The organism is Pseudomonas sp. NPDC090208 (genome assembly GCF_044746785.1).
Taxonomy (GTDB): domain Bacteria; phylum Pseudomonadota; class Gammaproteobacteria; order Pseudomonadales; family Pseudomonadaceae; genus Aquipseudomonas.
The window spans coordinates 1-57,671 of sequence record NZ_JBIVCU010000021.1 but is presented as its reverse complement, the minus strand read 5'-3'; the positions used below and the strand labels follow the sequence as shown (position 1 = coordinate 57,671).

The window sequence follows — 57,671 nt, the reverse complement described above, 5'->3', positions numbered from 1 at the left end:
CATCTTCGAGGCCAGTTGACCGGCCTGCTTGCAGCGATAGTCGAAGTCTTCGGCCAGTTTGTGGTTGAAGAACAGGATCGCCTCACCCACCGCCATGCCGTTTTTGGTGCCGCCGAAGCAGAGCACGTCGATGCCGGCCTTCCAGGTCAGCTCTGCCGGCGTGCAGCCCAGGTAGGCACAGGCGTTGGCGAAACGGGCACCGTCCATGTGCAGGTTCAGGCCCAGTTCCTTGCAGGTGTCGCTGATGGCTTTTAGCTCTTCGGGCAGGTAGACACTGCCGACTTCCGTGGCCTGAGTCAGCGTGACCACGCGCGGTTTGGGGTAGTGAATGTCGGCGCGCTTGAGCGCCACTTCGCGAATCGACGCGGGCGTCAGCTTGCCGTTCTCGCTGCGGGCGGTCAGCAGCTTGGAGCCGTTGGAAAAAAACTCCGGGGCGCCGCATTCGTCGGTCTCTACGTGGGCGGTTTCCGAGCAGATGACGCTGTGGTAGCTCTGGCACAACGACGACAGCGCCAGCGAGTTGGCGGCGGTGCCGTTGAAGGCGAAGAACACTTCGCAGTCGGTTTCAAACAGCTGACGGAATTGATCGGCGGCGCGCGCTGTCCATTGGTCGTCGCCGTAGGCGCGTTCATGGCCGTGATTGGCTTGTTCCATGGCCGCCCACGCTTCCGGGCAGATTCCCGAATAGTTGTCGCTGGCAAACTGCTGGCTTTGGTCTGACATGGCCGGTTCCCTGTGATCGAAGGCAGTGACTGTAACGAAGATTTCAGGATTTGGTCATGCACAGTTGCGTCAGAAAATTCAGCCATGCGGCGAAGTGAGATGAATGACCTGAAAACCGCCCCCCGCGCCGAGCGCGATCGTGCCCTGGACCTGCTCAAATGGCTGGCGATGCTGAGCATGCTGCTCGACCATCTGCGCTACGTCGGTTGGTCGGTGGACTGGTTGTATGTGCCGGGTCGGTTGGCGTTTCCGTGGTTTTGTCTGGCGATCGCGATGAACGTCAAGCGCTCTGCGGCAAACATCGTCGATGCTCGGCAATACGGACGCTATTTGCTTTGGCTCGCGCTGTTTTCGCTGGTAGCGGAATGGCCCTATCGGTTGTACATGGCGGGGGAGGTCGGCACGCTCAATGTGCTGCCGACTCTGGCGCTGGGCATGCTGGTGGCTCAGGGTGTGATGGCCCGTGAATGGTTGCCGCGAGGGCTGGCAGTTGTGGCTGTGGGCATCGGGGTGGCGTTTCAGCAGCACCTAATGTTCGGCGCCTATGGCGTGCTGCTGCCGACGGCGTTCGTGCTGGTATTGCGACAATCGCTGTGGCTGGCGCTGGTGCCGGGCGTGATCTGCCTGTTGAGCAATGAATGGCCGAAGATCATCGACGGCATGCTCTGGGGCGACCCGGTTTCCGTGGGGGCGCTGGTGGTGTGTCTGCTCGGGCCGTGGCTGGGGCTGACGATATTGCGCTGGCGCCCGGCGTTCGGGGTATGGCCGATGCGGCGTTGGGCGTATCTGATTTATCCGGGGCATTTTTTGCTGTTGTACGCGCTGCGGACGCTGATTTTGTAGGAGCGTGGCTTGCCCGCGAACCGTTACCGCGCACCACTCCTATTGGTCTGATTCGAAAGCCGATCCTGTAGGAGTGAGCTTGCTCGCGATGCGTCATTCCAGACGCTGCGGTTGTGACTGACAAATCGCATCGCGAGCAAGCTCACTCCTACAACGGGCGTGCATCGCGGGCAAGCCAGCTCCTACAAGGGGTGTAGAAATCTCTGTAGACAAACCGCCATCACCGCCCGTATCTTGCGCACCAGGCCACCGCAGTGGCCAGCGTCGCTCGGACGGTTCCGGGCGCTTACGTCTTCTAGAGGCTCTCATGGCTGACCAAGGTTCGCCGCGCCGCTTTGCGCGCATCGATCGACTCCCCCCTTACGTGTTCAACATCACTGCCGAGCTGAAAATGGCCGCTCGTCGTCGTGGTGAGGACATCATCGACCTGAGCATGGGCAACCCCGATGGGGCAACGCCGCCGCACATCGTCGAAAAACTGGTCACTGTCGCCCAACGTGAAGACACTCACGGCTACTCGACTTCGCGTGGCATCCCGCGTCTGCGTCGGGCGATCTCCAGTTGGTACAAAAGTCGCTACGAGGTCGATATCGACCCGGAAAGCGAAGCCATCGTCACCATCGGCTCGAAAGAGGGCCTGGCGCACCTGATGCTCGCCACTCTCGATCAGGGCGACACGGTGCTGGTGCCCAACCCCAGCTATCCGATTCACATCTACGGCGCGGTGATCGCCGGTGCCCAGGTGCGCTCCGTGCCGTTGGTGCCGGGTGTGGATTTCTTCGCTGAACTGGAAAAGGCCATCCGTGGCTCGATCCCGAAACCGAAGATGATGATCCTCGGCTTCCCGTCCAACCCGACCGCCCAGTGCGTCGAGCTGGATTTCTTCGAGCGTGTGGTGGCGCTGGCCAAACAGTACGACGTGCTGGTGATCCACGACCTGGCCTACGCCGACATCGTCTACGACGGCTGGAAAGCCCCGTCGATCATGCAGGTGCCGGGCGCCAAGGACATCGCGGTGGAGTTCTTCACCCTGTCCAAGAGCTACAACATGGCCGGCTGGCGCATTGGCTTCATGGTCGGCAACCCGGAGTTGGTCAGCGCGCTGGCGCGGATCAAGAGCTACCACGACTACGGCACTTTCACCCCGCTGCAAGTCGCCGCCATTGCTGCGCTGGAAGGCGATCAACAGTGCGTGCTCGACATTGCCGAGCAGTACCGCCAGCGCCGCAACGTGCTGGTCAAGGGGCTGCACGAGCTGGGCTGGATGGTGGAAAACCCGAAAGCGTCGATGTACGTCTGGGCCAAGATCCCCGACGCCTACGCGCACATGGGCTCGCTGGAGTTCGCCAAGAAGCTGCTGGCCGAGGCCAAGGTCTGCGTCTCGCCGGGTGTCGGTTTCGGTGAATACGGCGACGATCACGTGCGTTTCGCCCTGATCGAAAACCAGGACCGGATTCGTCAGGCGGTGCGCGGTATTCGCGGCATGTTCAGGGCCGACGGACTGTTGCCAGCCAAACAGGTCTGAATGCGACATTGATTCATCCAAAATCCCCGGCGCCGACCGGGGATTTTTGTTTTTGTGTCGCAATACGCCCTCCCTGTAGGAGCGTGGCTTGTCCCGCGACCTGCCGGGAGCCGGCAGTAAAACCTGCCGGCGCAACCTGTCTGGCACGCTGCATTCTGCGGGTTTGCGACCGCTTCGCGCTCGGTCGCGGGACAAGCCGCGCTCCTACAGGACGGGCGTCGCATCCAGACATTTTCTTCTCCCCGCCAATCCATGTCGTAAACGCACCTTTGTGTGGCGTGCGTAGGCATCTAGCCAGTCGGCGTCAGCCATACCATCGCTGTCAAAGGGCCCTCCATAAGCCCTATCGATAATTCAGGCGCCGCGCCGCCGCTGGGAGAACCGCGATGTTCAGCAAGCAAGACCAAATCCAGGGTTATGACGATGCACTGTTGGCGGCCATGAATGCCGAAGAACAGCGTCAGGAAGATCACATCGAGCTGATCGCCTCGGAAAACTACACCAGCAAGCGCGTCATGCAGGCTCAAGGCAGCGGCCTGACCAACAAATACGCCGAAGGCTACCCGGGCAAGCGTTACTACGGTGGCTGCGAGCACGTCGACAAGGTCGAGCAACTGGCCATCGACCGCGCCAAGCAACTGTTCGGTGCCGACTACGCCAACGTCCAGCCGCACTCCGGCTCGTCCGCCAACAGCGCCGTTTACCTGGCCCTGCTGCAAGCCGGCGACACCATTCTGGGCATGAGCCTGGCCCACGGCGGTCACCTGACCCACGGCGCCAAAGTGTCGTCTTCGGGCAAGCTGTACAACGCCGTGCAGTACGGCATCGACACCAACACCGGTCTGATCGATTACGACGAAGTCGAGCGTCTGGCCGTCGAGCACAAGCCGAAAATGATCGTTGCCGGCTTCTCGGCATACTCCAAGACCCTGGACTTCCCGCGCTTCCGTCAGATCGCTGACAAGGTCGGCGCGCTGCTGTTCGTCGACATGGCCCACGTCGCCGGTCTGGTGGCTGCCGGTCTGTATCCGAACCCGATTCCGTTCGCTGACGTGGTCACCACCACCACCCACAAGACCCTGCGCGGTCCGCGTGGCGGCCTGATCCTGGCCAAGGCCAACGAAGAGATCGAGAAGAAACTCAATGCCGCCGTATTCCCTGGCGCCCAGGGTGGCCCGCTGATGCACGTCATCGCCGGCAAAGCCGTGTGCTTCAAGGAAGCGCTGGAACCAGGCTTCAAGGCTTATCAGCAACAAGTGATCGACAACGCCCAGGCCATGGCGAAGGTGTTCATCGATCGCGGTTACGACGTGGTTTCCGGCGGTACCGACAACCACCTGTTCCTGGTCAGCCTGATCCGTCAGGGCCTGACCGGCAAGGAAGCGGACGCCGCCCTCGGTCGCTCGCACATCACCGTCAACAAGAACGCCGTACCGAACGACCCGCAATCGCCGTTCGTGACTTCGGGCCTGCGCATCGGCACTCCGGCCGTAACCACCCGCGGTTTCAAGGTTGCCCAATGCACCACGCTGGCCGGCTGGATCTGCGACATTCTCGACAACCTCGGCGATGCCGATGTCGAGGCCAATGTTGCCAGTCAGGTCGCCGCGCTGTGCGCCGATTTCCCGGTTTACCGCTGAGTCAGGAGTCGCACCATGCAGCACTATTCGGGCTTCGGCCTCTTCAAACACTCCCTCAGCCACCACGAAAACTGGCAGCGCATGTGGCGCACGCCGACCCCGAAAAAGGTCTACGACGTGGTCATCGTTGGCGGTGGCGGTCACGGTCTGGCGACCGCGTACTACCTCGCCAAGGAGCACGGCATCACTAACGTGGCCGTGGTCGAGAAAGGCTGGCTGGGCGGCGGCAACACCGCCCGTAACACCACCATCGTGCGCTCCAACTACCTGTGGGACGAATCGGCCCACCTGTACGAACACGCGATGAAACTGTGGGAAGGCCTGTCCCAGGACCTGAACTACAACGTCATGTTCTCCCAGCGCGGCGTCTACAACCTGTGCCACACCCTGCAGGACATGCGTGACTCCGAACGTCGTGTCAGCGCCAACCGCCTCAACGGCGTCGATGGCGAGCTGCTCAACGGCAAACAGGTGGCCGAAGAAATTCCGTACCTGGACTGCTCGAAGAACACCCGTTACCCGATCATCGGCGCGACCGTGCAACGTCGCGGCGGTGTCGCCCGTCACGACGCCGTGGCCTGGGGCTTCGCCCGTGCCGCCGACGCCTTGGGCGTGGACCTGATCCAGCAGACCGAAGTCATCGGCTTCCGCAAGGAAAACGGCGTGTGCGTCGGCGTGGAAACCAACAAGGGCTTCATCGGCGCCAAGCGCGTCGGTGTGGTCACTGCCGGTAACTCCGGGCACATGGCCAAGCTGGCCGGTTTCCGTCTGCCGATCGAATCCCATCCGCTGCAGGCACTGGTGTCCGAGCCGATCAAACCGATCATCGACAGCGTGATCATGTCCAACGCCGTACACGGTTACATCAGCCAGTCCGACAAGGGCGACCTGGTGATCGGTGCCGGTATCGACGGCTGGGTCGGCTACGGCCAGCGCGGTTCGTACCCGGTGATCGAGCACACCATCCAGGCCATCGTCGAGATGTTCCCGGTCCTGTCGCGCGTGCGCATGAACCGTCAGTGGGGCGGCATCGTCGACACCACGCCGGACGCCTGCCCGATCATCTCCAAGACCCCGGTTCCGAACATGTTCTTCAACTGCGGTTGGGGTACCGGTGGCTTCAAGGCCACACCGGGCTCGGGCAACGTGTTCGCGGCCAGTCTGGCCAAGGGCGAGATGCACCCGCTGGCAAAACCTTTCTCCATCGACCGTTTCCACAACGGTGCGTTGATCGACGAACACGGCGCTGCGGCTGTTGCGCACTAACCACTAACAGGAGAAATCCAAATGCTGCATATCTTCTGTCCTCACTGTGGCGAACTGCGCTCCGAAGAGGAATTCCACAGCTCCGGCCAGGCTCACATTCCGCGTCCACTGGACCCGGCCGCCTGCACCGACGAGCAGTGGGGCGACTACATGTTCTTCCGCGACAACCCGCGCGGCCTGCACCACGAACTGTGGATTCACGCAGCCGGTTGCCGTCAGTACTTCAACGCCACGCGTGACACCGTGACCTACGAAATTCTCGAAACCTATCTGATTGGTACCAAGCCACAGTTCGTCAATCCTGTGCCTGCGGTCGGAAAGGGAGATAAAGCATGAGCCAGTCCAATCGTCTGCCCAATGGCGGCCGCATCGACCGCAGCAAAGTCCTGAACTTCAACTTCAACGGTCAGACTTACCAGGGTTTTGAAGGCGACAGCCTGGCCTCGGCACTGCTGGCCAACGGCGTCGACATCATCGGTCGCAGCTTCAAGTATTCGCGTCCTCGCGGCATCTTCGCCGCCGGTGCCGAAGAGCCGAACGCCGTGCTGCAGATCGGCGCGACCGAAGCCACTCAGATTCCGAACGTGCGCGCCACGCAACAGGCGCTGTACGCCGGTCTGGTCGCCACCAGCACCAACGGCTGGCCGAGCGTCAACACCGACATGATGGGGATTCTCGGCAAGGTCGGCGGCAAGCTGATGCCGCCGGGCTTCTACTACAAAACCTTCATGTACCCGCAATCGTTCTGGATGACCTACGAGAAGTACATTCGTAAGGCCGCTGGTCTTGGCCGTTCGCCGACCGAGAACGATCCGGACACCTACGACAACATGAACCACCACGCCGACGTGCTGGTGGTCGGCGCCGGCCCTGCGGGTCTGGCCGCTGCCCTGGCCGCCGCTCGCAGCGGTGCCCGTGTCATCGTTGCCGACGAGCAGGAAGAATTCGGCGGCAGCCTGCTGGACAGCCGCGAAAGCCTGGACGGCAAGCCAGCGGTCGAGTGGGTCGCCAGCGTCGTCGCCGAGCTGAAAGGCCTGGCCAACGTGACCCTGCTGCCACGCGCTACCGTGAACGGCTACCACGACCACAACTTCCTGACCATCCATGAGCGTCTGACCGACCACCTCGGCGACCGCGCGCCAATCGGTCAGGTGCGTCAGCGCATGCACCGCGTCCGCGCCAAGCGTGTGGTGCTGGCGACCGGTACCCACGAACGTCCGCTGGTCTACGGCAACAACGACGTGCCGGGCAACATGCTGGCCGGTGCCGTCTCCGTTTATGTACGCCGTTACGGCGTGGCACCGGGCAAGAAGCTGGTGCTGTCGACCAACAACGATTACGCCTACCGCGTGGCGCTGGACTGGCTCGACGCCGGCCTGCAAGTGGTCGCCGTCGCTGACGCGCGTCACAACCCGCGTGGTGCGCTGGTCGAAGAAGCCCGCGCCAAAGGCATCCGCATCCTCACCGGCAGCGCCGTGATCGAGGCTCGTGGCAGCAAGCGCGTGACCGGTGCCCGTGTTGCGGCCATCGATGTCCGCGCACAGAAAGTCACCAGCCCCGGCGAATGGCTCGACTGCGATCTGGTTGCCAGCTCCGGCGGCTACAGCCCGGTGGTTCACCTGGCATCGCACTTGGGCGGCAAGCCGGTCTGGCGTGAAGACATCCTCGGTTTCGTACCGGGTGAAGCGCCACAGAAACGCGTCTGCGTCGGTGGCATCAACGGCGTCTACGCGCTGGCCGACACCCTCGCCGATGGCTTTGAAGGTGGCGTGCGCGCAGCCAGCGAAGCAGGCTTCCAGGTCGTCGAAGGCGTCATGCCGAAGGCGCTGAGCCGTGTTGAAGAAGCCACTCTGGCGCTGTTCCAGGTGCCGCACGAGAAGGGTACTTCCCGCGCGCCGAAACAGTTCGTCGACCTGCAGAACGACGTCACCGCCGCCGCCATCGAACTGGCGACCCGCGAAGGTTTCGAGTCGGTCGAGCACGTCAAACGCTACACCGCGCTGGGCTTCGGTACCGACCAGGGCAAGCTGGGCAACGTCAACGGTCTGGCCATCGCCGCCCGTTCGCTGAACGTGACGATCCCGGAAATGGGCACCACCATGTTCCGTCCGAACTACACGCCGGTGACCTTCGGTGCGGTAGCCGGTCGCCACTGTGGTCACATCTTCGAGCCTGTGCGCTTCACCGCGCTGCACGCCTGGCACGTCAAGAACGGCGCCGAATTCGAAGACGTCGGTCAGTGGAAACGTCCGTGGTACTTCCCGAAAGCCGGTGAAGACATTCATGCCGCCGTGCGCCGCGAGTGCAAGGCTGTGCGTGACAGCGTCGGCCTGCTGGACGCTTCGACCCTCGGCAAGATCGACATTCAAGGCCCGGATGCCCGCGAGTTCCTCAACCGCATCTACACCAACGCCTGGACCAAGCTTGATGTGGGCAAGGCGCGTTACGGCCTGATGTGTAAAGAAGACGGTATGGTCTTCGACGACGGCGTGACCGCCTGCGTCGCCGACAACCACTTCATCATGACCACCACCACTGGCGGCGCGGCTCGCGTTCTGCAGTGGCTGGAGATCTATCAGCAGACCGAATGGCCGGACCTGAAGGTGTACTTCACCTCCGTGACCGACCACTACGCGACCCTGACCCTGTCGGGCCCGAACAGCCGCAAGCTGCTCAGCGAAGTGACCGACATCGACCTGGACCGCGAAGCGTTCCCGTTCATGACGTGGAAAGAAGGTCTGGTGGCTGGCGTGCCGGCACGTGTGTTCCGGATTTCCTTCACTGGTGAGCTTTCCTACGAAGTGAACATCCAGGCCGACTACGCCATGGGCGTTCTGGAAAAAATCGCCGAGGCTGGCAAGAAGTACAACCTGACCCCGTACGGCACCGAAACCATGCACGTACTGCGGGCCGAGAAGGGCTTCATCATCGTCGGTCAAGACACTGACGGCTCGATGACCCCGGACGACCTGAACATGGGCTGGTGTGTCGGTCGCACCAAGCCGTTCTCGTGGATCGGTCAGCGTGGCATGAGCCGTGAAGACTGCGTGCGCGAAGACCGCAAGCAACTGGTCGGCCTCAAGCCGGTCGACCCGAACAAGTGGCTGCCGGAAGGCGCGCAACTGGTGTTCGACCCGAAACAGTCGATCCCGATGACCATGGTCGGTCACGTGACCTCCAGCTACGCGGCCAACTCGCTGGGCTATTCGTTCGCGATGGGCGTGGTCAAGGGCGGCCTGAAGCGCATGGGCGAGCGCGTGTTCTCGCCGCAGGCAGACGGCAGCGTGATCGAGGCGGAAATCGTGTCCTCGGTGTTCTTCGATCCGAAGGGTGACCGGCAGAACGTGGAGTGATCGGTGGGCAATGCGGTGGGCAAGATGCACCGCGTTGCCTGATCGATTCGCCAGCAAGCCGGCTCCTACAGAATGCGCAGGACCTGTAGGAGCCGGCTTGCTGGCGAAGAGGCCATCCGAAACACCACATATGTTGCGTCAACTGGAACAACAGAATTCAAGACAGGTGCTTTATGACCACAGCCAACGTTTACCAACAGCGGCCAACGACCGACGTCAAAGCCGAGTCGCCATTGTTTCACGCCGATCTGAAAAGCCTGGTCGGCAAGGGCCGCACCAATCCGGGTGTCGTGCTGCGCGAGAAAAAACTGCTGGGCCATCTGACCATTCGTGGCGATGCCCATGACCCGGCCTTTGCGGCCGGCGTACACAAGGCCCTGGGCATGGAACTGCCGACGGCGCTGACCCTGGTGTCCAGCGGCGACAGCTCGATCCAGTGGATGGGGCCGGACGAGTGGCTGCTGATCGTGCCGACCGGCGAAGAATTTGCCGTCGAGCAGAAACTGCGCGAAGCCCTGGCCGGCCTGCACATCCAGGTGGTCAACGTCAGCGGCGGTCAGTCGCTGCTGGAACTGACCGGCCCGAAAGTGCGTGAAGTGTTGATGAAATCCACCAGCTATGACGTGCACCCAAGCAACTTCCCGGTGGGCAAGGCTGTCGGCACCGTGTTCGCCAAGTCGCAACTGGTGATCCGCCGTACCGGCGAAGAGACCTGGGAACTGCTGATCCGCCGCAGCTTCGCCGACTACTGGTGGCTGTGGCTGCAAGACGCCAGCGCCGAGTACGGCCTGGGTATCGCCGCTTAAGCGGACGCAATGACGCCTCCGACTGCTTCTGGCCGGAGGCCGTAGGAGCTGGCTTGTCCTGCGATCGGCGACGGAGTCGTCGTAAAACCTCTGTATGCGGTCAGCCTGATACACCGCATTCGCCGGATTTACGACTGCTGCGCAGTCGTTCGCAGGACAAGCCAGCTCCTACAGAGGTTTGCGGAACATTCGCAATACCGTTTCAACCGATGGATTCAAACAGGAGCAACACCCCATGAGCCGCGCCCCCGATACCTGGATTCTGACTGCCGACTGTCCCAGCGTGCTGGGCACGGTGGACGCGGTGACGCGCTTTTTGTTCGAGCAGGGCTGCTACGTCACCGAGCACCATTCGTTCGATGACCGGCTTTCCAGCCGCTTTTTCATCCGCGTCGAATTTCGCCAGCCTGACGGTTTCGACGAAGCCTCGTTCCGTGCCGGCCTGGCCGAACGGGCGCAAGCCTTCGGCATGAACTTCGAGCTGACAGCGCCGAACTACCGGCCAAAAGTGGTGATCATGGTGTCCAAGGCCGATCACTGCCTGAACGATCTGCTTTACCGCCAGCGCATCAATCAACTGTCCATGGACGTGGTCGCCGTGGTGTCCAATCACCCCGATCTCGAACCTTTGGCTCGCTGGCACGATATTCCCTACTACCATTTCCCACTCGATCCGAACGACAAGCCGGCGCAGGAAGCAAAGGTCTGGCAGGTGATCGAGGAGTCCGGCGCCGAACTGGTGGTGCTTGCGCGCTACATGCAGGTGCTGTCGCCGGAGCTGTGCCGCAAGCTCGATGGCAAGGCGATCAACATTCATCACTCGCTGCTGCCGGGTTTCAAGGGTGCCAAGCCGTACCACCAGGCCTACAACAAGGGCGTGAAACTGGTTGGCGCGACGGCGCATTACATCAACAACGATCTGGACGAAGGTCCGATCATCGCCCAGGGCGTCGAGGTCGTGGACCACAGTCACTACCCCGAAGACCTGATCGCCAAGGGCCGCGACATCGAGGGTCTGACCCTGGCGCGAGCGGTGGGGTATCACATCGAACGGCGGGTGTTCCTCAACGCCAACCGTACGGTGGTGTTGTAGAGATCGCCGCTTCGCGGCATCGCGAGCAAGCTCACTCCTACAGAGAACGCAACCATTTGTAGGAGTGAGCTTGCTCGCGATGACGGATTCGTTAACGACACAAGATCCAAGACGGCAAACGAAACACCCAGAGCAATCATTGCGTTGCAGCAACATCCAAGCAACGCATTTCTCCGCTACACAGTTGTATCCATAAAAACAATTCAGCGAGGTGAAAGCATGTCTGGTAATCGTGGTGTGGTGTATCTCGGCGCAGGCAAGGTCGAAGTACAGAAAATCGACTATCCCAAAATGCAGGACCCGCGCGGGAAGAAGATCGAGCACGGTGTCATCCTGCGCGTGGTATCCACCAACATCTGTGGTTCCGACCAACACATGGTGCGCGGTCGCACCACCGCTCAGGTCGGTCTGGTCCTGGGTCACGAGATCACCGGTGAGGTGATCGAGAAGGGCCATGACGTCGAAAACCTGCAGATCGGCGATCTGGTTTCCGTTCCTTTCAACGTTGCTTGCGGCCGCTGCCGGTCCTGCAAGGAACAACACACTGGCGTCTGCCTGACCGTCAACCCGGCCCGTGCCGGTGGCGCTTACGGTTACGTCGACATGGGCGACTGGACCGGCGGCCAGGCCGAGTACGTGCTGGTGCCGTACGCCGACTTCAACCTGCTCAAACTGCCGAACCGCGACAAGGCCATGGAAAAGATCCGTGACCTGACCTGCCTCTCCGACATCCTGCCGACCGGTTATCACGGTGCAGTGACCGCCGGTGTCGGCCCGGGCAGCTCGGTGTACATCGCCGGTGCCGGCCCTGTCGGTCTGGCCGCTGCCGCTTCGGCCCGCCTGCTGGGCGCCGCCGTGGTGATCGTCGGTGACGTCAACCCGGTGCGTCTGGCGCATGCCAAGGCTCAGGGCTTCGAAATCGCCGACCTGTCCAAGGACACCCCGCTGCACGAGCAGATCGCTGCGCTGCTGGGCGAGCCTGAAGTGGATTGCGCCGTCGACGCCGTAGGCTTCGAGGCTCGTGGCCATGGCCATACCGGTGCCAAGACCGAAGCGCCGGCCACCGTGCTCAACTCGCTGATGGGCGTGGTCCGTGTTGCCGGCAAGATCGGTATTCCCGGCCTGTACGTCACCGAAGATCCGGGTGCTGTCGACGCCGCCGCGAAAATGGGCAGCCTGAGCATCCGTTTCGGCCTGGGCTGGGCGAAATCCCACAGCTTCCACACCGGCCAGACCCCGGTGATGAAGTACAATCGCGCACTGATGCAAGCCATCATGTGGGACCGCATCAACATCGCCGAAGTGGTGGGCGTTCAGGTGATCAGCCTGGATCAGGCGCCGGAAGGCTACGGTGAGTTCGACGCTGGCGTGCCGAAGAAATTCGTCATCGACCCGCACAAGATGTTCAGCGCTGCGTAAGGCGCTTCTTGTTGAAAAGGGCGGCCTTCGGGTCGCCTTTTTTGTGTTCGCGTTTTACTCGCGAGCGGCTCGCCCCTGCTGTTGCGGTCAAGGAATTCATGCTATTTAAACCCACCGATTCAACAAGGATGTGAGTGGTTAAATGGTGATCGACGCGCTGAAGATGTCCCTGCAGGGATACGCTGTTCTTGGCTTCGTGTTGTACCTGATTGGCGCGGTGGCGATCTTTTCGCTGTTCGCCTTTGTCTATACCCGCCTGACCCCACATGCTGAATTTGCCCTGATCCGCGAGGGCAACACCGCCGCTTCTGTCGCGTTGGCCGGGGCACTGATCGGATTCGCGATTCCGGTGGCCAGCGTGATTTCCCATTCGATTTCCCTCCTCGATTTTCTGGTCTGGGCGCTGATCGCCTCGCTGGTCCAATTGCTGGTGTTCGGTGGCGTGAGCCTGGTGGTCAAGGGCCTGTCGAAACGGATCGACAACGGTGAAATGGCCTCGGCAGTCCTGGTGGCGGCCATTTCGGTCAGCATCGGCCTGCTCAATGCCGCCTGCATGACACCACCTGTCTGACACCGCATAGCTGAGGGATCGCCATGAAACGCAGCACCAGCATTCGCCTGGCCGCGCTGGGCAGTATTCCGTTGGCCTTGGCGTTCTGCCACGGCGAAAGACGGCCCACCCGTACTGTCAGTGAAACCGCGCAATACACCAGTGTCGAAGGTTGCACGGGCGCCGGGGTGTCGGCGGAGGTTTGCAGCAAGGCCTACAAGGTGGCTTACGACCTGCATCGGAAACGTGCGCCGTCCTACGACAACCTCGCCGACTGCGAGGCGGACTATGCCATCGGCACCTGCGTCGACCGTTCGGATAACGGCCGAATCATGCCGGCCCTGACGGGGTTTGCCGTGACCACTCAGCGTGAGGTACCTGCCGATCAGCAGGCGACGTCCAGCAGTGGCGGCTCCTATCACAGCTCCAGCAGTTTCTGGCGCGCGATCAGCCTGGGAGAGGACGCGGTGAATTACTACAGCGAACCGACCTATCGCGAACGCGTCGGGCAGGATGGCTCGCGCATGGTGACGCTCAGCCAGCAGGTGGGCGAGGGCAAGACCTTCGCCAAGGCCAGAAGCGGGCGATTCGCTGTCTCCAGTCCTGAGTCGTTCAATTCAAGCTTGCGTGTAGCCTCTGCCGAACCCGTGCATGTCAGCCGGGGCGGCTTCGGTTCGCGGGGCGGTTTCGGGTTCGGTGGCTGAGGGCATGACCGCGTGAAAAGAATCAGGATTGCACCGCGCCCGGACTGGCGGGAAACGGCGGAACACTATGGCTTTCGCTTCCACACCTTCGACGGCGAACGGTATTGGGATGAAAGCGCCTATTACCAGTTCTCGCTGGCGCAGATCGAGCAGGATCTGGAAGAGCCGACCCGCGAACTCCATGAAATGTGCATGGATCTGGTCGGGCGAGTGGTGGACAGCGAACGGCTGCTGGACCGCCTGGCGATCCCGGCCGCTTACCACGACCTCGTCCGCGACTCCTGGAAACAGCGGCAGCCGCACCTCTATGGCCGCATGGACCTGTGCTACGACGGCCATGGCCCGGCCAAGCTGCTGGAAACCAACTACGACACGCCGACGTCGCTGTACGAGGCCAGTTTCTTTCAGTACCTGTGGCTGGAGCAGCAGATGCAGCGCGGTCAGCTGCCACCGGACTGCGACCAGTTCAACAGCCTGGAGGAAAAGCTCACCGAGGTGTTTCGTGCTGGCCGGTTCCAGACGCCCTTTTATTTTTCCTCGGTCAAAGGCTCCGTCGAGGACCGTGGCACCGTCGAATACCTGTGCGACATTGCCCGGGATGTAGGGCTGGATGCCCGGCTGATCGACATCGAAGCCATTGGCCTTGCCAGCAACGGACGGTTCGTCGATGAGCAGAACGCCGCCATTGCCACGCTGTTCAAGTTGTACCCATGGGAGCACATGTTTCAGGAGGACTTCGGTCCGGCGATTGCCGGCAGCAGCACGCTGTTTCTGGAGCCCGCCTGGAAAGCCATTCTCTCCAACAAGGGCGCGCTGGCGCTGCTGTGGGAACTGCACGAAGGTCACCCGAACCTGCTGCCGACCTTCTTCGACAACGACCCCGGCCAGCCGCTGGACAATGGCTGGGTGCGCAAGCCGTTCTTTTCCCGCGAGGGCGCCAACATCGAAATCCGTACCGACAAAGGACGGCGGATCTACCAGAACGGGCCGTATCGCGACGGTTCCCATATCCGCCAGAAGTTTCACGCTTTGCCGTGTTTCGATGGCAACTACACGGTGATCGGCAGTTGGGTGATCGGTGATTTGCCAGCAGGGATTGGCATTCGTGAGGACGACTCGCTGATCACCCAGGATTCGAGCCGGTTTTTGCCCCATGTGATTGCCTGACTGTTTGCCGGAACTTCTCTTGGGGCAGCGGTCCAACGCGTGTTTACCGGCATTGGCCGGTTCTCTGGCAAAACGAGGCGGCATCCATGAAAGTTTCAATGATCAACGCACGCGGCGCCGTTCTGGCGACGCTGATGGCCCTGGCGGCAACACCGGTTTTTGCCTTCAACCTCAACGATGCAGCCAATGCGGTTTCCGGTGCTACCGGCGGCCAGCAGAAGGCCACGGCCGCACCGGAAGCGGCGGGGTTGCTCAATGCCCTGGGCACGCAGTTGAACGTCACGCCGCAGCAGGCGGTGGGCGGTACTGGTGCGCTGCTGGGGCTGGCGAAGAACAAGCTGGCGGGTAATGACTACTCGCAACTGAGCAAGAGCGTGCCGGGGCTGGATCAACTGGCGGGCAGTTCGGCGCTGGGCAGCCTGGGTGGTCTGGGCGGGCTGTTGGGTAACTCGGGTGGCAACTCGGTGATCGACAGTGCGCTGGGCAACGTGCAGAGCATGGGTGACGTGAACACCGCGTTCAGCGCGCTGGGCATGGACAGCAGCATGGTGAGCCAGTTTGTGCCGGTGATCCTGCAATACCTCGGTCAGCAAGGCGCCAGCGGTTCGGCGTTGCAGGCGTTGAGCGGCGTTTGGGGTGCGGGTGGTTGATCAATACCCGACGTCGCAATACCTGTAGGAGCGTGGCTTGTCCCGCGACCTGGCGCGAAGCGGCAGTAAATCCGGTAAGCGCGGTGAGTCAGACACACCGCATTTGCAGATTTTACGACGGGTTCCCCGCCGGTCGCAGGGCAAGCCAGCTCCTACAGGTTACGTTTCGATCCCGAAGTCGGGGGCGTCGCCAGCAGTAAGTTCAGCCGCGCAACTCGGCAATCCGCGCGTTCTTCTCGACCCACAACCGGTTGACCCAGTCCTGCACGTATTCGCGGAACGCCGGGTCGTTTTCGTAATCGCCCTGCCACAGCGCCGGGTCGAGCTCGCGGGTCTGGATGTCGATGATGACGCGCGGCACCTGTCCTGAAATCAGCGTCCAGAAACCGGGGATCTTTTCGCCGGGGTAGACCACGGTGACATCCAGCACCGCATCCAGTTGTTCGCCCATCGCCGCGAGCACGAAGGCGACGCCGCCCGCTTTCGGCTTGAGCAGATACTGATAGGGCGACGCCTGCTCCACCTGCTTGGCGGGGGTAAAACGGGTGCCTTCCAGATAATTCACCACGGTCACCGGCTGGCGCTTGAACAGCTCGCAGGCTTCTTTGGTGATCTCCAGATCCTTGCCCTTGAGTTCCGGGTGCTTCGCCAGAAACGCCTTGGTGTAGCGCTTCATGAACGGGTAATCCAGCGCCCACCACGCCAGACCCAGAAACGGCACCCAGATCAGCTCTTTTTTCAGGAAGAATTTGAAGAACGGCGTGCGCCGGTTGAGCGTCTGCACCAGTGCCGGGATATCGACCCACGACTGATGGTTGGCGACCACCAGATACGAGGTGTCGCTGCGCAGCCCCTCGGCGCCCTGGATCTCCCAGCGGGTCGGCAGGCACAGGCGGAAGATCAGCTTGTTGATCTCGCTCCAGGTCTCGGCGATCCACATCACCGACCACGAGCAGCTATCACGCAACCCGCCCTGGAACACCAGTTTGAGCAGGGCGAAGACCATCAGCGGGCCGAACAGCACCAGGGTGTTGAGCAAAACCAGCAGGGCGACGGCAATTCCGGTGAACAGGTGACGCATAAATCACTCGTGAGCGTTGAAGGGCCGGCAATGATAAGCACCCTTGTGGATAGAGCCAAATCCGCCTGTCGTTGACAGATGTTTCACGATTTTTCCGTTAACTTAGTCGGGATTTTCCCGAGGAAGTGCCCGCGAATAAGCGAACGAAGGCATCCGTCGCTGTCTAAAACCGGCCTTCCTACCTCTTTTCAGTACGAGGAACCTGTCAATTGAGATCTCTTCTGGCGCTCCTGGCCTTGTCGGCACTGCCGGTCATGGCTGCCGAACCGACGTTGTATGGCCGCTACGAATACATCCAGGTGTCCGAGTTCGGCGAAACCTTCAAGGCCAAGATGGACACCGGTGCCCTGACCGCCTCGCTGTCGGCCAAGGACATCGAGCTGTTCAAGCGCGACGGCGATGAGTGGGTGCGCTTCCGTCTGGCGACCAAGGATGCCGACAACAAGGTGTACGAGCACAAGGTGTCGCGCATCAGCCGCATCAAGGGCCGTGCAGACGGCGAAGAGGATGACGAGCCGATCGATCCGGTTCAGCGCCCGGTGGTGGACCTGGAACTGTGCCTGGGCAACGTCAAGCGCACGGTCGAGGTCAACCTGGTCGACCGCAGCCACTTCAACTATCCGTTGCTGATCGGCGCCAAGGCCCTGCGCGAGTTTGGCGCGGCGGTGAACCCGGCGCGGCGCTACACCGCCGACAAGCCGGACTGCTGATTGACGTCGGGGCCTGACATCCGGCACCTTCTCGGCTTTGCCAGACGTGCCGGACGCCATGCCCCACATCCTGATTGTCGAAGACGAAGCGGCGATTGCCGACACCCTGATCTACGCCCTGCAGGGCGAGGGTTTCGCCGCGTCGTGGCTGACTTTGGGGCAGGCCGCGGTTGAGTTTCAGCGCAAGACACCGGCCGACCTGATCATTCTCGACATCGGCCTGCCGGACATCAGCGGCTTCGAAGCATGCCGGCAACTGCGCCGCTTCACCGAGGTGCCGGTGATGTTTCTCAGTGCCCGCGACGGTGAAATCGACCGCGTGGTGGGGCTGGAAATCGGCGCCGACGATTACGTGGTCAAGCCGTTCAGCCCGCGCGAGGTTTGCGCCCGGGTGCGGGCCATTCTCAAGCGCATGGCGCCGCGCACCGACACACAGAAACCCTCTGGACAATTTTTGATCGACGCGGATCGCGTGCTGATCAGCTATCGCGGCCAGCCGCTGAACCTGACCCGCCACGAATTCCGCCTGCTGCACTGCCTGCTGGAACAGCCAGAGCGGGTGTTCAGCCGCGAGCAGTTGCTCGACGCCGTGGGCGTGCCGAGCGATGCCGGTTACGAACGCAGCATCGACAGCCATATCAAGAGCGTGCGCGCCAAGCTGCGTCTGGTCGCCGCTGACGCCGAGCCGATCCAGACCCATCGCGGCCTGGGTTACAGCTACAGCCCGGACCACAGCTGATGCGCCTGGGGCTGCGGATCTTTCTGGTGTATGCCCTGTTCATCGGCCTGACCGGCTATTTCGTGCTCAATACGGTGATGAAAGAGGTGCGCCCCGGCGTGCGTCAGTCCACCGAAGAAACCCTGGTGGACACCGCCAACCTGCTGGCCGAAGTGCTGCGTGAGGACGTCAAGGCCGGCACCTTGAACCAGAGCCGCTTTCCGGAGGCGCTCAAGGCCTACGGCTTGCGTCAGCCGGGGGCGAACATCTGGGGGCTGACCAAGAATCAGGTCAACAACCGCGTCTATGTCACCGACGCCAAGGGCATCGTGCTGCTCGATTCCAGCGGCGAAGCGGTGGGTCAGGACTATTCGCGCTGGAACGACGTCTACCTGACCCTGCGCGGCGAATACGGCGCGCGCTCGACCCGCTCCGATCCGCAGGACTCCAATACCTCGGTGATGCACGTCGGTGCGCCGATCCGCGACAACGGCCAGATCATTGGCGTGGTCACGGTGGCCAAACCCAACAGTTCGCTGCAGCCCTATGTGGACCGCACCGAACGGCGCTTGCTGTGGTACGGCGTCGGGCTGGTGGTACTGGGCCTGGCTTTCGGCGCAGCGTTGTCGTGGTGGCTGAGCAAGTCGCTGCGCCGCCTGACCGACTACGCCCAGGCCGTCAGCGAGGGCCAGCGTGCAGAGCTGCCGCATTACCGCGGCGGTGAGCTGGCGCAGTTGTCCAAGGCCGTTGAACTGATGCGCACGCAGCTGGAAGGCAAGGCCTATGTCGAGCGCTACGTGCATACCCTGACCCACGAACTGAAAAGCCCGCTGGCCGCCATTCGCGGGGCTGCCGAGTTGCTGCAGGGCGACATGCCCGCCGAGCAGCGTCAGCGCTTCGTCGGCAACATCGACAGTGAAAGTGCGCGGGTTCAGCAACTGATCGAGCGCCTGCTGAACCTGGCGATGATCGAGCAACGGCAAGGGCTGGAAGAGCGGGTCGAAGTACCGCTGGCGGGGCTGATCGAAGGCGTGCTCGCCACGCAACAGGCGCGAATCGTTGGCAAGGATTTGCAGGTCGAGCAATCGATTGCCTCGGCGGTGAGCCTGATCGGCGAGCGTTTTCTGCTGCGACAGGCGTTCGCCAACCTGCTCGACAATGCCTTGGACTTCACCCCGGCCGGCGGCACATTGCGATTTGCCGCCGAGCGGGTGGGGGACCGGCTCAACGTGTCGCTGTTCAACAGCGCCGCGCCGATTCCCGACTACGCCCTGCCGCGTCTCAGCGAACGGTTCTATTCACTGCCAAGGCCCGACAGCGGCCGCAAGAGCACGGGGCTCGGGCTCAATTTCGTCGAAGAAGTGGTGCAACTGCACGGTGGCGAGTTGCAGATCGGCAATGCCGAGGGTGGGGTGTTGGTTGTAGTGGCTTTTCCGGTGTGACCGCCGTTCTGAGCGGTGATGCAAAACCTGTGGAGCTCTGCTCGCGATGACAAACGTACAGGCGTTGGAGGATTGGCTGGCATCCGGTGCAATCTTTGTGGGAGCGAATTTATTCGCGATGAGATTTGCCAGGCGCTGCAAATGTGTCGGACCGCAGATCTTTCGCGAATGAATTCGCTCCCACAGGTCAACCGGGTAACGTCTCTCTCCACACAATCTCCACAATCCGCCCATCACGCCTCCACACAGCTTTCACAGACTGCCCCATTCAAAAAGGGGAGTGTCACATGAACCGAGGCATAACGTTTTACAAGCTGGGGACGATCGGGCTGTTAATTCTGCTGTTGCTGGTGCCGTTGCTGATGATCGGCGGGCTGATCCAGGACCGGCAGAACCGCCGCGACGGGGTGCTGGACGACATCGCTCGCAGCTCCAGCTACAACCAGCAACTCAGCGGACCACTGCTGGTGGTGCCGTATCACAAGACCTCCAAGGTCTGGCGGCCCAACGCCGACAGTCCCAATCGCTATCAGGAAACCGTCGAAGAACGCGGACGTGTGTACTTTCTGCCGGAGCGTTTCGAGCTCAACGGCACGGTACAGACCGAAGTGCGTGCGCGGGGTATCTACGAAGCGCGGTTGTTCCATGCCGACAACCACATCAGCGGCCATTTCGTGCTGCCGGAGCATTTCGGCGTCGGTGAGGACTTTGCCAACTATCAATTCGACGAACCGTTTCTCGCCGTGGGCATCAGTGACGTACGCGGCATCGAAAATGCGCTCAAGCTCGATCTCGATGGCCAGCAGCGCGATTTCGTCCCGGGCACCAACGTGCCGCTGCTGGGCGAGGGCGTCAGCGTGGCGCTGCCCAAGCAGACCGGCCAGAGCGAAGCGCGCATCAACTTCGCCTTCGACCTGCGCCTGCAAGGCACCGGGCAACTGCAGATCACCCCGGTGGGCAAATCCAGCTCCGTGCAGTTGGTGGCCGACTGGCCGCATCCCAGCTTCATCGGCAATTACCTGCCCAGCAGCCGGGAAATCACGGAACAGGGTTTCACCGCCAATTGGCAATCGTCGTTCTTTTCCACCAACTTGCAGGACGTCCTCAATCGCTGCGTATGGGACCAGGTGTGTACCGAATTCAAGACGCGTAGCTTCGGCGTGAGCTTCATTTCGCCGGTCGACCAGTACCTGAAAAGCGACCGCGCGATCAAATACGCGCTGCTGTTCATCGTGCTGACCTTCGCCGGTTTCATGCTGTTCGAAGTGCTCAAGGGCCTGGCCGTTCACCCGGTGCAGTACGCGCTGGTCGGTGCATCGCTGGCGCTGTTTTATCTGCTGCTGTTGTCGCTGTCCGAGCACCTAGGCTTTGCGCTGGCCTACCTATTGTCGGCCAGTGCCTGTGTGGTGCTGATCGGTTTCTACGTCTGTCATGTGCTCAACAGCCTGTGGAACGGTGTGGCGTTCGGCACCGGGCTGGGCACGCTGTATGCACTGCTCTACGGCCTGCTCAGCGCCGAGGACTATGCGCTGCTGATGGGCTCGCTGTTGCTGTTCGGCCTGCTGGTGGTGTTCATGGTGCTGACCCGCCGACTCGACTGGTACGCCCTGGCCCAGCCTTCGCCCAAGGCGGTGGAGGTGAGCAATGAGTAACTGGCTGGGGTTGCGCGAGGATCAGCGAATCGCACAGGGGCTGATGGCGGAAATCAGTGGCTGGCTGGCGGCGTCTGTGCTGACAGAAACTGGAGCAAGTGCGACAGATGAACGGTGGGAGGGAGCTCTGCTCGCGATGGCGTCAGTCCGGATAAATCGATGCCGACTGAATGATCGCATTCGCGAGCAGGGCTCCCTCCCACGGGATAGACCGGCTCATGATCACCAAACGTAGCCGTCCGGCTTGCAGGCGGTGGCATCCATGAAGTCGCTGCCGCTGGCAAGCCATGCTGCTACGGGGAAAGGATCAGGCTGGCGGTCGGGTTTCCAGCATCGACGGGCGCTGGCTGACTTCGTAGAACCAGTTGGCCAGACGCGGATAGCTGCTGCGCCAACCGAGGTTAGGCTGGCGGAAATCCAGATAGCCCAAAGCGCAGGCCACGCTGATCGAAGCGATGTCGAAGCCGGCGCTCAGCTCGGTGACGGCTTCCTGCTCGAAATAGGCCAGCGCCCGGGCGATTTTCTCGCCCTGGCTGTCGACCCAGTGGTCCCAGCGCAGTTCGTTCGGGCGCAGCACGGTTTCATAGCGGATCAGCACCGCCGCATCGAGCAGCGCATCGGCCAGCGAAGCCAGGGTCAGGCGCCGCCAGCGCGCCGAACCTTCACGGGGAATCAGCGGATTGCCGACATGCTGGTGGTCCAGATAATCGAGAATCACCCGGCTGTCATGGATGACATTGTCGTCGGCCAGGCACAGCGCGGGGATCTTGCCGGAGGGGTTGTCGTGGCAAAGATCCTCGTCGGGACTGACCGGGGTGACGGTCACCGATTTCAGCTTGATGCGTCCTGTCTGTCCGGTTTCGTGAAGCAGAATCAGCACCTTGCGGGCGAACGGCGAAGCGGGATTGAAATACAGCGTCATGCTGGGGGCCGACATGGACATTCCTCTGAGCGGACTGGCCCTAAGACTAGTCAGGGCGTCTAGTCAGTGCAATATCCGGTTGCAATGCCCAGCGTGTCCCGCAACCACCTACAGGGGGCGTGCGTGCTTCAGGCTTTGCGTCGCACCATCAGCCCTTTGACGCTCAACCACGTCGGGATGCCCATGCCGACCCAGGCCAGCACATCCCAGGCGCCGTCACCCAACAGCGCGGCGAACAGGCCGGCGGCGGTGAGCAGGGCGATCCATGTCGGTTTGGCGAAGGTCTTCCAGAACGCCGAATGTTTCTTGTGTCGGGTCATGTCGCTTGCACCGCCTCACGCGCACTGGCGGTAGAGGTGGCGCGGCGGCGGACCCACCACAGGTACAGGCCGCTGACCAGCACGATGATGGTCAGCACATCCAGCGCGCCCCAGAGGATCTTCATCGGCATGCCACCGTAATCACCGAAATGCAGCGGTTGCGACAGCAGCAGGGCATCCAGGTACCACGGGCTTTTCACGATGGCGGTGACGGTCAGGTCCTTGGCGTCGATCAGCACCGGGGTCAGCAGGTGCGAGGTCAGATGGGTGTCGCCTTTCATGAACACCGCATAGTGGTGCTCGCTGGAAAAGCGCGAGCCAGGAAAGGCAATGAACGACGGTTCGGCGCCCGGCACGGTGGCCTGGGCAAGTTCCAGCAGACGGCTGGCCGGTGCGCGTTCGGTCAGCGGTGGTGCGTCGCGATAGGGCGCGACCATGGCCGCCAGCGAGTCGTTGCGCCATTGCTCGATGACCAGATCGGCGCAGGCGTTGAGCACGCCGGTCAGGCCGACCACAAAGGCCCAGGTCAGCGTCACCACGCCGATCAGGTTGTGCAGGTCGAGCCAGCGTACGCGGGTCGATTTGTTCGGGCGTACGGTGGCGAAGTCCAGCCGGCGCATGAACGGCGCATACAGCACCACGCCGGAAATGATCGCCAGTACGAACAGCAGGCCCATGAACGCTAGCAGCAGTTTGCCAGGCAGGCCGGCGTACATGTCTACGTGCAGGCGCAGCATGACCAGCATGAAGCCGCCGTTGGCCGACGGGGTTTCCAGCGCTTCGCCGGTACGCCCGTCCAGCATGAAAGTGTGGGTATCGTTCGGATCGCCGCCAGCGGTCTTGCCCATGAAGGCGTAGACGCCGTTCGGCTCATCCTCGTCCCAGCCAAAATATTGCACCACCTCACCGGGGCGATACGCCTCGGCGGCCTGCACCAGTTGCTGAAGGTCCATGCGCGGCGTGTCGGCGGGCATTTCACGAAGCTCGGGAGCGTTGCCCGACAGGTGATCGATCTCGTGGTGGAACACCAGCGGCAGGCCGGTGACTGCCAGCAACAGCAGAAACAGCGTGCAGATCAGGCTGCTCCAGGTATGGATGAACGACCAGCGGCGAATGGTTTGGCTTTTCATGGCAGCAATACCGGGTTAAGCAAAAAGCAAAAGGCCGCTGGAGCACAGCGGCCTTGTCTACAGCGTTCGGAGATTAGCCGATCACCACTTGTAGTTCACGCTGGCGAGCACGTTGCGGCGGTCGCCGAAGTAGCAGTAGAAGCCGTCGCAAGTGGACAGGTATTCCTTGTCGAACACGTTGTTGGCGTTGACCGCGACGCTCAGGCCTTTCAGCGAGCTGTTCATGCGACCGAGGTCGTAATGCACAGCGGCGTCATACACGGTGTAGGCCGGGCTGTGACCATCGTCCTTGTCGCGAACGAAGCCCATGCTGCCGATGGCAACGTTGTCGGTGTCGCCGATGTAGCGTGCGCCGAAGCCCAGACCGAAGCCGTCCAGCAGGCCGGTGTGGAAGGTGTAGTCCGCCCAGATCGACGCTGCGTTTTCCGGCGTCAGCGGCAGTGGACGGTTTTTGTCCAGCGGGTCGGTGACCTTGGTCATCTTGCTGTTGGCGTAGGTGTAGGACGCCGTCACTTTCAGCTCTTCGGTCACGTTACCCACGGCTTCCAGTTCAAAACCGCGAACCTTCGCCTCACCCAGTGGACGCTGCACGCCCAGGGTGTCGCTGAGGACGATGTCGCGACGGGTCAGGTCATACGCCGCCGCGGTGAACAGAATGTCGGTGCCCGGTGGCTGGTATTTCACGCCCACTTCGTACTGCTTGCCGGTGCCTGGCTTGAACGCATTGCCATTGGCGCCGCCTTGTTCGGCCTGGAACGACTCGGCGTAGGAAATGTACGGAGTGAAACCGGAATCGAAGACATAGCTCAGCGCCGCGTTGCCGGTGAAGGCGCTGTCGGTGCGGTCGTCGCTCTGGTCGCTGTTATAGAACTTGGTATCGGTCTTGAGCAGGTCTTGACGGCCGCCCAGGGTCAGACGCCAGTTGTCCAGCGCCATCTGGTCCTGGATGTAGGCACCGAAGTCGTCGGTTTTCTGGTTGTAGTTCTGGAACGCGAAGTAGCTGACGTTGCTGAAGTCCAGACCGTACGGGTGGGTGATGATGTTGCCGTTTGGCGCCGAGCCGAACAGCCACTTGTAGTTGTGGTTGATGCGCTGGTAATCCGCACCCAGCAGCAGCTTGTGCTTGATCGGGCCGGTGTCGAAGTTGCCTTCGAAGTTGTTGTCCAGGGCGAACTGGCTCATGTCCTCGTTGACGACGTTGGCGCCGCGGGACAAGGTGCCGTCGTCCTGCACGGCGAAGGCACTGCCGCCGGAGGTGATGGTCTGGAACGACAGGTCGCTCTTGGTGTAGCGCAGGTTCTGACGGAACTGCCAGGTATCGTTCAAGCGGGTTTCGAAGGCATAACCCAGCGCGTAATAGGTGCGATCGTAGAATTCCCAGTGCGGGTCACCGAGGTTCTCGTGGGATTTCACTTCGCCTGCCGGGGTTGCCAGACGAGTCCCCTGCAGCGGCAGGAACTGGCTGGTCGCGCCGGTATCGTCACGGTTGAACATCGTCAGCAGGGTCAGCTTGGTGTCTGGATTGATGTTCCAGGTCAGGCTTGGGGCGATGTTGTAGCGCTTGTCGTCGATATGGTCGACGGTGGTGCCGCTGTCGCGGACCACGCCGGTGACGCGGTATTCGAAGTTGTCGGCGTCGTCGATCTTGCCGGTGCTGTCGAAGCTGATCTGCTTGCGGTTATAGCTGCCGACCTGCACCTGTACTTCATGGCTGGCTTCGGCCTGCGGGCGACGGCTGACCATGTCGAGCATGCCGCCGGGCGGGGTTTGACCGTAGACCGAGGAAGCCGGGCCGCGCAGCACGGCAACGCGCTCCAGGTCCCAGGTTTCCATTTTCGGCATCACGTAGGCGCCTTTCGGCAGCGGCAAGCCGTCGAGGAACTGGGTCGGCTCGAAGCCACGGATTTTCAGCCACTCGGCACGGCTGTCGCTGCCGTAGCTGCTGGCGACCACGCCCGGCATGTAACGCACGGCGTCGTCGAGGTTCTGTACCGCGCGATCCTGCATCTGCTGGCGCGTGGCGACCGAGATGGAACGTGGTGCTTCGGCCAGTGCGGTGTCGGTCTTGGTGCCGGCAGCGGTGCGGGTGGCTGCATAGCCTTCGGCCGGGCCCCAGGCGCTTTCCACGCTGTCCTGACGACCCTGAATGCTGGTTTCCGGCAGCGCCATCACACCTTCTGGTGCCGCGACCAGGCCGTAGGTGCCGGCCGAGGTCTGGCTCAGTTGCAGACCGGTGCCGCGCAGGGCCTGGGCCATGGCGCCCGGTGCGTCGAACTGGCCCTGAACCGGTGCCGAAGTGCGGCCGGCGGCCAGTGCCGGGTCCAGCGACAGGGCGAGACCCGCCTGGCTGGCGATCTGGGTCAGTGTGGTCGACAGCGGCGCTGCGGGCAGGTTGTAGGCACGCACGCTGGAGGCCTGCGAGGCAGCCACGGCTTGCGTGCTCGCCAACGGGGCAGCGAGGGCGACGGCCACGGCCAGAAGGCTGGGGCGCAGAAGGGTTTGCAGCGTACTGGACATGGACGACTCCTGGGTCAAAACGGATCTCAATGCCTGTGTGCCGGACGAGATTGAAAAAGTGATAGGGGCAAACGAAAATAATTTCGTTTCAGTTTCTGGAAGCGTTTCTATACATCGGCGACGCCGCCTGGAAACGGGATGAAAACTGTTGTGGGAGGGAGCCCTGCTCGCGAAAGCGTCACTTCAGACAATGCGGTGCTGTCTGGTCCGGCGCCTTCGCGAGCAGGGCTCCCTCCCACAGGTCGCATCTGCCGAACGTGTCATCGGTGTGGTCAGGGCGATTTTTATAGGGGGCTGATTTCAGAGCTTCGCAGTCGGTCTGGCCGGATTACCGACCACCGTGACCCACCACTGCGTGCGCTGTTCGATGGCCACGGGCAGGGTCGGCATCAGCGCCTTGAGCGCCAGGTCGGTGTCGGTCAGCGGGAAGCTGCCGGTGATGCGCAGATCGGCGACATCCGACGCCACGCCCAGATGGCCTTGGCGATAACGCCCGATTTCGGCCACCACGTCGGCCAGACGGGCGTTGTCGACAACCAGCATGCCGCGCATCCAGGCATCGGCACCGGGGGCGAGGGTGAGCATCGGGCCGAGGCTGTCGCGCTGGATCAGCATCTGCTGGCCTTCGTGCAGGATCAGCTCATTGGCCGACGCCTGCGGATGCGCGGCCACCGCCGACTGCAGGACGCTGAGCAGGGTGCCGTCGTCCTGACGCTTGACCAGAAATTTCGTACCCAGCGCGCGCATCTGGCCTTCGCGGGTTTCGACGATGAACGGGCGCGGATCGTCGTGGCTGCCGGTTTCGACGAAAATCTCGCCTTCCTGAAGGATGATCCGCCGCTGCCTGCTATCGAACCTCACGTCCACCGCGCTGTGGGTGTTCAGGCGGATCAGGGTGTTGTCCGCCAGACGGATAGTGCGTTGTTCACCGGTGGCGGTGCGCTGGTCGGCGAGCCAGTAATTCACCGGCAGATAACGTTCGCCGAGCAACAGGCTCAAGCCCAGCGCCAGCGCGATCCCGGCGACTCCGCGCCCGAGCCTGCGCATCTGCCGCCCAACGCCTTCGCGCGAACGCAACAAGGCCGAACGGGCCGGGCCGCTGGTGCCGGCAAAGCGTTGATCGAGCATGCCCAGTTGCATCCAGGCGCGGGCGTGCTCCTCGCTGGCGGCGTACCACTTGGCGAACTCTTCGCGCTCGGCTTCGCTGCCGCGTCCGCAATCCAGGCACAACTGCCAGGCGATGGCGGCATCCAGCACCTTCGACGACACGGGGCGGGTCGAGGGGCGGTTCATGTCGGCTCACCGTACAGGGCGATGTAGCACTGGCGCATGCCCTGAGCCAGGTATTGGCGCACGCGGGGCACCGAGACGCCGACCTTCTCGGCAATCTCGGCATGGCTCAGGCCATCCAGACGGTTATATAGAAAGGCGGCGCGCGCCTTGCTCGACAGCTTGTCGAGCATGCGATCGATGGCTTTGAGGTCTTCGAGGACCAACTGCTGTTCTTCCAGCGAAGGTTGTTCGCTTTCCGGAATCAGCATCAATTCGCCGAGATAGGCCTGTTCCAGCGCGGCGCGGCGGAAGTGGTCGAACAGCAGCCCCTTGGCCACCTGCACCAGAAACGCCCGCGGTTCGCGCGGCACGTCCAGTTGCTCGCGACCGAGCAGACGGGTGAAGGTGTCCTGGCTGAGGTCTTCGGCACGGTGCGGACAGGCGACGTTACGCCGGAGCCACGCCAGCAACCAGCTGCGATGGTCGCGATAGAGCGTTCCGACAAGCTGATGTTGGGGGCTTTGAATGGACGACACGCACGCACCGAAAAAAGAAAAAGCCATCTAACGAGAATTATTCGCGATTGTGTCAGAGCGCAAGAATGCTGGCAATTGGTCTTCAGCGGAAGTAGCTGAACGGTTTGTTGCAGGAGAGAACAAGGTGGGAAAACTGTAGGAATGAAGCCGTGCCGCTGCCGCTGAGATAAGGAGTGGCTTTTGTGGGAGGGAGCCCTGCTCGCGAAGGCATAGTGTCAGCCGCTGCCTGTATGTCTGGCCTGACGCTTTCGCGAGCAGAGCTCCCTCACAGGGACTTGCGGTGATTGCTGGATCGACTTCTGCCGGAACACCGTCTCGCGAATGAATTCGCTCCCACAGGGGGGCCGGCCCAACACCGTGCAATTTTTTGTAGGAGTGAGCTTGCTCGCGATGGAGTCAGGTCAGCCACCGCCGCATTGCCTGAACCTGCGCTATCGCGAGCAAGCTCACTCCTACAAAGGTTGTTGTTCGCTGTTCTTCAGAACGAATGCGTCTGCTGCCGGCGCCGCCACTGCGACAGGCATTGCTCCAGCCGTGCCGGGCTGTCGATCTGCTGGCGGCGGGCGTGGCTGAACAGGATCAGCGCCAGTTCGGCGGTGACCAGCGCGTCGGCGCTGGCGTGGTGGCGTTCTTCGGCGTGCAGGCCGAAAAACGCCGTCCAGTCATCCAGCCCGGCCTGGCGCAGTCCGGCGTCGGGGCACAGCATCGGCGCAATATCGGCGACGTCGAGAAACGGATGCTGCAGGCGATAGCCCAGGCTTTCCTTCAAGGCCCGGCAGATCATGTGCTGGTCGAACGGCGCATGAAACGCCAGCAGCGGGCTGTCGCCGACGAACTCCATGAAATCCAGCAACGCCTCCACCGGTTCGCTGCCGGCAGCGATCGCGCTGGGCCCCAGGCCGTGGATCAGCACGCTGGGGCTGAGTTTGTGGTCCGGGCGCGACAGCGTGACTTCAAATTGCTGACCCAGATCGATGGCACCGTCTTCGATGACCACCGCGCCGATGGACAGCACTTCGTCACGGCTCATGTTCAGGCCACTGGTTTCCAGGTCCAGCACCACCCAGCGTTGTTGCCGCAGCGGGGTTTCCGCCATGGGCGCTGGACGGAGCAGTTCCGCCAGCCGTTGCAGTTGCTCGGCGGTCAGTTCCGGCGCCTTGGCGCGGCGGGCTGGCCGGAGCCATTCAAACAGATTCATATTCAGGGCGGTTCACAGTTGGTAGCGCACGCTCAGGCTGGTTTGCAGCCGCTGCGCCTGACGAAACGATTCGCGCAAAATGCGCCGGTCCAGATGGTTGAGCACATCCGGGTCGATGCGGTTGGAGTACGGCAGATTTTGCCGGCTCTGTTGCTGATGCTGCTGCATGCGCGTCTGTTGGATGAAGTGGTATGCCTCTTCGTAAGCGGCACCGTCCAGTGGATCGATGACCTCTTTGGCGACCAGTTGGCGCAGGCGCTCCAGCGTGTTGTTGGCGGCGATGCCGTTGGCCAGTGCCAGCAACCGTGCGCCATCGACGAACGGAGTCAGGCCCTGGGTCTTGAGGTCCAGCGTGTCCTTCTCGCTGCCTTTGCGGGCCACCACGAAATCCTTGAAACGCCCGACCGGCGGACGCTGACGCAAGGCGTTGTCGGCCAACATGCGCTGGAACAACTGGTTGTCTGCCACCTGCGCGAGAATGCTCTGGCGCAGTTGATCGCCGCCGCTTTCGTCGCCCCAGACCACCCGCAGATCGAAATAGATGCTCGACGACAGCAGGTTTTCCGGCGTGGCTTCGCGAATGAATGAAGAAAACCGCCGCGCCCACTCCAGCCGTGACAGGCACAGCTGCGGGTTGCTCGCCATGATGCCGCCCTTGCACAGGGCAAAGCCGCACAGCGCCAGACCCTGATTGATGCGTTCGGCAATCGGCAGCAGGCGCCCGCGAATCTCTGCGGCTTCGGCGGCATCTTTGGCCTCGAACAGAATGCCGTTGTCCTGATCGGTGTACAGCGTCTGTTCGCGGCGGCCTTCGCTGCCGAAACACAGCCAGCTGAACGGAATGCCGGGGTCGCCTCTTTCCTGCAGGGTCAGTTCGATGACCCGGCAGACCATGTGGTCGTTGAGCAGGGTGATGATCTGGGTGATCTGCGTCGACGACGCGCCATGGGCCAACATGCGGTCGACCAGTTGCACGATATCGCCACGCAGGTTGCTTAGCGAATCGATGCGCGGCGCATTGCGGATGGTCCGCGCCAGATGGACCAGATCGACCCGTTGCAGGGAAAACAGATCGCGCTCGGATACCACGCCGCACAGGCGTTGATCCTTGACCAGGCAGACGTGGGCGATGTGCCGTTCGGTCATCGCAATGGCGGCATCGAACGCACTGGCGTCGGGGCTCAGGTAGAACGGCGACTGGATCATGCTGTGTTCGATGGGCCGGCCGAAGTCGGCATTCACGTCGGCAACCACCTGACGCAGGTCGCGCAGGGTGAAGATGCCCAGCGGCGCCTTGGCTTCATCGACGATGACGATGCTGCCGACCTGCGATTCGTCCATCAGCCTGACCGCTTCGCGCAGCGGCGTTTCGGGGGCGCAGGTCACCGGATGCCGCATCGCCAGTTCGCCCAGACGGGTGTTCAGCGAGTACTGCGTGCCCAGTGTTTCCACCGCCTTCTGCTTTACTTGCTGGTTCACCTGCTCAAGCAGGCTGCTGACACCGCGCAAGGCGAAGTCGCGGAAGGTTTCGGAGAGGGCGAACAGCTTGATGAACGCCTGCTTGTTCAGTTGCAGGCAGAACGTGTCTTCGGCCGCCAGGTGCTCGGTGCGGGTCGCACGCTCGCCAAGCAGCGCGGCGAGGGGAAAACACTCGCCGGTGGTGATTTCAAACGTGGTCTCGGTGCCACCCTTGGCCGAATGCGGACGTTCGCCGACGACCCGTCCTTGCTTGACGATGTAGAAGTGCTCTACTGGCCCATCGCCAGGCTTGATGATGCTCTCGTCCGTAGCGTAGAAACGCAGCTGGCACTGTTCGACCAGATAGGCCAGATGGGCGTTCTCCATCTGATTGAATGGCGGGAACTTTTGCAGAAATTGCATGGTGCCGTGGATGTTCTGCAACACGGCTGTTTTGCCCGCCTGGGTAAATGCGTCCGCTTTGCTCATGGCCGATACCGCTTGTTGTTATGGGATCCATGGTCGACCGCTTGTCGCAAACTTCCCATTGGACGTAAGTCTTAGGTGACGGGAAATGCGTTGGAGGCCATCGAAGCCTGAGTTAAAACCGTGTCGATGTGTGTAGTACGAAGGGTGGAAACGATGAGGGGTACAGCGTAGTCAGTTGTCTGCGCTGTCGGATTTAGAGTCGACGGGAAAATGAGACGGGTATGTTCGATCACGACATTTTGAGTGATGAAGAGCGCGATGCCCTCAACGAGGTCATGTTGGCGCCTGCATCGCAATCGCCACAACGGGTGCTGATCGTCGATGACGACAAGGATGCTCGGGAAGTCCTCGCCGAAATCCTCAGCCTCAACGACATCAGTTGTATTACCGCAGCCGGCGGTACCAGTGCCATGCATCTGCTGGAAACCCGACCGTCCATTGCCTTGCTGATCACCGATCTGCGCATGGCACCTTGTGACGGGCTGGATCTGATCCGTCGGGTACGCGATTCCGACCGGGCGGCCCTGCCGATCATCATCGTCTCGGGCGATGCGCAAGTGCGCGATGCCATCGACGCCATGCATTTGAGTGTGGTGGATTTCCTGCTCAAGCCGATCAACACCAAGCAGTTGCTGCGGCTGGTGAAGCGGGAATTGGGGATGGGTTGAGTCTGGCTCTGTCATTGATGGGGACGCCTGACCCTGTGGGAGCGAATTCATTCGCGAAGCGGTGGTTCAGGCGATAAAGGTGTGTCGATCAAGCTGGCCAATCGCGAATGAATTCGCTCCCACGGAGTCGGTGCGGACACCCCCGGAATCTGCAGGAACCTCAGGCTGTGGGAGCGAATTCATTCGCGAAGCGGTGGTTCAGGCGATAAAGGTGTGTCGATCAAGCTGGCCAATCGCGAATGAATTCGCTCCCACAGGGTTCGGTGCGTGCCGCATTCTCTATGAACGCCGCCGACTTTGTGGGAGCGGGCTTGCCCGCGAAGACGGCGCTCCAGGCAGTATCCGTGGCGCCTTGACACCGCAATTCGCGGGCAAGCCACGCTCCCACAGGATTAGCCAGGTGGCATGAAAAAAGGCGGTGTGTCCTGCGACACACCGCCTTTTTGTTGACCGGCCTTTTTACAGACCGTTCTTCGCCTTGAACTCACGGCGACGACGGTGCAGGACCGGCTCGGTGTAGCCGTTCGGCTGTTTGGTGCCTTCGATCACCAGTTCGACCGCCGCCTGGAAGGCGATGTTGCTGTCGAAGTCCGGGGCCAGCGGGCGGTACAGCGGGTCGTTGGCGTTCTGCCGGTCGACCACCGGTGCCATACGCTTGAGGCTGTCCATCACCTGTTGCTCGTTGACCACGCCGTGGCGCAGCCAGTTGGCGATGTGCTGGCTGGAAATACGCAGCGTCGCACGGTCTTCCATCAGGCCGACATCGTGGATGTCCGGCACTTTCGAGCAACCGACGCCCTGATCGATCCAACGCACCACGTAACCGAGGATGCCCTGCGAGTTGTTGTCCAGTTCGTTCTGGATTTCCTCGGCGGTCCAGTCGGTGTTCGGCGCCAGCGGAATGGTCAGGATGTCATCGACCGAGGCCGGTGCGCGCTTGGCCAGCTCGGCCTGACGGGCGAACACGTCGACCTTGTGGTAGTGCAGGGCGTGCAGCGCGGCCGCCGTCGGCGACGGCACCCAGGCGGTGTTGGCGCCGGCCAGCGGGTGAGCGATTTTCTGTTCCAGCATCGCCGCCATCAGGTCCGGCATCGCCCACATGCCTTTACCGATTTGCGCACGGCCTTGCAGGCCGCATTTCAGACCGATGTCGACGTTGGAGTTTTCGTAGGCGCCGATCCACTTCTCGGCTTTCATCTGCGCCTTGCGCACCACCGGGCCGGCTTCCATGGAGGTATGGATTTCGTCGCCGGTACGGTCCAGGAAGCCGGTGTTGATGAACACCACACGCTCGCTGGCCGCCTTGATGCAGGCCTTGAGGTTGACCGTGGTACGGCGCTCCTCGTCCATGATCCCGACCTTCAGGGTGTTGCGCGGCAGGCTCAGCACGTCTTCGATGCGACCGAACAGCTCGTTGGCGAACGCCACTTCTTCCGGGCCGTGCATCTTCGGTTTGACGATGTACACCGAACCGCTGCGGCTGTTGGCCCGCGAGGTGTTGCCCTTGAGGTTGTGGATGGCCGCGAGGCTGGTGACCAAACCGTCGAGAATGCCTTCCGGTACTTCGTTGCCCTGGTTGTCGAGGATCGCGTCGATGGTCATCAGGTGACCGACGTTGCGCACGAACAGCAGCGAACGGCCATGCAGCGTCACTGGCTCACCGGCAGGCGAGGTGTAGACGCGGTCGGGGTTCATGGTGCGGGTGAAGGTGCTGCCGCCCTTGGCGACTTCTTCGGCCAGGTCGCCTTTCATCAGGCCCAGCCAGTTGCGGTAGACCACGGTCTTGTCGTCGGCGTCGACGGCGGCGATGGAGTCTTCGCAGTCCATGATCGTGGTCAGCGCGGCTTCCATCAGCACGTCTTTGACGCCGGCGGCGTCGGTCTGGCCGATCGGGCTGGAGGCGTCGATCTGAATCTCGAAATGCAGGCCGTTGTGCTTGAGCAGAATGGCGGTCGGTGCCGACGCCTCGCCCTGGAAGCCGATCAGCTGCGCGTCGTCACGCAGACCGGTGTTGCTGCCGTCCTTGAGGCCGACGATCAGCACGCCGTCGACCAGCTTGTAGCCGGTGGAATCGACGTGGGAGCCGGTCGCCAGTGGCGCGGCTTCGTCGAGGAAAGCGCGGGCGAAGGCAATGACCTTGTCGCCACGCACCTTGTTGTAACCCTTGCCCTTTTGCGCGCCGCCTTCTTCGCTGATGGCATCGGTGCCGTACAGCGCGTCGTACAGCGAACCCCAGCGGGCGTTGGAAGCGTTGAGGGCGAAGCGGGCGTTCATCACCGGCACCACCAACTGTGGGCCGGCCATGCGGGCGATTTCTTCGTCGACGTTTTGCGTCGTGGCCTGGAAGTCCGCCGCTTCTGGCAGCAGATAACCGATTTCCTGCAGGAAAGCTTTGTATGCGGCAGCGTCGTGGGCCTTGCCGGCATTGGACTGGTGCCAGGCGTCGATGCGCGCCTGGAAGTCGTCACGTTTGGCGAGCAGTGCCTTGTTCTTCGGCGCCAGCTCGTGGATGAGCTTGTCGGCACCGGCCCAGAAGGCCGCGGCATCCAGGCCGGTTCCGGGAATGGCTTCGTTGTTGACAAAATCCAGCAGGACCTTGGCGACCTTAAGGCCACCGACTTGAACGTGTTCAGTCATTGCTTGCCTCACTCTGCTCAGCTATCTGCGCTTCAATCTCGAGCGCTCTCTTGTTTAAGCCATCGGCATCGCTGCGTGCCCTTGCCAGAACATGCCATCGCTGGCGGCTGGGCCGGGGCCGGGGCCGGAACGGTTGTTCACGTTACAGCGATGCAGGGTCAGGCATCGTTTCTTCGTTTGGATAACGCCATGTAGTGAACGCGACGGAATACTACATGAGGAGTTGCAGCGTGAAAATCAGACTAAATATGTCACCGAGCGACTGGATTTTCACGAACAGTCACGTCGGGGATGCGGATGTTCTCAAAAAAGTCATGAATTGTTCCAGAAAATTATAAAAACAGTACACATAAAGCTGACCAGAGCGTGCCGCAGCGGCTTGCCTATACTTGCCCGACAGCCGCGCAGGCCGGGGCTCACCGGGCTGTGAACAGGTCAAACAAGAGGAGTCGACCGTGGATCATCTCATCGTCACCGTATTTGCCCCCGACAAACCGGGCCAGGTCGAACAGATCGCATCGTGCATTGCCAATCACGGCGGCAATTGGCTGGAAAGCCGTATGACTCACATGGCCGGGCAGTTCGCCGGAATCCTGCGGGTGGGTGTGCCGGCCGAGGCACACGAACAATTGCGCGGGGCGCTGGAGGCGCTGTCGGCCCACGGGATTCGCGTGCAATTTGCCGAAATCGGTATCGAGACTACTTGCAACTGGAAGCCGATCAACATGGAACTGGTGGGCACCGACCGGCCCGGTATCGTGCGCGACGTCACCCGGTTGCTGACCGAGCAGGGTGTCAACGTCGAGCAACTGGTCACCAATGTCGAGCCAGCACCGATGAGCAGCGAACCGCTGTTTCGCGCCAATGCCTTGCTGGGGTTGCCGCTGACCCTGTCGCTGGACGTGTTGCAGAAGCGCCTGGAAACCCTGGCGGATGATTTGATGGTGGAGTTGAAGCTGAAAGTCGAAGAGTCGTGATCGCCAGCTATTACCGACTCGAATCTGTGGGAGCCGGCTTGCTGGCGAAGGCGTCAGGTCAGATACGTCAGCGTTGAATGGCACACCCCGTTCGCCAGCAAGCCGGCTCCTACAGGTTTGCGGCGTGCGGTAAATGGGTGACCGATTCGGATCCTACAGGGACCGTTGTACTGCTACGGGGATCATGCGGTTATCCAGTATTTACTTGAACCAGCCTGTGGATAAGCTGCGGATACCGGCCTGGACCCCGCGTTGATCAAGGGATTGCGAGACTTGATCAAAAAACGTTCAGATTCAACGGCTTGTGCACAAATAGCTTGAACGAGGTTGTGGATAACCTGCGTGTGGATTGCTGCAGGCCACGCCAATCGTGGCTTGCAGTGATCTGTTCAAATATTGATCAGCGTCCGGCGCGGCGACGCATCGCCATCCAGGCGTCGGCGCTGTAGATGATCAGGCCGGCCCAGATGAACATGAAGGTGACCATGGTCGCCGGGTTCATGTGTTCGCCGAACATCAGTACGGCCAGCGACAGTACCAGTGTCGGCGCGATGTATTGCAGGAAGCCCAGGGTGGCGTAAGGCAGATGTCGTGCGGCGGCGTTGAAACACACCAGCGGCACCAGCGTCACCGGCCCGGCGGCGGCCAGCCACAGCGCTTGCGATGTGCTCCAGAACTCAGGTTGCGCGCTGTGGGCCGTAGGGTTGAACAGCAGCCAGCCAACTGCCAGCGGCACCAGAATCCAGGTTTCCACCACCAGCCCCGGCAGCGCGGCCACCGGCGCCTGTTTGCGGATCAGCCCGTAGAAGCCGAAGCTGAACGCCAGCGCCAGCGAAATCCACGGCAGGCTGCCCAGTTGCCAGACCTGCTGCGCCACGCCCACCAGCGCCAGCAGCACGGCGACCCACTGCAGCGGACGCAGCCGTTCGCGCAGCAGCACCAGGCCGAGCATCACGTTGACCAGCGGGTTGATGAAGTAACCCAGGCTGGCTTCGACCATATGGTTGTTGTTCACCGCCCACACGTAGATCAGCCAGTTGGCGGCGATCAGCGAGCCGCTGCCGGCCAGAATCGCCAGACGCCGCGGGTTGTCGCGCAACTCACGCCACCAACCCGGATGCTTCCAGACCAGTAACAGCAACGAACCGGAAATCGCCGACCAGATGGCGCGGTTGACGATGATTTCCAGAGCCGGGACTGCGGAAAGCAGCTTGAAGTAGATTGGAAACAATCCCCAGATGATGTAGGCGCTCAGGCCCAGTATGTACCCGTGGCGCGGGTTGGCAGCTTGCATGGGTGGTCCTTCGGCAAGGTGTTGTTTTAGGTGTGGCGGGTGAATGGAAAACGCATTGTGGGAGGGAGCCCTGCTCGCGAAAGCGGTGGATCAGCCGAAACAGTATCGACCGGAATGACGCCTTCGCGAGCAGGGCTCCCTCCCACAGGGCCGGTGCTGTCGGATGTATCGCAGAAGGCACCGGCAGTCGGATTTATTCAAAACAGCTTCAACGGCTCCTCGTTCAGTGCCGACAGTTGCTCGCGCAGCGCCAGCACCTGATCGCCCCAGTAACGCTCGGTGCCGAACCAGGAAAAACTCTGCGGAAACGCCGGGTCGTCCCAGCGGCGGGCCAGCCAGGCGCTGTAGTGCAGCAGGCGCAGTGCGCGCAGCGGCTCGATCAGCGCCAGTTCACGCGGGTCGAAGTCGTGGAATTCGTTGTAGCCGTCCATCAGTTCCGAGAGCTGGCTCAGACGGTCATGGCGCTCGCCGGCCAGCATCATCCAGATGTCTTGCACGGCGGGGCCCATGCGGCAGTCATCGAGGTCGACGATGTGGAAGATCTCGTCGCGGGTCATCATGTTGCCGGGGTGGCAGTCGCCGTGCATGCGGATGATCTGGTGCGGTGTGGCGGCGTAGGCGTCTTCGACACGCTTGAGCAGATCGCGGGCGACCGATTCGAACGCCGGCAGCAGGCTGCGCGGAATCACATCGTGGTCGAGCAGGTAGTTCAGCGAGTCATGGCCGAAGTTCTGCACGGCCAGTGCTTCGCGGTGCTCGAACGGGCGGGAAGCGCCCACCGCATGGATGCGCCCCAACAACTGGCCGAGGCGATACAGCTGATCCAGATTGCCCGGCTCCGGCGCACGTCCGCCGCGACGGGGAAACAGGGTGAAGCGAAAGCCTGCGTGTTCGAACAGGGTTTCACCGTTATGGACAAGCGGCGCCACCACCGGGATATCCACCTCGGCCAGCTCGGCGGTGAAGCTGTGTTCTTCGAGAATCGCTTCGTTGGTCCAGCGGTCGGGGCGGTAGAACTTGGCAATCAGCGGCTGACTGTCTTCGATACCAACCTGATAGACGCGGTTCTCGTAGCTGTTGAGGGCCAGAATGCGGGCGTCGCTGAGGAACCCGATGCTTTCGACAGCATCCAGCACCAGGTCAGGGGTCAGTGTTGCGAACGGATGGGCCATGCTTGTTCCTGCGCGCCGTCGGGCCGGTCATGGTAACGCAGGGCGGGGTAAATGAGAGGGATGTATTGGGGCCGGCTCATTGTGGGAGCGAATTTATTCGCGATTGGCCGTGACGGGCGACACAACTTCATCGCCTGACACATTGCATCGCGAATGAATTCGCTCCCACAAAAGTCATTCCGTAAGTGCATCAGGCGCCGATGATGCCGCCATCCTCACGGGTGATCACCATCACCGACGAACGGGGTTTGCCATCGGGCAGGTGCTCGGGGAAGGTCGAGCCGCCGTTTTCACCCGGGTGCTGAATGCCCACGAACAGCGCCTTGTGGTCCGGCGCGAAGCTGATGCCGGTCACCTCGCAACCCACCGGGCCGACCATGAAGCGGCGGATTTCGCCGCTGGACGGGTCGGCGCAGAGCATCTGGTTGTTGCCCATGCCGGCAAAGTCGCCGCTGTTGCTGGCGTCGCCGTCGGTGAGAATCCACAGCCGCCCGGACTTGTCGAAGCCCAGACCGTCCGGGCTGTTGAACATGTTCTGCGGGGTGATGTTGCTGGAGCCGCCCAGCGGCGTGCCGCTGTGTACACCGGGGTTGCCGGCCACCACGAACAAGTCCCAGGCGAATGCCATGGAGGCTGCGTCGGATTCATGTTCCTGCCAGCGCAGAATCTGCCCGTACTGGTTTTTCGCCCGCGGGTTCGGACCGCCCACCGGCTGGCCTTCTTCGCCGCGTTTGACGTTGTTGGTCAGCGTGCAATAGACCTGACCGTCCTTGGGGCTGACCACGATCCATTCCGGGCGGTCCATGCGCGTGGCCTTGACCACGCTGGCGGCCAGTCGCGCATGGATCAGCACTTCGGCCTGATTGGCAAAACCTGCGGCGGCATCGATGCCGTTCTTGCCGTGGCTCAGCTCGATCCATTGGCCCTGGCCTTTCGGCCGGTCCGGGTTGTTGTCACCGCCATCGAACTGCGCGACGTACAGGGTGCCGTGGTCGAGCAGATCGCGGTTGGCCTTGGGGTTCTTGTGGTCGACCTTGTCGCGGCTGATGAATTTGTAGATGAACTCGCCGCGCTCGTCGTCGCCCATGTACACCACCACACGACCGTCTTTGGTTTCGGTGATGGCAGCGTTTTCATGTTTGAAGCGGCCCAGCGCCGTGCGTTTGATCGGGGTCGATTTCGGGTCGAACGGATCGATTTCCACCACCCAGCCATGGCGGTTGAATTCGTTCGGATTCTTCGCCACGTCGAAGCGCGGGTCATGCAGGTGCCAGTTCACTTCCTTGCTGGTGGCGACCACGCCGTAGCGTTTGGTCGCAGCGTCGAACTTCGCCGCCGGATCGCTGCTGCCGAAACAGTCGGTGAAGTTCTCTTCGCAGGTCAGGTAGGTGCCCCATGGCGTCTTGCCGTTGGCGCAGTTCTGAAAGGTGCCGAGCACTTGCTTGCCGCTGCTGTCGGCGGCGGTTTTCAGCCAGTCATGGCCGGCTGCCGGGCCGCTCAGGCGAATCGGCGTGTTGCCGTGGATGCGCCGGTTGTATTTGGAGCCCTGCACGAAACGCCACTGGCCGCCTTCGCGCTTCACTTCGATGACCGACACGCCTTCGCTGGCTTGGGCCTTGTGTACGTCGGCGGCGGACTGCGGGTCTTTGCCGTGATCGAACAGGTAGCGGTAGTTGGTGTATTCGTTGTTGATCGCCATCAGTGCGCGACTGGCGTTGTCGGGGTTGTCACCGGGGAAGGTGAACAGGCTCATGCCGTCGTTGTTGTCGCCGAACTGCAGTTCCTGCGCCTTGGCTGTGCCTTTGCCGCTGGGGTCGAAAGCCGGGCCGCCAGCGTGCAGCGGCTGGCCCCAACTGATAAGCACCGAGGCCTTGTAGCCAGGCGGCAGGCTGATGCTGTCGGCGGTGGCGGCAGGGATGCTGTCGAAGCCGATCAGCGTGGCGTTGCCAGCGCTGACGCTGGCGGCCATGACGCTACGGCTGAGCAAGTTGCCACCCAGAAACATGGCCGCGCCACACAGGGCGCCAGCGCTGATAAAGCCACGGCGGGTCAGGCCCACCTCGCTGTGCGATACAAGCGTTTCGAGGTCGGTGGGCTGATGTTCTTCTAATGGTTTCATCACGGGCTTCCTGCGGTTTTGGCAGAAAACCTTATTCAGCGTGGATGACGCTATTGTGTCCGCAGGATGACTCCGGAAACGTCTCGCAACACCCGCTCGCGTGTGGTTACAACGGTGTGCCGATCAACACGTAGGACGGCGCGAACTGCACTTTAACGTCGCTGCCGACCTTGAGTTTCAAGGCTTTGAGCTGATCCTGCTCGGCCAGGGCGCACAGGGTCTGACGGCTTGGCAGGCCGATTCTGACCTCGCTCGGGCCGTCGTCGGCGTCGAGAATTTCCTCGATTTTTCCGCTGAGGCAATTGTGTCCAGTTGTTGCGGGCTGGTCGGGGGGCAGCAATTCCAGCCAGCTCGCCTTGATCAGCGCAAACACGTCTGTGCCTGGCTCCAGCTCCAGGCGCTGGGTGCTGTCGTGAGTGATTTGTGCCTCGATGGACAGACCGCCGGCCAGTTGCAGACCGATCATGTCGTTGCGCCCAAACGGCATGATGCTGGCGACCTGACCATGCAATTGGTTGCGCGCGCTGGTGCGCAGCATCAGGCGGCTGAGCAGGGCCAGATCGCTGGATTCTTCCGGGGTTTCCAGCAGTTGCGTTTGTAGCGCCTGCAAGCGCTGGTACAGACGCAACACCCGTTCGCCTTCTTCCGACAACCGCGCGCCGCCGCCGCCACGGCCGCCAACGCTGCGCTCGACCAGTGGTTTCTGCGCCAGGTTGTTCAATTCGTCGATGGCATCCCACGCCGCCTTGTAGCTCAGGCCCGCGCTTTTTGCCGCGCGGGTGATCGAGCCCTGTTCGGCAATATGCTGCAACAGCGCAATGCGGTGGGGACGGCGAACCATGTGCTGAGTAAGGGACGGCGGTAGGGACATGTCGGACAGTTTTTGATCAGTGGACTTGGGGGCGGAGTGTAAGCCAAAAAGCAAAGGTGATGCGGAGCCGCAACGTCCCTGTAGGAGCGTGGCTTGTCCCGCGACCGGCGGGGAACCCGTCGTAAAACCGCCAAACACGGTACATCAGACAGACTGCATTCGATGACTTTACGACTGCTTCGCAGCCGGTCGCGGGACAAGCCACGCTCCTACAGTTGATTGCGAATTCACCCTCCCGGCTTCGGCGTGCGCGCCAGGCAATAGACGTCGACCTTGCGTGCTCCCGCGTTTATCAACAACCGGGCCAGTGCATCGGCGGTGGCGCCGGTGGTGAGCACGTCGTCAATCAGGGCGATATGCCGGCCCTCTATCGCCTCGGGTTGAACGACAGCGAAGGCGTCGCGCAGGTTGCGTTTGCGCGCCTTGGCGTTGAGGCCCTGTTGGGCCGGAGTGTTCTTGAGCCGTTGCACGGCGCGTTCCTGCACCGGCAACTGCAATTGCTCGCCAAGCCAGTGGGCGAGCATCGCCGCCTGGTTGTAACCGCGCTGGCGCATTCTCTGCCGCGCCAGTGGCACCGGAATCAATATATCGGGGCGTGGTAGCCCCTGCTCAAAGCGATCCTGCAGATGCTGCCCCAGCAATTCGCCGAGCAAGCGCCCCAGCGGCCATTTGCCCTGATGTTTGAAGCGTGTGACCAGCGCGTCGATGGGGAAGTCGTAAAGCCACGGTACGACCACCTCGTTGAACGCCGGAGGCTGGCGAGTGCAGTGCGCGCAGGTCAGGCCGGACATCGGCAAGGGCAGGGCGCAGTGTTCGCAGCAGTCCATCAGCCACGGCAATTCGCTCTCGCAGGGCGTGCAGATCGGGGTGGGTGAATCGGTCTGTTCATCGCACAGCAAACAGTTTTGTATGTTTTTTAACCAGATGTAAACCTGAGCTTCGTTGTGTGGTTGACAGCGCATGCCTCTTCCTTAACTATGCCGAACATCCGTGTAGTGCCTGTGGACTTTGCGGTTCTGCCGATGAGCGAACTGCCCGGGCACTTGCCAAGAAAACACCAAGGAGCCGCTTATGAGCGCCAGCATCAATGCCACTTTGCGTCACGACTGGACCTTAGCCGAGGTCAAGGCGCTGTTTGAACAGCCCTTCAATGACCTGCTGTTTCAGGCGCAAACCGTGCATCGTGCTCATTTCGACGCCAACCGCGTTCAGGTCTCCACGTTGCTGTCGATCAAGACCGGCGCCTGCCCGGAAGACTGCAAGTACTGCCCGCAGTCCGGCCACTACAACACCGGTCTGGAAAAAGAAAAGCTGATGCAGGTCCAGCAGGTGCTGGAAGAGGCCGCCCGCGCCAAGGCTATCGGTTCGACCCGTTTCTGCATGGGCGCGGCGTGGAAACACCCGTCGGCCAAAGACATGCCGTACGTGCTGGAGATGGTCAAAGGCGTGAAAGCGCTGGGCCTGGAAACCTGCATGACCCTCGGTCGCCTGGACATGGATCAGACCAAGGCACTGGCTGATGCCGGCCTGGACTACTACAACCACAACCTCGACACCTCGCCGGATTTCTACACCAGTATCATCACCACCCGCACCTACAGTGAGCGTCTGCAGACTCTGGCTTACGTGCGTGATGCCGGCATGAAGATTTGCTCCGGCGGCATCCTCGGCATGGGCGAGTCGCTGGACGACCGCGCCAACCTGCTGATCCAGTTGGCCAACCTGCCGGAGCATCCGGAGTCGGTGCCGATCAACATGCTGGTGAAAGTGGCTGGCACGCCGCTGGCGAATGCCGAAGACGTCGATCCGTTCGATTTCATCCGCATGCTGGCCGTGGCGCGCATCCTGATGCCGAAATCCCACGTGCGCCTGTCCGCTGGCCGTGAAGCCATGAACGATCAGATGCAGGCCCTGGCGTTCTTCGCCGGCGCCAACTCGATCTTCTACGGCGAGAAACTGCTGACCACCGCCAACCCGCAGGCCGACAAGGACATGCAGCTGTTCTCGCGTCTGGGCATCCAGCCGGAAGCCCGTGAAGAACACTCCGACGAAGTTCACCAGGCCGCCATCGAGCAGGCACTGGTCGAGCAGAAGAGCAGCGAGATGTTCTACGACGCGGCGGTCTGATTTCCCCGCCTGACACTCAACATGTGGCATGCACAGTAACTGTAGGAGTGAGCTTGCTCGCGATTGAGGTGTGTCAGTCACCTTATGTGTGACAGACAGATATCAATCGCGAGCAAGCTCACTCCTACAGGGAAATGCTTACTGCATCTGATCCGAGGCCTGCATGTCTTTCGATCTGAGCGCACGTCTCGCTGCCCGTCGCGCCGAACATCTCTATCGCCAGCGTCCGCTGCTGCAAAGCCCGCAAGGCCCCGAAGTGGTAGTCGACGGCAAGCCGTTGCTGGCGTTCTGCAACAACGACTACATGGGTCTGGCCAATCACCCCGAGGTCATCGCCGCGTGTAAAACCGGCGCCGAGCGTTGGGGTGTCGGTGGCGGTGCGTCGCATCTGGTGATCGGCCACAGCACGCCGCACCACGAACTGGAAGAAGCGTTGGCCGAGTTCACCGGCCGCCCGCGTGCGCTGCTGTTTTCCAATGGCTACATGGCCAACCTCGGCACGGTCACGGCGTTGGTCGGGCAGGGTGACACGGTGCTTGAAGACCGGCTCAACCACGCGTCGTTGCTGGACGCCGGTCTGCTGAGCGGTGCGCGTTTTTCCCGTTATCTGCACAACGACCCGGATAGCCTGCGCAGCCGCCTGGAAAAATCGGTGGGCGATACGCTGGTGGTCACCGACGGCGTGTTCAGCATGGACGGCGATATCGCCGACCTGCCGACCCTGGCGAGTGTGGCGAAAGCCAACGGTGCCTGGATGATGGTCGACGACGCCCATGGCTTCGGCCCGTTGGGCGCCAACGGTGCCGGCATCGTCGAGCATTTCGGGCTGAGCATGGAGGACGTGCCGGTGCTGATCGGCACGTTGGGCAAGTCGTTCGGCACGGCGGGCGCCTTTGTCGCTGGTAGTGAAGAACTGATCGAAACCCTGATCCAGTTCGCCCGCCCGTATATCTACACCACCAGCCAGCCACCTGCGCTGGCCTGCGCCACCCTGAAAAGTCTGGAATTGCTGCGCCGCGAACACTGGCGTCGCGAGCATCTGGCGAGTCTGATCAAGCAGTTCCGTAGCGGTGCCGAGGCCCTGGGCCTTGAGTTGATGGACAGCTTCACGCCGATCCAGCCGATCCTCATCGGCAGCAGTGACCGCGCCTTGCGCCTGTCGCAGATGCTGCGAGAGCGCGGGTTGATGGTCACGGCGATTCGTCCGCCGACCGTTCCGGCCGGCAGTGCGCGTCTGCGTGTGACCCTGTCCGCCGCCCACAGCGAGGCCCAGGTGCAGCTATTGTTGGAAGCTCTGGAGCAGTGTTATCCACAGCTGGGCGAGGAGTCGGAGCATGCGTGACCGTTTGATCCTGTTGCCGGGCTGGGGCCTGGGCGTTTCTCCGCTGGAGCCGCTGGCCGCTGCGTTGCGCGGGCTGGACGAACACCTGCGGGTCGAGATCGAACCGCTGCCGGACCTGGACAACGACAACCTCGACGACTGGCTCGACGAGCTCGACGCGACCTTGCCGGACAACGCCTGGCTGGGTGGCTGGTCGCTGGGTGGCATGCTCGCCGCCGAACTGGCCGCACGCCGGGGCGAGCGCTGCTGTGGTCTGGCTACCTTTGCCAGCAACGTCTGCTTCGTCGCTCGCAGCCAGTGGCCGAACGCAATGGCACAAACCGATTTCGACGCTTTTATCGCCGGTTGCAAGGCCGACCCCGACACCACCCTCAAGCGTTTCAGCCTGCTTTGCGTGCAGGGCGCCGAAGAGCCGCGTGCGCTGTCGCGCCAGCTCAAGGCCGGCGCGCCCCATGGCACCAGCAGTGGCCTGATCGAAGGCCTGAAGTTGCTGGAACAGATGGACACCCGCTCGGCGCTGCAGGCGTATCGCGGTCCGCAACTGCATCTGTTTGGTGGCCTCGATGCGCTGGTGCCCGCAGAAGCGTCGGCGGATCTGCTCAATCTGCTGCCCGATATCGAAGTCGGCGTGATCGAACAGGCCAGCCATGCGTTCATCCTGGAAAACCCCCACGGTGTCGCGGCGGCGGTCCAGGCGTTTCTACATGAGTCCGGTGATGACTGATCTTTCCCACTGTGCGGTGCTGAAGGCCGTGAAACAGCAACAGGCAACTCCCCAGGGCCATCTGCCTGACAAGCGTCAGGTGGCAGCCTCTTTCTCCAAGGCGGCGGCCAGCTACGACAGCGTCGCCGACTTGCAGCGTGCGGTCGGCAGCGAGCTGCTGTCGCGTCTGCCGACCACACTGACGCCTGCGCGCTGGCTCGATCTGGGCAGCGGCACCGGTTATTTCAGCCGGGCATTGGCCGAACGTTTTGTCGGCAGTGAAGGGCTGGCGCTGGACATCGCCGAAGGCATGTTGCGCCACGCCCGTCCGCTGGGCGGCGCGAGCCATTACGTGGCCGGCGATGCGGAAAATCTGCCGCTGCGTGATGCCAGCGTCGATCTGATGTTTTCCAGCCTTGCCGTGCAGTGGTGCTCGGATTTCTCGGCCGTGCTGGCCGAGGCCGGGCGGGTGCTGCAACCGGGTGGCGTGTTCGCGTTCGCCAGCCTGTGCGTCGGCACGCTCTATGAGCTGCGCGACAGCTGGCAGGCGGTGGACGGCATGGTTCACGTCAACCGCTTCCGCGAGTTTGCCGATTATCAGCAACTGTGCGCCGCCAGCGGCCTGCAGGTGCGCAGCCTCGACGTGCTGCCCCATGTGTTGCATTACCCGGACGTGCGCAGCCTGACCCATGAACTCAAGGCACTCGGCGCGCACAACATCAATCCGGGGCGTCCGGGCGGCCTGACCGGCCGTGCTCGGATTCAGGCGTTGATCGAGGCTTATGAAGGGTTCCGCCAGGAAAACGGCCTGCCAGCGACCTATCAAGTGGTCTATGCGGTGCTGGAAAAACCGGCGAATGTTTAATTAATGAACCGTCAAACAGCCAAAGTTCTGACGGGGGCTATAGTTGAGTGGGCAATAGTTTGAAATATCTGAACGGATGGTCGCCAAGATGAGTGCTGCGTATTTCATCGCGGGAACCGACACCGATGTGGGCAAGACCACCATTGCCACAGGGCTGCTGTATGCGGCGCGACAATCCGGACTGAGTACCGCTGCGGGCAAGCCGGTGGCGTCGGGCTGCGACGTCAAACCCAAGGGCTTGCGCAATCCCGATGCGGTCGCGCTGCGCGCCGAGTGTTCGATTCCGCTGACCTACAACGAGGTCAACCCGGTCGCGTTCGAGCCGGCCATCGCCCCGCATCTGGCGGCGCGCGAGGCGGGTGTCGCGCTGACCGTGAATTCTCTGCTCGCGCCGATGCAGCACATCCTCGCCAAACAGGCCGACTTCACTCTGATCGAAGGCGCAGGTGGCTGGCGCGTGCCGCTGGCCGATCAGGCCAATCTGTCGGATTTGGCGATTGCCCTCAAGCTGCCGGTGATTCTGGTGGTGGGCGTGCGCCTGGGCTGCATCAGCCATGCGCTGCTGTCGGCTGAAGCGATTGCCAATGATGGTCTGCAACTGGCCGGCTGGGTCGCCAACGTCATCGACCCGAAGACTGCGCGTCTGGAAGAAAACCTCGCCACTCTCGCCGAACGGCTGCCGGCACCGTGTCTGGGCCGCGTGCCGCACATGAAGAAAGCCACCGCCGAGATGGTGGCCGAGCATCTGCACCTGGAGTTGCTGGACTGACGGCGGCGCTCTTTCTGTAGCCGTCTGGCTTGCCGGCGGTCGCGCCTTCGGGATTGTCGCCGCTGGCAAGCCATGCTGCTACGGAGCCTTTGCCCGCCCTGTAGGAGCGCGCTTGCCCGCGATTGCGACTTCGTAGGAGTGAGCTTGCTCGCGATGGCGGTGTATCAGCCATCACGTCTGTGGCTGACGGAAAGGCATCGCGAGCAAGCTCACTCCTACAGTTCATGTACCAGAGCAGCTTTCAGATGTGCGCCACCGCACACTTCCGGCCACCGACTGCGGCGACGTCAGACTGAAAGGCGTATGGTCAATCTCTGGCAGTCGCTCGGGCCTCTCTATTGGAAGGCCTTGTGCCATTATGGTTTTTGACGGGCGTTTTCCCGTCGTGTCTGTTTCAATGGCGGCTGTTCGTTTTATGAACAGAGGAATGTGGTCATGCAAATCTCACTGAGCAACACGCTGTATCCGGGCCTGAGTGCCATTCAGGTCGGCCAGGATCGTGTCGATCAGGCAGCTACGCAGCTGGCCAGCCCGGCAACCGAAGTGTCCGGTCGCAGCCAGTCTTCCGATTTCCAGCTTGAGCGTCTGCGTTCGGTCGAACGCCCTGACCGTTCGGACCTCGCCACCAACGTGGTCGAGATGGCCGAAGGCAAGGCTCAGGTGCAGGCCGGCGTCAAAGTCGAAAAAGCCAGCGACGAAATGCTCGGCACGCTGATCGACACCTACGCCTGATTGTTTCCCCCTTCACGTGCGCTTCGGCGCACGTCGAAATCTGCTGTGCTCCCCTCCTGAATAACGCCCTATCAGCCGACCGAATCGCGGCCTTTCTGCGGCTGTTTTGTCGTCTCGCTCAACTAGACTCAACGCTGTCAGCTCAGCCGTTGCCTGCGCTGCGGGGCTTGGCCTGCGCGGCATTCACGTTGTCGATGATGAAAGGTTCGTGACGCACCCTTGACAACACGCGGGGCGTAAACGTATGTTTCAAACACGTGTTTGATCGCCGGACAGACAACAACACCGGTGGCAAGGGGTGCGCCCCGACAGTGACCGCAGGGTCATTCCATTCAAGGATTCATCAGCAGAGGTTTATCGCTATGCCTGACTACAAGGCCCCCTTGCGTGATATTCGCTTCGTTCGTGACGAACTGCTCGGCTACGAAGCGCACTATCAGAGTCTGCCAGACTGCCAGGACGCCACGCCTGACATGGTCGACGCCATTCTCGAAGAGGGCGCCAAGTTCTGTGAGCAGGTACTGGCACCGCTGAACCGTGTGGGTGACACCGAAGGCTGCACCTGGAGCGAGTCCGGCGTGAAAACCCCGACCGGCTTCAAGGAAGCCTACAAGCAGTTCGTCGAAGGCGGCTGGCCAAGCCTGGCCCATGACGTTGCGCACGGCGGTCAGGGCCTGCCTGAGTCGCTGGGTCTGGCGGTCAGCGAAATGGTCGGCGAAGCCAACTGGTCGTGGGGCATGTACCCAGGCCTGTCCCATGGCGCAATGAACACCATCTCCGAGCACGGTACCCCCGAGCAGCAAGAGGCTTATCTGACCAAGCTGGTGTCCGGCGAATGGACCGGCACCATGTGCCTGACCGAACCGCATTGCGGCACCGACCTGGGCATGTTGCGCACCAAGGCCGAACCACAGGCCGACGGTTCCTACAAAGTCTCCGGCACCAAGATCTTCATTTCGGCTGGCGAACACGACATGGCCGACAACATCGTCCACATCGTGCTGGCCCGCCTGCCTGATGCCCCGGCTGGCACCAAAGGCATTTCGCTGTTCATCGTGCCGAAGTTCCTGCCGAATGCCGAAGGCGGCGTCGGTGAGCGCAACGCGGTGAGCTGCGGTTCCATCGAACACAAGATGGGCATCCACGGCAACGCCACCTGCGTGATGAACTTCGACGGTGCCACCGGCTACCTGATCGGCCCGCCGAACAAAGGCCTGAACTGCATGTTCACCTTCATGAACACCGCACGTCTGGGCACCGCGCTGCAAGGTCTGGCCCACGCCGAAATCGGCTTCCAGGGTGGTCTGAAATACGCTCGCGAGCGTCTGCAGATGCGTTCCCTGACCGGCCCGAAAGCCCCGGAAAAAGCCGCTGACCCGATCATCGTCCACCCGGACGTGCGTCGCATGCTGCTGACCATGAAGGCCTTCGCCGAAGGTAACCGCGCGATGGTGTACTTCACTGCCAAGCAGGTCGACATCGTCAAATACAGCGACGACGCCGAAGCCAAGAAACAGGCGGATGGCCTGCTGGCGTTCATGACCCCGATCGCCAAGGCGTTCATGACCGAAGTCGGTTTCGAGTCGGCCAACCACGGCGTGCAGATCTACGGCGGCCACGGCTTCATTTCCGAGTGGGGCATGGAGCAGAACGTTCGCGACAGCCGCATCTCCATGCTGTACGAAGGTACCACTGGCGTTCAGGCCCTCGACCTGCTGGGCCGTAAAGTCTTGATGACCCAGGGCGAAGCGCTGAAGGGCTTCACCAAGATCGTTCACAAGTTCTGCCAGGCGCAGGAAGGCAACGAAGCGGTCAGCGAGTTCGTCGCTCCGCTGGCGGCGTTGAACAAGGAATGGGGCGAGCTGACCATGAAAGTGGGCATGGCCGCCATGAAGGACCGTGAAGAAGTCGGTGCCGCTTCGGTGGATTACCTGATGTTCTCCGGCTACGCCTGCCTGGCCTACTTCTGGGCCGATATGGCCCGTGTCGCTGCCGAAAAACTGGCTGCCGGCACCAGCGAAGAAGCCTTCTACACCGCCAAGTTGCAGACCGCGCGCTTCTACTTCCAGCGCATCCTGCCGCGCACCCGCACTCACGTTGCGGCCATGCTGTCGGGCGCGAGCAACCTGATGGACATGAACGAAGAGCACTTCGGCCTGACTCACTGAGTCACCTGAGCGCTGCACTGAAAACCGCCTGCCCTTTACGGGGCCGGCGGTTTTTTTATGGGCAACACACAATTTTCCTTTGTAGGAGCCGGGCTTGTCCCGCGACCGGCGGGGAACCCGTCGTAAAGTCTGGCAGACCCTGTCTGTAAGGCACGCCGCGTGCTCAGGGCTTACTGCCGCTTCGCGCCAGGTCGCTGGACAAGCCCGGCTCCTACAGGGGCGAAGGGCACAAAAACAGTGACCTATCTCACATTTTTCACTCATCAAATCTGTTACGCGGCCGATAAAGGCACAATGCCATTTGATTTGAACTCGCTTCATCCGGGTAGGAGATCTTCCTCTTGCTGCGCCCTTCCGCTGCACGACTCAGCCATTTTTTACCGTCCCTGGCGTTGTTCTTCGCCGGGCTCGCGGCTGCGTATGTAAAGGACCTCAACGTATTCTTCACCTCGCTGTTCAACGTGCTGCCAACGTTGGTTCTGCTGCTGGGTGGCGCCTATTGCGGCGTCTACAAACGCCAGCGCGAACTGTTTCTGATGGTCACGGTGTACATCGCCTATTTTCTGCTCGACACCCAGACCGACTTCTACCGTGATAACGGCAAAGTGCGTGAAGACGCCGCCGTGGTGTTCCACCTGTGTTGCCTGCTGTTACCGGTGATGTATGGCCTGTTTGCGGCCTGGGAAGAGCGCACGCACCTGTTTCAGGACATGGTGGCGCGGCTCGCGGTGCTGGTGGCCGTGGGCAGTGTGGCGCTGGGCATGGAACAGAGCTTTCCGGTGGAACTGCTGGCGTGGCTGGCGGACATCCGCTGGCCGGCGCTGCACGGCGAATGGATGAGCCTGATCCAGCTGTCTTACGCGACCTTCCTGATTGCCTTCGCGGTGCTGATCACCCAGTACCTGCGCAAGCCGCGTCCGCTGCACGCCGCGCAACTGGTGGGTCTGCTCGGCCTGTTCTGGGCCTTGCCGAAAACCTTCATCCTGCCGTTCACCCTGAACATCATGTGCAGCCAGGTGATGCTGATGATTGCTGCAGGCGTCGCCCATGAAGCCTATCAAATGGCTTTCCGTGACGAGCTGACCGGTCTGCCTGGGCGCCGCGCGCTCAACGAGCGCATGCAGCGGCTGGGGCGCAACTACGTGCTGGCGATGACTGATGTCGACCACTTCAAGAAATTCAACGACACCCACGGCCACGATGTCGGTGACCAGGTGCTGCGTCTGGTGGCCAGCAAGCTGTCGAAGATCACCAACGGCGGTGGCCGCGCCTATCGCTACGGCGGTGAGGAGTTCGCCATCGTGTTCGCCGCCAAGACCCTCGAAGAGTGCATGCCGCATCTGGAGGTGATTCGCGAGGTCATCGCCAATTACCCGATCCACCTGCGCAATCAGGAAAACCGCCCGCAGGACGACCAGCAGGGGCGTCAGCGCCGTGCCGCTTCCCAGGCTTCCACGGTGTCGGTGACCATCAGTATCGGCGTCGCCGAGCGTCAGCCCGAGCACCGCAACCCGGAAGAAGTGCTCAAGGCCGCCGACCAGGCGTTGTACGCCGCCAAGGGCGCCGGGCGCAACTGCGTGATCGCCTACGGCCAGACCGCCAAGCGCGGGGCCGTACGCATGGCAGCCGCCAGCTGATCTAACCTTCAATTCCTGTCCCAACGAGGCCTTCAGAACTGTCTGAAGGCCTTGTTCTGCCTGGCTGTCGCTTGTGACTTAATGTGTCTGCATGGTCACGCCTTGACCCTATGTGTCACAAATGGTGTTCCTGTACACTCGGGTTCATTGACACATCGCGCCGCAAATTGGATGCGGCGTTCCTTTTCCGGGTTATCTGCTGCCGTTTGCGAGGTTTGCCATGGCTGAGTACAAAGCACCTGTGCGCGATATGCGTTTCGTCCTCAACGAAGTGTTCGAAGCCCCTGCCGCCTGGGCCGGGTTGCCCGAGCTGGCGGAGACGGTGGACGCCGACACGGTCGACGCCATCCTTGAAGAGGCCGGCAAGGTCAACGGCAAGTCCGTGGCGCCGCTGAGCCGGGCTGCCGACGAAGAAGGCTGCCACTGGAAAGACACTGTGGTGACCACGCCGGCCGGTTTCGTCCAGGCCTACAAGACCTACGCCGAAGGTGGCTGGGTGGGCGTGGGCGGCAACCCTGAGTTCGGCGGCATGGGCATGCCCAAGGCGGTGTCGGCCCAGGTCGAGGAAATGGTCAACTCCTCAAGTCTGGCTTTCGGCCTGTATCCGATGCTGACAGCCGGTGCCTGTGTGTCGATCAATGCCCACGCCAGCGAAGCGCTGAAGGCGACGTATCTGCCGAACATGTACGCCGGTATCTGGGCCGGTTCCATGTGCCTGACGGAAGCCCACGCCGGCACTGACCTGGGGATCATCCGCACCAAGGCCGAGCCGCAGGTCGACGGGTCCTACAAGATCAGTGGCACCAAGATTTTCATTACCGGCGGCGAACACGACCTGACCGAGAACATCATTCACCTGGTGCTGGCCAAACTGCCGGATGCCCCGGCGGGGCCGAAAGGCATTTCGCTGTTCCTGGTGCCGAAATTCCTGGTCAACGACGACGGCAGCCTGGGCGCGCGCAACACCGTGTCCTGCGGCTCTATCGAGCACAAGATGGGCATTCAGGCCTCGGCCACCTGCGTGATGAACTTCGATCAGGCCGAAGGCTATCTGGTTGGTGAGCCGAATAAGGGCCTGGCGGCGATGTTCACCATGATGAACTACGAGCGTCTGGGCGTCGGCATTCAGGGCCTGGCTTCCGGCGAACGCTCTTATCAGAACGCCATCGAGTACGCCCGTGAACGCCTGCAAAGCCGTGCGCCGACCGGTGCGCAGTCGAAAGACACCATCGCCGACCCGATCATCGTTCACCCGGACGTGCGGCGCATGCTGCTGACCATGAAAGCGCTGAACGAAGGCGGCCGCGCCTTTTCCACCTACGTGGCGATGCAACTGGACACCGCCAAATACAGCGAAGACGCCCAAGTACGTGAGCGTGCCGATGCGCTGGTAGCGCTGCTGACCCCGGTAGCCAAGGCGTTTCTCACCGACATGGGCCTGGAAACCACGGTGCACGGCCAGCAGATTTTCGGCGGCCATGGCTACATTCGCGAGTGGGGTCAGGAACAACTGGTGCGTGACGTGCGCATCACCCAGATCTACGAAGGCACCAACGGCATCCAGGCGCTGGACCTGATGGGGCGCAAGGTGGTTGCCAGCGGCGGTGCGTTCTACCGAATCTTCTCCGAGGAAGTGCGTGAGTTCATCGCCGCGAACGACGGCGCACTGGCTGAGTTCACCAAGCCGCTGAGTGCCGCGCTGACGTCACTGGACGAACTGACGGAGTGGGTGCTGGATCGCGCTCGCAGCAACCCGAACGAAATCGGTGCTGCCTCCGTCGAATACCTGCACGTATTCGGTTACACCGCGTATGCCTACCTGTGGGCGAAGATGGCGAAAGCGGCACTGGGCAAGGAATCGCAGGAGGATTTCTACGCCAGTAAACTGGGTACGGCACGTTTCTACTTCGCACGTCTGCTACCGCGGATTCATTCCCTTGCGGCGTCGGTCAAGGCGGGCAGCGAGTCCCTGTATTTGCTGGACGCAACGCAATTTTGAGCTGAATCGGTCGTGTAAGCATTTGCTTACACGACGTGCCGACATTTCGCCTCTATCGCGTTAATGGATCCAAGATTAATCTAGCTGCATGGACGTCGCGCAGGATGCGCAAACAGACAACAGGGACACGTAAGGAATGCCTGCCAGGGAGGTGGGGCGAAAGGGAAGTCAAAAGGGAAACAGTCTGGAAAACCTCGCTTCGGCGGGGTTTTCTTTTATGGGCGCTTTTTATTTCCGATCCTGCAACTCGCCCGGCAGCGCCGCCTGCGGATTGACCACCTCATCCAGCACCGAACGCAGCAACTCCAAAGTGGCCTGCTGTCGCTGCGCATCGCGATAGACCAGCCCCACTTGCAGCGGCACACGCGGCTCGCTCAGCGGCTTCCAGAGCAAATCCTCATTCCCGTCCTGAAGATCCTGCGCGCGACCTGGTAGCACCGTCGCTAGCCTGGTGTGGGCGAGGCTGTCGAGAATCCCCGCCATGTTGTTCAGCTCGGCCTGAACGTGGGGGCGTCGACCGAGGTTGCTCAACTGGTTCTGCCAGATCTGCCGCACCTGGTATTCCTCACCCAGCAACAGCATCGGCAGTTCAGCGGCCTGACTCATCGAGACTTTTTTGAATTCCCGCAACGGGTGGCTCTTGTGGATGACCAGCTTCAGTTCATCTTCGTACAGCAGCACGCCGTGCAGGCCTGGCTGGCGCGGCGGTAGATAACTGATGCCGACGTCCAGCGAGCCATTGAGCAAGCGCCGTTCGATTTCCATCCCGCTCAGTTCGTAGATCTGCACCACCAGATGCGGCTGGGCTTTGTGCACCCGGTCGAGCATCTGCGGGACCATGCTGGAATGCACCGTCTGCAGCACGCCGATGGCGAGGGTGCGTTGCGATTGCCCCTTGAAGTTGCGCAAGGCGTCGCGCGCCCGTTGCATCCCCTCAAGCAGCGGCACGGCATGGTTGTACAGCGTGTGGGCGGCGAGGGTCGGCAGCAGGCGCTTACTGCTGCGCTCGAACAGGGTGACATCGAGGCTGTGTTCCAACAGACGGATCTGCTGCGACAACGCCGGTTGCGACAGCGAAAGGCGCTCGGCAGCGCGTCCTACATGGCCTTCTTCATAGACCGCGACGAAATAACGCAGTTGGCGGAAATCCATAAGTGTTTCTTATCGAAATGGCTGGAAAATCGAAATGGCTGTTTTGTCCGACGAGACATAGTCTACCCCCAACTCACAAGGGTTACAGGGTCATACAGCGCAATGAACAGTGTCCATGTCGGTAGTGTTTGCATAGGTAAAGCGAAAAATCCGTATCAAGGATGGATCGGCGATATCAATAAGCACTGCCTGGATCTGCTTCTGTCGTTGTGGGAGATGCGCCCATGAACCTGTTGAAACTGCTGCGCAGCGCGACCGACGACGCCCCTGTTGCCGATCACGGCACCTTGTTGTCGCCCTTGCAGCGCCTGTGCGAACGCACCGGCAGTGATCAGGGTGGCTTTTTCGTTGATGAACACGGGGCATTCACCGGGGCCATGAGCCTGGCGCGGCAATGGGGCCAGGTTCATCGTCATGGCGCCTGCGGCGTCGTGGTGGCCAGCGGCGGCCGTTTCGATGGACTGCTCGAATCGATGGCGACCGACTTCTGCCGCGTGCCGTTCAACGACCTGGCGGCGCTGGAAGCCGCAGTTGATTCACGCACCGTGCTGGTGGTGCTGGAGCCGATCCAGCGTGGCGCCGTGGTCAGCCCGGCGTCCCAGGCCTACATGCTAGGCGTGGAAAAACTCTGCCGTGCCCTGAACATCCTGCTGGTGCTCAACGAAGCCCGTGGCGCGTTCAGTCAGAACGGCCGTCTGCTGTGTGAAGACAGCTACGGCGTGAATGCCGATATCGTCGTGCTGGGCGACCACTCCAACCGCAGCCCACGCAGTTCGGCGCTGTTGGCGCGCGGTCAGGCCTGCATCTCGCCGATTGAAGATCTGCCCGGTTGCGTACAGCTTCCGGCGTCGCCACAACCCGCCCGCGCCTCTGGCATTTCGCGACCACAACGTGAACTCGCGCCGAGGGGGCTGATGGCGTAACCCCGTTTTTGCTTTGCCCTGATACCGTCTTGCGTTATTTACGCTTCGCCCTGCACCGACCCCCTTGGTGCGGGGCGATTTTTTTTGCTGGTCGGTAATGGCCTGATGATGTCTGTTACGGAACCCCTGAAATCGGCCAGGGTCGATTGGATGTCTGGCCTTGACGGCCATCTTTCCATCAGGAGCCTCACCCATGGACTTCATCCGCATCCTTGTCGCCATTCTGTTGCCACCCTTGGGCGTGTTCCTGCAAGTCGGTTTCGGCGGCGCTTTCTGGCTGAATATTCTGCTGACGCTGTTGGGTTATTTCCCGGGGATCATTCATGCGGTGTACATCATCGCCAGTCGTAAATGATGTGACGTGTCGTTGTGCGCTTGCGCGACGGCTTCGGGTCTGTGTCTGGATGAACGCGTTCCCCTTGTAGGAGCTGGCTTGCCCTGCGAGCGCGCCGGGGTCGCGTCCGACCGAAGTCGTCGTAAATCCTGTGCACTCGGTGTGTCTAGCGGATTGCTGGTCTGCTGACGCAACCCTGTTTCGCCTCACGGCGAGTTACTTGGAAAAGCCCCCCTCTCTGTTTCAAGAACAGCCAAAGGCTCTTATCCCCGCCATACGGTGCCTCGCCTAGGCTCGGCACGCCCGCACTCCGGCAATGCTCCGTGGGCCCGCCGCGAATGGGCCATCCATGGGCCACGCAGCTCTCGCGACATCCTGTCGCTAGGCCCATTCCACATCGCCTGCGTTCGGCCTTCTGGAACGGGGCCCCAAGATCAAAAGCCAGATCAACAGCCGGCGACATACAAATGCCCTGTGGGAGCGGGCTTGCCCGCGAAGGCGTCCGCGAGATCGCCACCGCCGGCAAGCCGGGCTGCTACGGATCCGTAGACACCGCTGTTTTTGCTTCTGGCCACAGGCCGTGGGAGGGAGCCCTGCTCGCGATGGCGGTGGGGCAGACGACAGCGCATTGTCCGGATTGACGCTTTCGCGAGCAGGGCTCCCTCCCACGGATGTTTGGTGGTTGTCGGATTTGGTCTTGGCAACACAATCTGCAGAGCCCCTGCAAAACCTGTGGGAGGGATCCGAGGTCACGAGGGTCGCGAAAGCGGTCTGCCTGACACACCAAACTCGCCGGCAAGCCGGACTGCTTGCAGCTCTTTTGCGAGTGGATTGCTGTAATCCTGGACGGAGTGCTGTGTTCAGCTTCCGGTGTGATCTCAACTCCTCTACATTTCAAGACCGCAGTTTGGGGTAGGGATGTAAGACATGGATGTGGCGTTGGGGCTGATGGCGGCATTGTTTTGGGGTGGAACAGATTTTCTGGTCGGAGTGAACGCTCGCGCGGTCGGAGTCAAGCGGGCGGTGTATTTCGGTCAGGGGCTGGGATTTCTGATCATGTGCGTACTGCTGCTTTGCTACCCGGCTTTTATCCGCGGATCGCTTTTGGTCCCGTGGCCTGTCTGGTGGCTGGGTGTGCTGGCGTCGCTGTTTACGGTGAGCGGTGCATTGGCACTATCCAAGGCCTTTGCGCTGGGCAAAGCTTCTATCGTTGCGCCATTGGTTACGTCTTACGGGGTCTTCACAACGCTGTTGTCATGGGGCAGCGGTGAGCGGATATCTTCCGTTCAGTTATTGTTGATCGGCGTATGTGTTCTGGGCGTCGTGCTGTCGAGCCTTTCAAGAGCCGAAGATGGAAACGTCAAGCGCCACAACGGTCGAGCCGTCGTGTACGCATTGATGGCGGCACTGTTGTATGGCTCAAGCTTCTGGGTGCAGGGGCGCTACACCTTGCCGGCACTTGGACCGGTGATCATGCTCTGGCTGGGTTATCTGGTCGGACTCATCGTGCTTTCCACTATGGTTTTCCAGATCAAGGAAGGCATGAAACTGCCACCTGCCCGAGCCGGTATGACGCTGATTGCGGCAAGCCTGCTGAATCTGGGTGGTTTCTCGGCATTTTCCTATGGCGCGATGATGGGGTCGGTGTCTGTAGTCACGATCATCAGCACGTTATCGGGAGGCATTGCAGCAGTGTTGGGCTATCTGTTCTTCAAAGAGCGCTTGAGCGGCCTGCAGGTCAGTGGGGTGACTCTGGTGCTGATAGCGGCGTTTGCACTGCATTTGTGTGGTTAAGCTCAAGTTTCACCCGAGAATCCCGCGTTTTTGATTCTGGCCTGCGGTCGTAGGAGCGCGCTTGCCCGCGATGGGGTCAGTTCAGACAATGCCGTGCCAACAGCCCCATCGCCATCGCGAGCAGAGCTTGTGTCTTTAGCTGAGGTAATGTCAGAGGTGAGAGGGGTGGATGGCAGCTGATGAGCAGCGGTGCCTTTTGAGCAC

General features: G+C 61.7%; 48 protein-coding genes (1 of these 48 running past the window's edge). 31 read left to right on the top strand and 17 right to left on the bottom strand.

The window, feature by feature from the left end:
- On the bottom strand, nt 1-723 hold the 5' portion of the coding sequence (locus tag ACIPL0_RS26780; protein ID WP_400601512.1) for a low specificity L-threonine aldolase. It extends 318 nt beyond the left edge of the window; the window shows 723 of its 1,041 coding nt (coding positions 1-723); its start codon is at nt 721-723; its stop codon lies beyond the left edge, outside the window.
- A gap of 99 nt (nt 724-822) precedes the next feature.
- Here ACIPL0_RS26780 and ACIPL0_RS26775 point away from each other — a divergent pair, with 99 nt between their 5' ends.
- The 13 genes from ACIPL0_RS26775 to ACIPL0_RS26715 all read left to right on the top strand — a co-directional run bounded on the left by ACIPL0_RS26775 (nt 823) and on the right by ACIPL0_RS26715 (nt 15,739).
- Nucleotides 823-1,566 carry a TraX family protein gene (locus ACIPL0_RS26775; protein ID WP_400601514.1) on the top strand — a complete coding sequence of 248 codons (744 nt, stop codon included), beginning with the start codon at nt 823-825 and terminating at the stop codon, nt 1,564-1,566.
- A 307-nt stretch (nt 1,567-1,873) separates the two neighbouring features.
- Nucleotides 1,874-3,091, top strand: a complete 1,218-nt coding sequence (gene alaC, locus ACIPL0_RS26770) for an alanine transaminase (RefSeq protein WP_400601516.1) — start codon at nt 1,874-1,876, stop codon at nt 3,089-3,091.
- A gap of 386 nt (nt 3,092-3,477) precedes the next feature.
- Nucleotides 3,478-4,731 (top strand): serine hydroxymethyltransferase, encoded by a 1,254-nt coding sequence (gene glyA / locus ACIPL0_RS26765; protein WP_400601518.1) that lies wholly within the window; start codon nt 3,478-3,480, stop codon nt 4,729-4,731.
- Between the two features lie 15 nt (nt 4,732-4,746).
- Nucleotides 4,747-5,997, top strand: coding sequence for a sarcosine oxidase subunit beta family protein (locus ACIPL0_RS26760; protein ID WP_400601520.1), 1,251 nt, complete (start codon nt 4,747-4,749; stop codon nt 5,995-5,997).
- Nucleotides 5,998-6,018: 21 nt separating this feature from the next.
- The gene (locus tag ACIPL0_RS26755; protein ID WP_108237749.1) at nt 6,019-6,333 is read left to right on the top strand and encodes a sarcosine oxidase subunit delta; all 315 of its coding nucleotides are present in this window, start codon (nt 6,019-6,021) and stop codon (nt 6,331-6,333) included.
- Nucleotides 6,330-9,350 (top strand): sarcosine oxidase subunit alpha, encoded by a 3,021-nt coding sequence (locus ACIPL0_RS26750; RefSeq protein ID WP_400601522.1) that lies wholly within the window; start codon nt 6,330-6,332, stop codon nt 9,348-9,350. The genes ACIPL0_RS26755 and ACIPL0_RS26750 overlap by 4 nt, the downstream gene beginning before the upstream one ends.
- 173 nt (nt 9,351-9,523) lie before the next feature.
- Nucleotides 9,524-10,156 (top strand): sarcosine oxidase subunit gamma, encoded by a 633-nt coding sequence (locus ACIPL0_RS26745; RefSeq protein WP_400601524.1) that lies wholly within the window; start codon nt 9,524-9,526, stop codon nt 10,154-10,156.
- A gap of 235 nt (nt 10,157-10,391) precedes the next feature.
- A complete protein-coding gene (gene purU, locus ACIPL0_RS26740; RefSeq protein ID WP_400601526.1) occupies nt 10,392-11,249 on the top strand; it encodes a formyltetrahydrofolate deformylase in 858 nt (285 codons plus the stop codon).
- 219 nt (nt 11,250-11,468) lie between these two features.
- Nucleotides 11,469-12,668 (top strand): formaldehyde dehydrogenase, glutathione-independent, encoded by a 1,200-nt coding sequence (gene fdhA, locus ACIPL0_RS26735; RefSeq protein WP_400601528.1) that lies wholly within the window; start codon nt 11,469-11,471, stop codon nt 12,666-12,668.
- Between the two features lie 145 nt (nt 12,669-12,813).
- Entirely contained in the window at nt 12,814-13,239 is a 426-nt protein-coding gene (locus ACIPL0_RS26730) for a DUF350 domain-containing protein (RefSeq protein WP_400601603.1), read from the top strand.
- A 23-nt stretch (nt 13,240-13,262) separates the two neighbouring features.
- Nucleotides 13,263-13,922: a DUF1190 domain-containing protein gene (locus ACIPL0_RS26725; RefSeq protein ID WP_400601530.1), complete on the top strand. Its 660-nt coding sequence runs from the start codon at nt 13,263-13,265 to the stop codon at nt 13,920-13,922.
- Nucleotides 13,923-13,934: 12 nt separating this feature from the next.
- On the top strand, nt 13,935-15,089 hold the full coding sequence (locus ACIPL0_RS26720) for a glutathionylspermidine synthase family protein (RefSeq protein ID WP_400601532.1): 1,155 nt from the start codon (nt 13,935-13,937) through the stop codon (nt 15,087-15,089).
- 98 nt (nt 15,090-15,187) lie between these two features.
- Entirely contained in the window at nt 15,188-15,739 is a 552-nt protein-coding gene (locus ACIPL0_RS26715; RefSeq protein WP_400601604.1) for a DUF2780 domain-containing protein, read from the top strand.
- A gap of 202 nt (nt 15,740-15,941) precedes the next feature.
- On the opposite strand, the gene ACIPL0_RS26710 is transcribed toward ACIPL0_RS26715, so the two are convergent.
- Nucleotides 15,942-16,820 carry an acyltransferase gene (locus ACIPL0_RS26710; RefSeq protein WP_400601534.1) on the bottom strand — a complete coding sequence of 293 codons (879 nt, stop codon included), beginning with the start codon at nt 16,818-16,820 and terminating at the stop codon, nt 15,942-15,944.
- Nucleotides 16,821-17,029: 209 nt separating this feature from the next.
- Between ACIPL0_RS26710 and ACIPL0_RS26705 the strand changes: the two genes are divergently transcribed.
- From ACIPL0_RS26705 to creD, 4 genes are all read left to right on the top strand, one after another.
- Complete coding sequence (locus tag ACIPL0_RS26705) at nt 17,030-17,530, top strand: ATP-dependent zinc protease (protein ID WP_400601536.1); 501 nt, start codon at nt 17,030-17,032, stop codon at nt 17,528-17,530.
- 58 nt (nt 17,531-17,588) lie between these two features.
- Entirely contained in the window at nt 17,589-18,269 is a 681-nt protein-coding gene (creB, locus tag ACIPL0_RS26700) for a two-component system response regulator CreB (RefSeq protein ID WP_400601538.1), read from the top strand.
- Nucleotides 18,269-19,690: a two-component system sensor histidine kinase CreC gene (gene creC, locus ACIPL0_RS26695; protein WP_400601539.1), complete on the top strand. Its 1,422-nt coding sequence runs from the start codon at nt 18,269-18,271 to the stop codon at nt 19,688-19,690. Before creB ends, creC begins: the two co-directional genes overlap by 1 nt.
- 287 nt (nt 19,691-19,977) lie before the next feature.
- Nucleotides 19,978-21,342 (top strand): cell envelope integrity protein CreD, encoded by a 1,365-nt coding sequence (gene creD, locus ACIPL0_RS26690; RefSeq protein WP_400601541.1) that lies wholly within the window; start codon nt 19,978-19,980, stop codon nt 21,340-21,342.
- A gap of 307 nt (nt 21,343-21,649) precedes the next feature.
- Here the strand turns inward: creD and ACIPL0_RS26685 are convergent, their stop codons facing one another.
- From ACIPL0_RS26685 to ACIPL0_RS26650, 8 genes are all read right to left on the bottom strand, one after another.
- Nucleotides 21,650-22,279 carry a glutathione S-transferase family protein gene (locus ACIPL0_RS26685; protein ID WP_400601543.1) on the bottom strand — a complete coding sequence of 210 codons (630 nt, stop codon included), beginning with the start codon at nt 22,277-22,279 and terminating at the stop codon, nt 21,650-21,652.
- A 113-nt stretch (nt 22,280-22,392) separates the two neighbouring features.
- Nucleotides 22,393-22,584: a hypothetical protein gene (locus ACIPL0_RS26680; RefSeq protein WP_400601545.1), complete on the bottom strand. Its 192-nt coding sequence runs from the start codon at nt 22,582-22,584 to the stop codon at nt 22,393-22,395.
- Nucleotides 22,581-23,714 (bottom strand): PepSY-associated TM helix domain-containing protein, encoded by a 1,134-nt coding sequence (locus ACIPL0_RS26675; protein WP_400601547.1) that lies wholly within the window; start codon nt 23,712-23,714, stop codon nt 22,581-22,583. Before ACIPL0_RS26675 ends, ACIPL0_RS26680 begins: the two co-directional genes overlap by 4 nt.
- A gap of 81 nt (nt 23,715-23,795) precedes the next feature.
- Entirely contained in the window at nt 23,796-26,231 is a 2,436-nt protein-coding gene (locus ACIPL0_RS26670) for a TonB-dependent siderophore receptor (RefSeq protein WP_400601548.1), read from the bottom strand.
- Nucleotides 26,232-26,531: 300 nt separating this feature from the next.
- A complete protein-coding gene (locus ACIPL0_RS26665) occupies nt 26,532-27,524 on the bottom strand; it encodes a FecR domain-containing protein (RefSeq protein ID WP_400601550.1) in 993 nt (330 codons plus the stop codon).
- Nucleotides 27,521-28,066, bottom strand: coding sequence for an RNA polymerase sigma factor (locus tag ACIPL0_RS26660; protein WP_400731625.1), 546 nt, complete (start codon nt 28,064-28,066; stop codon nt 27,521-27,523). Before ACIPL0_RS26660 ends, ACIPL0_RS26665 begins: the two co-directional genes overlap by 4 nt.
- Nucleotides 28,067-28,517: 451 nt before the next feature.
- Nucleotides 28,518-29,237, bottom strand: a complete 720-nt coding sequence (locus ACIPL0_RS26655; RefSeq protein WP_400601554.1) for a PolC-type DNA polymerase III — start codon at nt 29,235-29,237, stop codon at nt 28,518-28,520.
- Between the two features lie 12 nt (nt 29,238-29,249).
- A complete protein-coding gene (locus ACIPL0_RS26650) occupies nt 29,250-31,184 on the bottom strand; it encodes a putative nucleotidyltransferase substrate binding domain-containing protein (RefSeq protein ID WP_400601556.1) in 1,935 nt (644 codons plus the stop codon).
- Nucleotides 31,185-31,405: 221 nt separating this feature from the next.
- On the opposite strand from ACIPL0_RS26650, the gene ACIPL0_RS26645 reads away from it, so the two are divergent.
- A complete protein-coding gene (locus ACIPL0_RS26645) occupies nt 31,406-31,852 on the top strand; it encodes a response regulator (RefSeq protein ID WP_400601558.1) in 447 nt (148 codons plus the stop codon).
- A 459-nt stretch (nt 31,853-32,311) separates the two neighbouring features.
- On the opposite strand, the gene ACIPL0_RS26640 is transcribed toward ACIPL0_RS26645, so the two are convergent.
- Complete coding sequence (locus tag ACIPL0_RS26640; RefSeq protein ID WP_400601560.1) at nt 32,312-34,489, bottom strand: malate synthase G; 2,178 nt, start codon at nt 34,487-34,489, stop codon at nt 32,312-32,314.
- 455 nt (nt 34,490-34,944) lie between these two features.
- Between ACIPL0_RS26640 and ACIPL0_RS26635 the strand changes: the two genes are divergently transcribed.
- Nucleotides 34,945-35,466, top strand: coding sequence for a glycine cleavage system protein R (locus ACIPL0_RS26635; RefSeq protein WP_400601562.1), 522 nt, complete (start codon nt 34,945-34,947; stop codon nt 35,464-35,466).
- Between the two features lie 400 nt (nt 35,467-35,866).
- Here ACIPL0_RS26635 and rarD read toward each other — a convergent pair whose 3' ends face one another.
- From rarD to ACIPL0_RS26610, 5 genes are all read right to left on the bottom strand, one after another.
- Entirely contained in the window at nt 35,867-36,760 is an 894-nt protein-coding gene (gene rarD, locus ACIPL0_RS26630; RefSeq protein ID WP_400601564.1) for an EamA family transporter RarD, read from the bottom strand.
- Nucleotides 36,761-36,957: 197 nt separating this feature from the next.
- A complete protein-coding gene (locus tag ACIPL0_RS26625; RefSeq protein WP_400601566.1) occupies nt 36,958-37,932 on the bottom strand; it encodes a serine/threonine protein kinase in 975 nt (324 codons plus the stop codon).
- Between the two features lie 190 nt (nt 37,933-38,122).
- Nucleotides 38,123-40,051, bottom strand: a complete 1,929-nt coding sequence (locus tag ACIPL0_RS26620; protein ID WP_400601568.1) for a PhoX family protein — start codon at nt 40,049-40,051, stop codon at nt 38,123-38,125.
- A 106-nt stretch (nt 40,052-40,157) separates the two neighbouring features.
- On the bottom strand, nt 40,158-40,922 hold the full coding sequence (locus ACIPL0_RS26615) for a TOBE domain-containing protein (RefSeq protein WP_400601570.1): 765 nt from the start codon (nt 40,920-40,922) through the stop codon (nt 40,158-40,160).
- A 227-nt stretch (nt 40,923-41,149) separates the two neighbouring features.
- On the bottom strand, nt 41,150-41,884 hold the full coding sequence (locus tag ACIPL0_RS26610) for a ComF family protein (protein WP_400601572.1): 735 nt from the start codon (nt 41,882-41,884) through the stop codon (nt 41,150-41,152).
- 109 nt (nt 41,885-41,993) lie between these two features.
- Between ACIPL0_RS26610 and bioB the strand changes: the two genes are divergently transcribed.
- From bioB to ACIPL0_RS26565, 9 genes are all read left to right on the top strand, one after another.
- Nucleotides 41,994-43,049: a biotin synthase BioB gene (gene bioB, locus ACIPL0_RS26605; RefSeq protein WP_400601574.1), complete on the top strand. Its 1,056-nt coding sequence runs from the start codon at nt 41,994-41,996 to the stop codon at nt 43,047-43,049.
- A 163-nt stretch (nt 43,050-43,212) separates the two neighbouring features.
- Nucleotides 43,213-44,391, top strand: coding sequence for an 8-amino-7-oxononanoate synthase (bioF, locus tag ACIPL0_RS26600; RefSeq protein ID WP_400601576.1), 1,179 nt, complete (start codon nt 43,213-43,215; stop codon nt 44,389-44,391).
- A complete protein-coding gene (locus ACIPL0_RS26595) occupies nt 44,384-45,115 on the top strand; it encodes an alpha/beta fold hydrolase (protein ID WP_400601578.1) in 732 nt (243 codons plus the stop codon). Before bioF ends, ACIPL0_RS26595 begins: the two co-directional genes overlap by 8 nt.
- Entirely contained in the window at nt 45,108-45,959 is an 852-nt protein-coding gene (gene bioC, locus ACIPL0_RS26590; RefSeq protein ID WP_400601579.1) for a malonyl-ACP O-methyltransferase BioC, read from the top strand. Before ACIPL0_RS26595 ends, bioC begins: the two co-directional genes overlap by 8 nt.
- Before the next feature lie 88 nt (nt 45,960-46,047).
- Nucleotides 46,048-46,728: a dethiobiotin synthase gene (gene bioD / locus ACIPL0_RS26585; RefSeq protein WP_400601581.1), complete on the top strand. Its 681-nt coding sequence runs from the start codon at nt 46,048-46,050 to the stop codon at nt 46,726-46,728.
- A gap of 435 nt (nt 46,729-47,163) precedes the next feature.
- Nucleotides 47,164-47,460 carry a pyrroloquinoline quinone biosynthesis protein PqqE gene (locus ACIPL0_RS26580; RefSeq protein ID WP_400601583.1) on the top strand — a complete coding sequence of 99 codons (297 nt, stop codon included), beginning with the start codon at nt 47,164-47,166 and terminating at the stop codon, nt 47,458-47,460.
- A gap of 362 nt (nt 47,461-47,822) precedes the next feature.
- The gene (locus ACIPL0_RS26575) at nt 47,823-49,628 is read left to right on the top strand and encodes a phenylacyl-CoA dehydrogenase (protein ID WP_400601584.1); all 1,806 of its coding nucleotides are present in this window, start codon (nt 47,823-47,825) and stop codon (nt 49,626-49,628) included.
- Nucleotides 49,629-49,969: 341 nt separating this feature from the next.
- The gene (locus ACIPL0_RS26570) at nt 49,970-51,265 is read left to right on the top strand and encodes a GGDEF domain-containing protein (RefSeq protein WP_400601586.1); all 1,296 of its coding nucleotides are present in this window, start codon (nt 49,970-49,972) and stop codon (nt 51,263-51,265) included.
- Between the two features lie 220 nt (nt 51,266-51,485).
- Nucleotides 51,486-53,264 (top strand): acyl-CoA dehydrogenase C-terminal domain-containing protein, encoded by a 1,779-nt coding sequence (locus ACIPL0_RS26565; protein ID WP_400601588.1) that lies wholly within the window; start codon nt 51,486-51,488, stop codon nt 53,262-53,264.
- A gap of 228 nt (nt 53,265-53,492) precedes the next feature.
- On the opposite strand, the gene ACIPL0_RS26560 is transcribed toward ACIPL0_RS26565, so the two are convergent.
- Nucleotides 53,493-54,416: a LysR family transcriptional regulator gene (locus ACIPL0_RS26560; protein ID WP_400601590.1), complete on the bottom strand. Its 924-nt coding sequence runs from the start codon at nt 54,414-54,416 to the stop codon at nt 53,493-53,495.
- Between the two features lie 224 nt (nt 54,417-54,640).
- On the opposite strand from ACIPL0_RS26560, the gene ACIPL0_RS26555 reads away from it, so the two are divergent.
- The 3 genes from ACIPL0_RS26555 to ACIPL0_RS26545 all read left to right on the top strand — a co-directional run bounded on the left by ACIPL0_RS26555 (nt 54,641) and on the right by ACIPL0_RS26545 (nt 57,467).
- Complete coding sequence (locus tag ACIPL0_RS26555) at nt 54,641-55,339, top strand: aminotransferase class III-fold pyridoxal phosphate-dependent enzyme (RefSeq protein WP_400601592.1); 699 nt, start codon at nt 54,641-54,643, stop codon at nt 55,337-55,339.
- 193 nt (nt 55,340-55,532) lie between these two features.
- Nucleotides 55,533-55,694 carry a YqaE/Pmp3 family membrane protein gene (locus ACIPL0_RS26550; RefSeq protein ID WP_400601594.1) on the top strand — a complete coding sequence of 54 codons (162 nt, stop codon included), beginning with the start codon at nt 55,533-55,535 and terminating at the stop codon, nt 55,692-55,694.
- A gap of 906 nt (nt 55,695-56,600) precedes the next feature.
- Nucleotides 56,601-57,467 carry a DMT family transporter gene (locus ACIPL0_RS26545; RefSeq protein ID WP_400601596.1) on the top strand — a complete coding sequence of 289 codons (867 nt, stop codon included), beginning with the start codon at nt 56,601-56,603 and terminating at the stop codon, nt 57,465-57,467.
- Nucleotides 57,468-57,671 lie beyond the last annotated feature (204 nt).

Bases quoted from the DNA above. Each gene is read 5' to 3' on its own strand.
- ACIPL0_RS26575 (WP_400601584.1), top strand. From the start codon at position 47,823: ATGCCTGACTACAAGGCCCCCTTGCGTGATATTCGCTTCGTTCGTGAC.
- ACIPL0_RS26615 (WP_400601570.1), bottom strand. From the start codon at position 40,922: ATGTCCCTACCGCCGTCCCTTACTCAGCACATGGTTCGCCGTCCCCAC.
- bioC (WP_400601579.1), top strand. From the start codon at position 45,108: ATGACTGATCTTTCCCACTGTGCGGTGCTGAAGGCCGTGAAACAGCAA.
- ACIPL0_RS26660 (WP_400731625.1), bottom strand. From the start codon at position 28,066: ATGGCTTTTTCTTTTTTCGGTGCGTGCGTGTCGTCCATTCAAAGCCCC.
- ACIPL0_RS26655 (WP_400601554.1), bottom strand. From the start codon at position 29,237: ATGAATCTGTTTGAATGGCTCCGGCCAGCCCGCCGCGCCAAGGCGCCG.
- ACIPL0_RS26685 (WP_400601543.1), bottom strand. From the start codon at position 22,279: ATGTCGGCCCCCAGCATGACGCTGTATTTCAATCCCGCTTCGCCGTTC.
- glyA (WP_400601518.1), top strand. From the start codon at position 3,478: ATGTTCAGCAAGCAAGACCAAATCCAGGGTTATGACGATGCACTGTTG.
- ACIPL0_RS26710 (WP_400601534.1), bottom strand. From the start codon at position 16,820: ATGCGTCACCTGTTCACCGGAATTGCCGTCGCCCTGCTGGTTTTGCTC.
- purU (WP_400601526.1), top strand. From the start codon at position 10,392: ATGAGCCGCGCCCCCGATACCTGGATTCTGACTGCCGACTGTCCCAGC.
- ACIPL0_RS26620 (WP_400601568.1), bottom strand. From the start codon at position 40,051: ATGAAACCATTAGAAGAACATCAGCCCACCGACCTCGAAACGCTTGTA.
- ACIPL0_RS26760 (WP_400601520.1), top strand. From the start codon at position 4,747: ATGCAGCACTATTCGGGCTTCGGCCTCTTCAAACACTCCCTCAGCCAC.
- ACIPL0_RS26565 (WP_400601588.1), top strand. From the start codon at position 51,486: ATGGCTGAGTACAAAGCACCTGTGCGCGATATGCGTTTCGTCCTCAAC.
- ACIPL0_RS26595 (WP_400601578.1), top strand. From the start codon at position 44,384: ATGCGTGACCGTTTGATCCTGTTGCCGGGCTGGGGCCTGGGCGTTTCT.
- bioF (WP_400601576.1), top strand. From the start codon at position 43,213: ATGTCTTTCGATCTGAGCGCACGTCTCGCTGCCCGTCGCGCCGAACAT.
- ACIPL0_RS26650 (WP_400601556.1), bottom strand. From the start codon at position 31,184: ATGAGCAAAGCGGACGCATTTACCCAGGCGGGCAAAACAGCCGTGTTG.
- fdhA (WP_400601528.1), top strand. From the start codon at position 11,469: ATGTCTGGTAATCGTGGTGTGGTGTATCTCGGCGCAGGCAAGGTCGAA.
- bioB (WP_400601574.1), top strand. From the start codon at position 41,994: ATGAGCGCCAGCATCAATGCCACTTTGCGTCACGACTGGACCTTAGCC.
- ACIPL0_RS26625 (WP_400601566.1), bottom strand. From the start codon at position 37,932: ATGGCCCATCCGTTCGCAACACTGACCCCTGACCTGGTGCTGGATGCT.
- creB (WP_400601538.1), top strand. From the start codon at position 17,589: ATGCCCCACATCCTGATTGTCGAAGACGAAGCGGCGATTGCCGACACC.
- ACIPL0_RS26750 (WP_400601522.1), top strand. From the start codon at position 6,330: ATGAGCCAGTCCAATCGTCTGCCCAATGGCGGCCGCATCGACCGCAGC.
- ACIPL0_RS26645 (WP_400601558.1), top strand. From the start codon at position 31,406: ATGTTCGATCACGACATTTTGAGTGATGAAGAGCGCGATGCCCTCAAC.
- ACIPL0_RS26680 (WP_400601545.1), bottom strand. From the start codon at position 22,584: ATGACCCGACACAAGAAACATTCGGCGTTCTGGAAGACCTTCGCCAAA.
- ACIPL0_RS26610 (WP_400601572.1), bottom strand. From the start codon at position 41,884: ATGCGCTGTCAACCACACAACGAAGCTCAGGTTTACATCTGGTTAAAA.
- rarD (WP_400601564.1), bottom strand. From the start codon at position 36,760: ATGCAAGCTGCCAACCCGCGCCACGGGTACATACTGGGCCTGAGCGCC.
- creC (WP_400601539.1), top strand. From the start codon at position 18,269: ATGCGCCTGGGGCTGCGGATCTTTCTGGTGTATGCCCTGTTCATCGGC.
- ACIPL0_RS26555 (WP_400601592.1), top strand. From the start codon at position 54,641: ATGAACCTGTTGAAACTGCTGCGCAGCGCGACCGACGACGCCCCTGTT.
- ACIPL0_RS26640 (WP_400601560.1), bottom strand. From the start codon at position 34,489: ATGACTGAACACGTTCAAGTCGGTGGCCTTAAGGTCGCCAAGGTCCTG.
- ACIPL0_RS26580 (WP_400601583.1), top strand. From the start codon at position 47,164: ATGCAAATCTCACTGAGCAACACGCTGTATCCGGGCCTGAGTGCCATT.
- ACIPL0_RS26670 (WP_400601548.1), bottom strand. From the start codon at position 26,231: ATGTCCAGTACGCTGCAAACCCTTCTGCGCCCCAGCCTTCTGGCCGTG.
- creD (WP_400601541.1), top strand. From the start codon at position 19,978: ATGAACCGAGGCATAACGTTTTACAAGCTGGGGACGATCGGGCTGTTA.
- ACIPL0_RS26745 (WP_400601524.1), top strand. From the start codon at position 9,524: ATGACCACAGCCAACGTTTACCAACAGCGGCCAACGACCGACGTCAAA.
- ACIPL0_RS26715 (WP_400601604.1), top strand. From the start codon at position 15,188: ATGATCAACGCACGCGGCGCCGTTCTGGCGACGCTGATGGCCCTGGCG.
- ACIPL0_RS26665 (WP_400601550.1), bottom strand. From the start codon at position 27,524: ATGAACCGCCCCTCGACCCGCCCCGTGTCGTCGAAGGTGCTGGATGCC.
- ACIPL0_RS26755 (WP_108237749.1), top strand. From the start codon at position 6,019: ATGCTGCATATCTTCTGTCCTCACTGTGGCGAACTGCGCTCCGAAGAG.
- alaC (WP_400601516.1), top strand. From the start codon at position 1,874: ATGGCTGACCAAGGTTCGCCGCGCCGCTTTGCGCGCATCGATCGACTC.
- ACIPL0_RS26775 (WP_400601514.1), top strand. From the start codon at position 823: ATGAATGACCTGAAAACCGCCCCCCGCGCCGAGCGCGATCGTGCCCTG.
- bioD (WP_400601581.1), top strand. From the start codon at position 46,048: ATGAGTGCTGCGTATTTCATCGCGGGAACCGACACCGATGTGGGCAAG.
- ACIPL0_RS26545 (WP_400601596.1), top strand. From the start codon at position 56,601: ATGGATGTGGCGTTGGGGCTGATGGCGGCATTGTTTTGGGGTGGAACA.
- ACIPL0_RS26675 (WP_400601547.1), bottom strand. From the start codon at position 23,714: ATGAAAAGCCAAACCATTCGCCGCTGGTCGTTCATCCATACCTGGAGC.
- ACIPL0_RS26560 (WP_400601590.1), bottom strand. From the start codon at position 54,416: ATGGATTTCCGCCAACTGCGTTATTTCGTCGCGGTCTATGAAGAAGGC.
- ACIPL0_RS26550 (WP_400601594.1), top strand. From the start codon at position 55,533: ATGGACTTCATCCGCATCCTTGTCGCCATTCTGTTGCCACCCTTGGGC.
- ACIPL0_RS26725 (WP_400601530.1), top strand. From the start codon at position 13,263: ATGAAACGCAGCACCAGCATTCGCCTGGCCGCGCTGGGCAGTATTCCG.